The 54,474-nt window shown below is 72.5% G+C and carries 57 protein-coding genes (2 of these 57 running past the window's edge); 32 read left to right on the top strand and 25 right to left on the bottom strand.

The genetic code is table 11. The features are described from left to right. From N912_RS0134545 to N912_RS0134535, 3 genes are all read right to left on the bottom strand, one after another. Positions 1 to 397, bottom strand: partial view of a YybH family protein gene (locus tag N912_RS0134545; RefSeq protein ID WP_169748009.1) — the 5' portion only. It extends 41 nt beyond the left edge of the window; 397 of the gene's 438 nt are visible here — the first part of the coding sequence; it begins with the start codon at positions 395 to 397; its stop codon lies off the left edge, out of view. Positions 398 to 426: 29 nt separating this feature from the next. After that, on the bottom strand, positions 427 to 1,569 hold the full coding sequence (locus N912_RS0134540) for an acyl-CoA dehydrogenase family protein (RefSeq protein WP_051581210.1): 1,143 nt from the start codon (positions 1,567 to 1,569) through the stop codon (positions 427 to 429). Between the two features lie 99 nt (positions 1,570 to 1,668). Further along, positions 1,669 to 2,457 (bottom strand): helix-turn-helix domain-containing protein, encoded by a 789-nt coding sequence (locus tag N912_RS0134535; RefSeq protein ID WP_028926013.1) that lies wholly within the window; start codon positions 2,455 to 2,457, stop codon positions 1,669 to 1,671. A gap of 127 nt (positions 2,458 to 2,584) precedes the next feature. On the opposite strand from N912_RS0134535, the gene N912_RS0134530 reads away from it, so the two are divergent. The 5 genes from N912_RS0134530 (at position 2,585) to N912_RS0134510 (ending at position 7,141) form a co-directional block, all read left to right on the top strand. Continuing rightward, positions 2,585 to 3,334, top strand: coding sequence for a response regulator transcription factor (locus N912_RS0134530; RefSeq protein WP_425415342.1), 750 nt, complete (start codon positions 2,585 to 2,587; stop codon positions 3,332 to 3,334). Positions 3,335 to 3,346: 12 nt separating this feature from the next. Then, entirely contained in the window at positions 3,347 to 5,005 is a 1,659-nt protein-coding gene (locus tag N912_RS56470; protein WP_064745476.1) for an ATP-binding protein, read from the top strand. Between the two features lie 34 nt (positions 5,006 to 5,039). Continuing rightward, entirely contained in the window at positions 5,040 to 6,020 is a 981-nt protein-coding gene (locus N912_RS0134520) for a zinc-binding dehydrogenase (protein ID WP_028926011.1), read from the top strand. A gap of 26 nt (positions 6,021 to 6,046) precedes the next feature. Further along, entirely contained in the window at positions 6,047 to 6,472 is a 426-nt protein-coding gene (locus N912_RS60995; RefSeq protein WP_051581209.1) for a DUF6153 family protein, read from the top strand. Positions 6,473 to 6,544: 72 nt separating this feature from the next. Further along, the gene (locus N912_RS0134510; RefSeq protein WP_211261509.1) at positions 6,545 to 7,141 is read left to right on the top strand and encodes a DUF305 domain-containing protein; all 597 of its coding nucleotides are present in this window, start codon (positions 6,545 to 6,547) and stop codon (positions 7,139 to 7,141) included. A gap of 57 nt (positions 7,142 to 7,198) precedes the next feature. Here N912_RS0134510 and N912_RS0134505 read toward each other — a convergent pair whose 3' ends face one another. Then, a complete protein-coding gene (locus N912_RS0134505) occupies positions 7,199 to 7,615 on the bottom strand; it encodes a MerR family transcriptional regulator (protein ID WP_028926009.1) in 417 nt (138 codons plus the stop codon). 28 nt (positions 7,616 to 7,643) lie between these two features. Here N912_RS0134505 and N912_RS0134500 point away from each other — a divergent pair, with 28 nt between their 5' ends. Beyond that, a complete protein-coding gene (locus tag N912_RS0134500; RefSeq protein ID WP_028926008.1) occupies positions 7,644 to 8,390 on the top strand; it encodes a methyltransferase domain-containing protein in 747 nt (248 codons plus the stop codon). Between the two features lie 557 nt (positions 8,391 to 8,947). Then, on the top strand, positions 8,948 to 10,483 hold the full coding sequence (locus tag N912_RS0134490; protein ID WP_084211467.1) for a peptide deformylase: 1,536 nt from the start codon (positions 8,948 to 8,950) through the stop codon (positions 10,481 to 10,483). Here N912_RS0134490 and N912_RS0134485 read toward each other — a convergent pair. Beyond that, the gene (locus N912_RS0134485; RefSeq protein ID WP_051581207.1) at positions 10,480 to 11,298 is read right to left on the bottom strand and encodes an SAM-dependent methyltransferase; all 819 of its coding nucleotides are present in this window, start codon (positions 11,296 to 11,298) and stop codon (positions 10,480 to 10,482) included. The two genes, N912_RS0134490 and N912_RS0134485, sit on opposite strands and share 4 nt — an antisense overlap. Before the next feature lie 131 nt (positions 11,299 to 11,429). Continuing rightward, positions 11,430 to 11,642, bottom strand: coding sequence for a hypothetical protein (locus N912_RS0134480; protein ID WP_156994231.1), 213 nt, complete (start codon positions 11,640 to 11,642; stop codon positions 11,430 to 11,432). 510 nt (positions 11,643 to 12,152) lie between these two features. Between N912_RS0134480 and N912_RS0134475 the strand changes: the two genes are divergently transcribed. From N912_RS0134475 to N912_RS0134460, 4 genes are read left to right on the top strand one after another with little or no spacing between them, the layout of a single operon-like run. Further along, complete coding sequence (locus N912_RS0134475; RefSeq protein ID WP_028926003.1) at positions 12,153 to 13,289, top strand: MsnO8 family LLM class oxidoreductase; 1,137 nt, start codon at positions 12,153 to 12,155, stop codon at positions 13,287 to 13,289. Beyond that, positions 13,286 to 14,410, top strand: coding sequence for an LLM class flavin-dependent oxidoreductase (locus N912_RS0134470; RefSeq protein ID WP_211261508.1), 1,125 nt, complete (start codon positions 13,286 to 13,288; stop codon positions 14,408 to 14,410). The genes N912_RS0134475 and N912_RS0134470 overlap by 4 nt, the downstream gene beginning before the upstream one ends. Next, the gene (locus N912_RS0134465; protein ID WP_028926001.1) at positions 14,407 to 15,717 is read left to right on the top strand and encodes an NtaA/DmoA family FMN-dependent monooxygenase; all 1,311 of its coding nucleotides are present in this window, start codon (positions 14,407 to 14,409) and stop codon (positions 15,715 to 15,717) included. Before N912_RS0134470 ends, N912_RS0134465 begins: the two co-directional genes overlap by 4 nt. Positions 15,718 to 15,738: 21 nt before the next feature. Beyond that, on the top strand, positions 15,739 to 16,554 hold the full coding sequence (locus tag N912_RS0134460; RefSeq protein WP_028926000.1) for a DUF1684 domain-containing protein: 816 nt from the start codon (positions 15,739 to 15,741) through the stop codon (positions 16,552 to 16,554). Between the two features lie 24 nt (positions 16,555 to 16,578). Here the strand turns inward: N912_RS0134460 and N912_RS56460 are convergent, their stop codons facing one another. Then, complete coding sequence (locus N912_RS56460; protein ID WP_245645628.1) at positions 16,579 to 18,003, bottom strand: DHA2 family efflux MFS transporter permease subunit; 1,425 nt, start codon at positions 18,001 to 18,003, stop codon at positions 16,579 to 16,581. Further along, positions 18,000 to 18,575, bottom strand: a complete 576-nt coding sequence (locus N912_RS0134450) for an NADPH-dependent FMN reductase (protein WP_028925999.1) — start codon at positions 18,573 to 18,575, stop codon at positions 18,000 to 18,002. Before N912_RS0134450 ends, N912_RS56460 begins: the two co-directional genes overlap by 4 nt. An 87-nt stretch (positions 18,576 to 18,662) precedes the next feature. On the opposite strand from N912_RS0134450, the gene N912_RS56455 reads away from it, so the two are divergent. Then, positions 18,663 to 19,379, top strand: a complete 717-nt coding sequence (locus N912_RS56455) for a TetR/AcrR family transcriptional regulator (protein ID WP_037068220.1) — start codon at positions 18,663 to 18,665, stop codon at positions 19,377 to 19,379. Positions 19,380 to 19,426: 47 nt separating this feature from the next. Next, complete coding sequence (locus N912_RS0134440) at positions 19,427 to 19,756, top strand: DUF3817 domain-containing protein (RefSeq protein WP_028925998.1); 330 nt, start codon at positions 19,427 to 19,429, stop codon at positions 19,754 to 19,756. A 109-nt stretch (positions 19,757 to 19,865) separates the two neighbouring features. Here the strand turns inward: N912_RS0134440 and N912_RS0134435 are convergent, their stop codons facing one another. Then, a complete protein-coding gene (locus N912_RS0134435; RefSeq protein ID WP_051581205.1) occupies positions 19,866 to 20,321 on the bottom strand; it encodes a MarR family winged helix-turn-helix transcriptional regulator in 456 nt (151 codons plus the stop codon). 46 nt (positions 20,322 to 20,367) lie between these two features. Here N912_RS0134435 and N912_RS0134430 point away from each other — a divergent pair, with 46 nt between their 5' ends. From N912_RS0134430 to N912_RS56445, 3 genes are all read left to right on the top strand, one after another. Next, complete coding sequence (locus N912_RS0134430; RefSeq protein ID WP_028925996.1) at positions 20,368 to 20,826, top strand: universal stress protein; 459 nt, start codon at positions 20,368 to 20,370, stop codon at positions 20,824 to 20,826. Between the two features lie 306 nt (positions 20,827 to 21,132). Then, the gene (locus N912_RS62655; protein ID WP_156994230.1) at positions 21,133 to 22,731 is read left to right on the top strand and encodes a right-handed parallel beta-helix repeat-containing protein; all 1,599 of its coding nucleotides are present in this window, start codon (positions 21,133 to 21,135) and stop codon (positions 22,729 to 22,731) included. A gap of 51 nt (positions 22,732 to 22,782) precedes the next feature. Continuing rightward, the gene (locus N912_RS56445) at positions 22,783 to 23,997 is read left to right on the top strand and encodes a right-handed parallel beta-helix repeat-containing protein (protein WP_051581203.1); all 1,215 of its coding nucleotides are present in this window, start codon (positions 22,783 to 22,785) and stop codon (positions 23,995 to 23,997) included. Here N912_RS56445 and N912_RS56440 read toward each other — a convergent pair. Further along, complete coding sequence (locus tag N912_RS56440; RefSeq protein WP_051581202.1) at positions 23,994 to 24,347, bottom strand: tautomerase family protein; 354 nt, start codon at positions 24,345 to 24,347, stop codon at positions 23,994 to 23,996. The two genes, N912_RS56445 and N912_RS56440, sit on opposite strands and share 4 nt — an antisense overlap. Positions 24,348 to 24,412: 65 nt before the next feature. Between N912_RS56440 and N912_RS0134410 the strand changes: the two genes are divergently transcribed. The 5 genes from N912_RS0134410 (at position 24,413) to N912_RS0134390 (ending at position 29,804) form a co-directional block, all read left to right on the top strand. Further along, positions 24,413 to 25,126, top strand: coding sequence for a L,D-transpeptidase family protein (locus N912_RS0134410; protein ID WP_245645626.1), 714 nt, complete (start codon positions 24,413 to 24,415; stop codon positions 25,124 to 25,126). A gap of 113 nt (positions 25,127 to 25,239) precedes the next feature. Then, positions 25,240 to 26,559, top strand: coding sequence for a helix-turn-helix domain-containing protein (locus N912_RS0134400; protein ID WP_342670888.1), 1,320 nt, complete (start codon positions 25,240 to 25,242; stop codon positions 26,557 to 26,559). 668 nt (positions 26,560 to 27,227) lie between these two features. Beyond that, positions 27,228 to 27,401 carry a hypothetical protein gene (locus tag N912_RS64000; protein WP_156994229.1) on the top strand — a complete coding sequence of 58 codons (174 nt, stop codon included), beginning with the start codon at positions 27,228 to 27,230 and terminating at the stop codon, positions 27,399 to 27,401. A gap of 440 nt (positions 27,402 to 27,841) precedes the next feature. Continuing rightward, positions 27,842 to 28,969: an rRNA adenine N-6-methyltransferase family protein gene (locus tag N912_RS56435; RefSeq protein WP_156994228.1), complete on the top strand. Its 1,128-nt coding sequence runs from the start codon at positions 27,842 to 27,844 to the stop codon at positions 28,967 to 28,969. Between the two features lie 127 nt (positions 28,970 to 29,096). Then, complete coding sequence (locus tag N912_RS0134390; protein WP_051581200.1) at positions 29,097 to 29,804, top strand: phosphatase PAP2 family protein; 708 nt, start codon at positions 29,097 to 29,099, stop codon at positions 29,802 to 29,804. Here N912_RS0134390 and N912_RS0134385 read toward each other — a convergent pair. After that, positions 29,753 to 31,588 (bottom strand): hypothetical protein, encoded by a 1,836-nt coding sequence (locus N912_RS0134385; protein WP_028925992.1) that lies wholly within the window; start codon positions 31,586 to 31,588, stop codon positions 29,753 to 29,755. The genes N912_RS0134390 and N912_RS0134385 overlap by 52 nt on opposite strands. Before the next feature lie 90 nt (positions 31,589 to 31,678). Continuing rightward, positions 31,679 to 33,016, bottom strand: coding sequence for an amidohydrolase family protein (locus N912_RS0134380; protein ID WP_028925991.1), 1,338 nt, complete (start codon positions 33,014 to 33,016; stop codon positions 31,679 to 31,681). A gap of 74 nt (positions 33,017 to 33,090) precedes the next feature. On the opposite strand from N912_RS0134380, the gene N912_RS56430 reads away from it, so the two are divergent. After that, entirely contained in the window at positions 33,091 to 33,654 is a 564-nt protein-coding gene (locus N912_RS56430; protein WP_051581199.1) for a MarR family winged helix-turn-helix transcriptional regulator, read from the top strand. Between the two features lie 7 nt (positions 33,655 to 33,661). Next, positions 33,662 to 34,477 carry a polysaccharide deacetylase family protein gene (locus tag N912_RS0134370; RefSeq protein WP_037068211.1) on the top strand — a complete coding sequence of 272 codons (816 nt, stop codon included), beginning with the start codon at positions 33,662 to 33,664 and terminating at the stop codon, positions 34,475 to 34,477. Here the strand turns inward: N912_RS0134370 and N912_RS0134365 are convergent. After that, entirely contained in the window at positions 34,467 to 34,922 is a 456-nt protein-coding gene (locus N912_RS0134365; RefSeq protein WP_028925989.1) for a MarR family winged helix-turn-helix transcriptional regulator, read from the bottom strand. The genes N912_RS0134370 and N912_RS0134365 overlap by 11 nt on opposite strands. An 89-nt stretch (positions 34,923 to 35,011) precedes the next feature. Between N912_RS0134365 and N912_RS0134360 the strand changes: the two genes are divergently transcribed. Further along, the gene (locus N912_RS0134360; RefSeq protein ID WP_028925988.1) at positions 35,012 to 35,500 is read left to right on the top strand and encodes a cupin domain-containing protein; all 489 of its coding nucleotides are present in this window, start codon (positions 35,012 to 35,014) and stop codon (positions 35,498 to 35,500) included. Here the strand turns inward: N912_RS0134360 and N912_RS0134355 are convergent, their stop codons facing one another. Next, positions 35,501 to 36,067: a TIGR03086 family metal-binding protein gene (locus N912_RS0134355; RefSeq protein WP_028925987.1), complete on the bottom strand. Its 567-nt coding sequence runs from the start codon at positions 36,065 to 36,067 to the stop codon at positions 35,501 to 35,503. Positions 36,068 to 36,197: 130 nt separating this feature from the next. Here N912_RS0134355 and N912_RS0134350 point away from each other — a divergent pair, with 130 nt between their 5' ends. Further along, positions 36,198 to 37,211: an ATP-binding cassette domain-containing protein gene (locus N912_RS0134350; protein ID WP_028925986.1), complete on the top strand. Its 1,014-nt coding sequence runs from the start codon at positions 36,198 to 36,200 to the stop codon at positions 37,209 to 37,211. Between the two features lie 8 nt (positions 37,212 to 37,219). On the opposite strand, the gene N912_RS0134345 is transcribed toward N912_RS0134350, so the two are convergent. After that, positions 37,220 to 37,981, bottom strand: a complete 762-nt coding sequence (locus N912_RS0134345) for a 3-hydroxyacyl-CoA dehydrogenase (protein WP_028925985.1) — start codon at positions 37,979 to 37,981, stop codon at positions 37,220 to 37,222. Between the two features lie 120 nt (positions 37,982 to 38,101). Here N912_RS0134345 and N912_RS0134340 point away from each other — a divergent pair, with 120 nt between their 5' ends. Further along, the gene (locus N912_RS0134340) at positions 38,102 to 38,296 is read left to right on the top strand and encodes a ferredoxin (protein WP_028925984.1); all 195 of its coding nucleotides are present in this window, start codon (positions 38,102 to 38,104) and stop codon (positions 38,294 to 38,296) included. Between the two features lie 4 nt (positions 38,297 to 38,300). Next, the gene (locus N912_RS0134335; RefSeq protein ID WP_028925983.1) at positions 38,301 to 39,527 is read left to right on the top strand and encodes an NAD(P)/FAD-dependent oxidoreductase; all 1,227 of its coding nucleotides are present in this window, start codon (positions 38,301 to 38,303) and stop codon (positions 39,525 to 39,527) included. A 237-nt stretch (positions 39,528 to 39,764) separates the two neighbouring features. On the opposite strand, the gene N912_RS0134330 is transcribed toward N912_RS0134335, so the two are convergent. From N912_RS0134330 to N912_RS0134310, 4 genes are all read right to left on the bottom strand, one after another. Further along, positions 39,765 to 40,913 carry an acyl-CoA dehydrogenase family protein gene (locus N912_RS0134330; RefSeq protein ID WP_028925982.1) on the bottom strand — a complete coding sequence of 383 codons (1,149 nt, stop codon included), beginning with the start codon at positions 40,911 to 40,913 and terminating at the stop codon, positions 39,765 to 39,767. A gap of 187 nt (positions 40,914 to 41,100) precedes the next feature. After that, entirely contained in the window at positions 41,101 to 41,820 is a 720-nt protein-coding gene (locus N912_RS60985) for a transglycosylase SLT domain-containing protein (protein WP_051581198.1), read from the bottom strand. Between the two features lie 521 nt (positions 41,821 to 42,341). Then, entirely contained in the window at positions 42,342 to 42,956 is a 615-nt protein-coding gene (locus N912_RS0134315; protein WP_028925981.1) for a trimeric intracellular cation channel family protein, read from the bottom strand. Between the two features lie 147 nt (positions 42,957 to 43,103). Further along, the gene (locus tag N912_RS0134310; protein ID WP_028925980.1) at positions 43,104 to 43,553 is read right to left on the bottom strand and encodes a nitroreductase family deazaflavin-dependent oxidoreductase; all 450 of its coding nucleotides are present in this window, start codon (positions 43,551 to 43,553) and stop codon (positions 43,104 to 43,106) included. Positions 43,554 to 43,665: 112 nt separating this feature from the next. Here N912_RS0134310 and N912_RS0134305 point away from each other — a divergent pair, with 112 nt between their 5' ends. After that, positions 43,666 to 44,493 carry an alpha/beta fold hydrolase gene (locus tag N912_RS0134305; RefSeq protein WP_028925979.1) on the top strand — a complete coding sequence of 276 codons (828 nt, stop codon included), beginning with the start codon at positions 43,666 to 43,668 and terminating at the stop codon, positions 44,491 to 44,493. Positions 44,494 to 44,602: 109 nt separating this feature from the next. Further along, positions 44,603 to 46,210 (top strand): long-chain-fatty-acid--CoA ligase, encoded by a 1,608-nt coding sequence (locus tag N912_RS0134300; RefSeq protein ID WP_028925978.1) that lies wholly within the window; start codon positions 44,603 to 44,605, stop codon positions 46,208 to 46,210. 49 nt (positions 46,211 to 46,259) lie between these two features. Here N912_RS0134300 and N912_RS0134295 read toward each other — a convergent pair whose 3' ends face one another. Continuing rightward, entirely contained in the window at positions 46,260 to 46,685 is a 426-nt protein-coding gene (locus N912_RS0134295) for an SsgA family sporulation/cell division regulator (protein ID WP_037068105.1), read from the bottom strand. 191 nt (positions 46,686 to 46,876) lie between these two features. Between N912_RS0134295 and N912_RS0134290 the strand changes: the two genes are divergently transcribed. Continuing rightward, complete coding sequence (locus N912_RS0134290) at positions 46,877 to 47,638, top strand: maleylpyruvate isomerase family mycothiol-dependent enzyme (RefSeq protein ID WP_028925976.1); 762 nt, start codon at positions 46,877 to 46,879, stop codon at positions 47,636 to 47,638. Here the strand turns inward: N912_RS0134290 and N912_RS0134285 are convergent. Both N912_RS0134285 and N912_RS0134280 read right to left on the bottom strand, forming a co-directional pair. Then, positions 47,635 to 49,266: an alkaline phosphatase D family protein gene (locus N912_RS0134285; protein WP_028925975.1), complete on the bottom strand. Its 1,632-nt coding sequence runs from the start codon at positions 49,264 to 49,266 to the stop codon at positions 47,635 to 47,637. The genes N912_RS0134290 and N912_RS0134285 overlap by 4 nt on opposite strands. A 10-nt stretch (positions 49,267 to 49,276) precedes the next feature. Continuing rightward, positions 49,277 to 50,209 (bottom strand): aldo/keto reductase, encoded by a 933-nt coding sequence (locus N912_RS0134280; RefSeq protein WP_037068102.1) that lies wholly within the window; start codon positions 50,207 to 50,209, stop codon positions 49,277 to 49,279. A 224-nt stretch (positions 50,210 to 50,433) separates the two neighbouring features. Here N912_RS0134280 and N912_RS0134275 point away from each other — a divergent pair, with 224 nt between their 5' ends. Further along, positions 50,434 to 51,243 carry an IclR family transcriptional regulator gene (locus N912_RS0134275; protein ID WP_037068099.1) on the top strand — a complete coding sequence of 270 codons (810 nt, stop codon included), beginning with the start codon at positions 50,434 to 50,436 and terminating at the stop codon, positions 51,241 to 51,243. 29 nt (positions 51,244 to 51,272) lie between these two features. Here N912_RS0134275 and N912_RS0134270 read toward each other — a convergent pair whose 3' ends face one another. Then, entirely contained in the window at positions 51,273 to 51,992 is a 720-nt protein-coding gene (locus N912_RS0134270; protein WP_028925972.1) for an SDR family NAD(P)-dependent oxidoreductase, read from the bottom strand. A 71-nt stretch (positions 51,993 to 52,063) separates the two neighbouring features. On the opposite strand from N912_RS0134270, the gene N912_RS56420 reads away from it, so the two are divergent. Further along, positions 52,064 to 52,612: a MarR family winged helix-turn-helix transcriptional regulator gene (locus N912_RS56420; protein WP_037068096.1), complete on the top strand. Its 549-nt coding sequence runs from the start codon at positions 52,064 to 52,066 to the stop codon at positions 52,610 to 52,612. Here N912_RS56420 and N912_RS0134260 read toward each other — a convergent pair. Both N912_RS0134260 and N912_RS0134255 read right to left on the bottom strand, forming a co-directional pair. Next, complete coding sequence (locus N912_RS0134260) at positions 52,604 to 54,184, bottom strand: phospho-sugar mutase (protein ID WP_051581247.1); 1,581 nt, start codon at positions 54,182 to 54,184, stop codon at positions 52,604 to 52,606. The genes N912_RS56420 and N912_RS0134260 overlap by 9 nt on opposite strands. A 29-nt stretch (positions 54,185 to 54,213) precedes the next feature. Continuing rightward, positions 54,214 to 54,474: the 3' end of a purine-nucleoside phosphorylase gene (locus N912_RS0134255; protein WP_028925970.1), read on the bottom strand. Its footprint extends 528 nt past the window's final position; only the last 261 of its 789 coding nucleotides appear in the window; its start codon lies beyond the right edge, outside the window; its stop codon occupies positions 54,214 to 54,216.

The raw sequence follows: 54,474 nt of genomic DNA, 5'->3' as shown, positions 1-54,474 counted from the left end.
GCGACTCGTGGTAGTGCGCGATGCGCCACCCGTCGTCGCGTTTGACCAGCGCGAACGACTGCCGGATCTGGCCGTCGATGCGCCGTCCGGAGGCCAGCTCCAGCCCGCACCAGAACCGCAGGTAGACGTGTGCCGCCCGGTCGTCGAGGAAGAGCACCTTCTTGTCCAGCAGCGCGACGTCGTGCGCGTGAGCGAAGAAGCTGTGCAGGGTCGCGGCGTACGCGCGTATCTCGGCGACGGACAGCAGCGGGGCCGCGTCCTCCTCGGGCTGGTAGACGACCGTGTCGGCCTGGTCGTCCCAGGCCGCGACGATCCCCTCGACGTCGTGGGCCTCGATCGCTCGGGTGAAGGCACCGATGGCGCGGAGCACCTCGCGCTCGGCTGATGTGGGTGGCACAGGCGGCTCCCGGCGGTTCGCGGGGGCGGTCAGCCTAACAGCCGCTTGGCGATGATCTCGTTCATGATCTCGTTGGTGCCGCCGCCGATGCCCAGGATGCGCGCGTCGCGGTAGTGCCGTTCGACCTCGCACTCGCGCATGTACCCCAGCCCGCCGTGCAGTTGGACGGCCTCGTTCACGACGAAGTCGCAGGCGTAGACGGCGGTGTTCTTGGCCATCGCCACCTCGGTGATCACGTCCTCGCCGGCCAGGTGCCGCAGCGCCACCTCGCGGGTGTAGCGCCGGGCCACGTCGGTCTGCCGGGCCATCTCCGCGATCTTGTGCTGGACCACCTGGCGGCGCGCCAGCGGGCGCCCGAACGTCTCCCGCCGCCGCACCCAGTCCAGGGTCAGCTCCAGGCACCGGGCGGCGACCGCGTACGCCTGCACCGCCAGCGCCAGCCGCTCGGCGGCGAACTGCGTCATGATCTGGACGAACCCGCTGCCCTCCGTGCCGACCAGGTTCGCCGCCGGCACCCGCACGTCGGTGTAGGACAGCTCGGCGGTGTCCGAGCTGCGCCAGCCCATCTTGTCCAGCTTGCGGCCGACGGCGAAGCCGGGCGTGCCCTTCTCCACGACCAGCAGCGACACCCCGCCGTAGCCGGGCTCGCCGGTGCGCACGGCGGTGGTCACGAAGTCGGCCCGCACGCCCGAGGTGATGTACGTCTTGGCGCCGTTGACCACGTAGTGGTCGCCGTCCCGGACCGCGCGGGTGCGCAGGTTGGCCACGTCGGAGCCGGCGTCCGGCTCGGTGATGGCCAGCGAGCCGATCTTCTCCCCGGCCAGGGTGGGGCGGACGAACTCCTCCAGCAGGTACTCGTCGCCGCTGGCCGCCATGTGCGGCACCGCGATGCCGTGGGTGAACAGCGACGCGCACACCCCCGTCGGCGCCCCGGCCAGGATGAAGTTCTCGGTGACCAGCAACGAGTCGACCAGGTCACCGCCCGCGCCGCCCGCCGCCGCGTCGAACCCCACGCCGAGCAGCCCGACCTTGGCCGCCGCCCGGTGCAGCTCGCGCGGCAGCTCGCCGGCCGCCTCCCACTCCTCGACGTGCGGCACGACCTCCCTGGACGCGAACGCCCGCGCCAGCTCCGCCACCGCCCGCCGCTCCGCTGTGTCCCAGCCCGCACTCATTACCGAAGAGTAACCGCGGTTCGCACACACCGCGTGGCAGCCGCACACAGGTTGGGCGTTGGGTGCGGCGCCGCGACGGTGTGCGAGCGGGAAGGGGCGTCAGCCGGTGCGCAGGATCTCGGCGGTGGCGGGGTTGGCGGGGAAGAAGGCCTCGATCGCGAGCTCGGCGACGGTGATGTCCAGGGGGGTGCCGAAGGTGGTGACCGTGCTGAAGAACGTCAGCTCGCCGGCGGGGTGGCGCAGGCGCAGCGGGACGACGATGTCGCCGGGGCCGGGGTGCTCGACCGGTGGCACGTCGTCGTCGCAGGGCAGCTCGGACATCTCGTCGTGCAGCGCGGCCAGCTCCGGGTCGGCGGTGTGGTCGACCTGGCGGCGCAACCGGCCGAGCACATGCCCGCGCCACTCGCCGAGGTTGATGATCCGCGGCGCCATGCCGTCCGGGTGCAGGCTGGCCCGCAGCGCGTTGGCCGGCGGTTCCAGCAGGGAAGGGGCCACGCCGTGCAGCAGCGGGGCCAGCGCGGCGTTCGAGTCGACCAGGTTCCAGCGGCGGTCCACGGCGAGCGCGGGGTACGGCTCGTGGCCGGTCAGCACCTGGCGCACGGCGTGGCGGACGGCGGCCATCGGCTCGGTGTCCAGCGCCCGCTCGGCGTAGATCGGCGCGTACCCGGCGGCGATCAGCAACTGGTTGCGTTCGCGCAGTGGCAGGTCCAACTGTTCGGCCAGGTGCAGCACCATGTCCCGGCTGGGCGCCGACCGGCCGGTCTCCACGAAGCTCAGGTGCCGGGTCGAGATGTCCGCCTGGATGGACAGGTCGAGCTGGCTGAGCCGGCGATGCTGGCGCCACTTGCGCAACAGGTCGCCGACGGACGGCCGGACAGCGGTGGTCATGGGACGCACGCTACGCGCGGATGTGAGCGGCGAGTACGGGTATAACACGCGCGCCACTCACAGGTGATACACAGACACCCCTCATCGGCGACACAGTCCCGGGCGTGAACCTGGGAGAATGTCGACCATGAACGCGCGCTCGGCGGCCCAGGACAGCGGTCGGGGGCAGCTGCGTCGTCCGGACGGCAGCCCGGTGCGGGTGCTCGTGGTCGACGACGAGGCCACCCTGACCGAGCTGCTGTCCATGGCGCTGCGCTACGAAGGCTGGGAGGTCCGCTCGGCGGCGGACGGGTTGGGTGCGGTGAAGGCGGCCAGGGAGTTCCGCCCGGATGCCGTGGTGCTGGACATCATGCTGCCCGACATCGACGGGCTGGAGGTGCTGCGGCGGATCCACGCCGAGACGCCCGACCTGCCGGTGCTGTTCCTGACCGCCAAGGACGCGGTGGAGGACCGGATCGCCGGGCTGACCGCGGGCGGGGACGACTACGTGCCCAAGCCGTTCAGCCTGGAGGAGGTGGTCGCGCGGCTGCGGGCGCTGATGCGCAGGGCCGGGCGCGGCACCGCGCGGGCCGACGCGCAGCTGGTGGTCGGCGACCTGACCATGGACGAGGACAGCCGCGAGGTGCACCGGGCCGGCGAGTCGATCACGCTGACCGCCACCGAGTTCGAGCTGCTGCGCTACATGATGCGCAACCCCCGCCGGGTGCTCAGCAAGGCGCAGATCCTGGACCGGGTGTGGCACTACGACTTCGGCGGCCAGTCCAACGTGGTCGAGCTCTACATCTCCTACCTGCGCAAAAAGATCGACGCCGGGCGCGCGCCGATGATCCACACACTGCGCGGGGCGGGCTATGCGTTACGCCCGGCGGAGGAGTAGGCGGGGCCGCCGGTGCGGCTGAGCGCGGCGGGGCTGGGGCGGTCGGCGAGGCAATGGGCCAGTGGGATACCGCTGCGCTGGCGGCTGGTCGCCGCCATCATGGTCATGCTGGCCGTGCTGTTCGTCCTGGTCGGCGGGTTTTCGCTGATCTTCCTGCGGGAGTACCTCTACGAGCACCTCGACGAGCAGTTGGTGGCCGCCGCGAAGCGGGCGTCGTCCTCGTACAGCCGTGAGCATCATGACGACCGGGACGCGGTGCCCGGGTTCCTCAACGCGTCGGGCCAGGCGATGGGCACGTTGAGCGCGCGGATCGTGGACCGCAAGGTCCGGCAGTTCGGCGTGCTCAAGGCCGACGGCGCCACCCGGGTGGTCGGCGAGGACGAGGACGACGCGCTGCTCGACGCCCCGCCGGACGGCGACCCGCACACCCGCCACGTCGGCAGGCTCGGCGCCTACCGGCTGATCGTCGACGAGCACTCCGACGGCGTCACCCTGGTCACCGGGCTGCCGCTCAGCGAGGTGGACGCGGTGGTCACCAGGCTGACCAAGATCGTGCTGGTCGCGGCCGCCGGCGGGCTGGTGGTCGCCGGCGTGGCCAGCGCCCTGATAGTGCGGTTCACGTTGCGGCCGCTGCGCCGGGTCGCCGCCACCGCGAGCCAGGTGACCGAGCGGCGGCTGGACCGGGGCGAGGTGGCGCTGGCCGAGCGGGTGGCCCCGGCCGACACCGACCCGCGCACTGAGGTCGGCGCCGTCGGCGCGGCGCTGAACCGGATGCTGGACCACGTGGCGTCCGCGCTCAACGCCCGCCAGGCCAGCGAGACCCAGCTGCGCCAGTTCATCGCCGACGCCAGCCACGAGCTGCGCACGCCGCTGGCCGCCATCCGGGGCTACGCCGAGCTGACCCGCCGCAGCGGCGAGGACAACATGCCACCGGACGTGGCGCACGCGCTGCGCCGGATCACCTCGCAGGCCGAGCGGATGACCTCGCTGGTGGAGGACATGCTGCTGCTGGCCCGCCTGGACGCCGGGCGCCCGCTGGCCCGCGAGCCGGTGGACGTCTCCCAACTGGTGGTCGACGCGGTGAGCGACGCGCACGCGGCCGGCCCCGACCACCGCTGGATGCTGCGGGTGCCCGAGGAGCCGGTCACCGTGACCGGGGACGCCGCCCGGCTGTCCCAGGTGCTGGCCAACCTGCTCACGAACGCGCGCGTGCACACCCCGCCGGGCACCACCGTGTACTCCGAGCTGGTCGGCTCGCCGGCCGAGGTGTGGCTGCGGATCTCCGACGACGGCCCGGGCATCCCGAGGGAGCTGGTGCCGCACGTGTTCGGCCGGTTCGCCCGGGGGGACAGCTCGCGGTCGCGGGCGGCCGGGAGCACCGGGCTGGGACTGGCCATCGTGTACGGGGTGGTGGCCGCGCACGGCGGTCGGGTCGGGGTGCAGAGCGTGCCGGGGCGGACGGTGTTCACCGTGCGGCTGCCGGTGAACGGCTTCGGACCGGTCCCTGGTGGCCCGCCGACGGCGCCCGGGGTTCGGCCGGTGGTCGGACCACGGCCGGTCGCAGGTCCTCGGCCGGCGTCAGGTCCGCAGCCGGCGTCAGGTCCTCGGCCGGGGTTGGGGCCGCCGGCCGGGCGCCCGCTGCCCGGCCCCGGGGCGCCGGAGAACGCTTGACCTGAACTTCCGTTGAGGTTTTAGCGTGGTCGGCATGTACGCGATTCGACAGCATGCCTTCGGTCCGCCCGACACGTTGCGCTACGAGCAGGTGCCCGACCCCGAGCCGGCCGAGGGGCAGGTCCGGATCGCGGTGCGGGCGGCCGGGGTGCACCTGGTGGACACCGTACTGCGTGCCGGCAGCTACGACGGGAAGTTCCCGGACCCGGAGCTGCCGATGACCCCCGGGCGGGAGGTCGCCGGCGTCGTGGACGCGGTGGGCGACGGGGTGGACCAGGGGTGGCTCGGCGCGCGTGTGGTCGCCCACCTCGGCTGGGCCAGCGGCGGGTACGCCGAACGCGCGGTGGTGGCCGCCCGCTCGGCGCACCGGCTGCCCGACGAGGTCGGGTTCGACGCCGCCGTCGCCATGATCGGCACCGGCCGGACGGCGCTCGCCGTGCTCGACCTGGCGGCCGTGACCAGCGCGGACGTGGTGCTGGTTCCGTCCGCCGCGGGGGGTCTGGGGAACCTGTTCGTGCAGGCCGCGCTGGGTGCCGGCGCGTTCGTGGCGGGCCTGGCCGGCGGGCCGGAGAAGGTCGAGCGGGTGCGCGCGCTCGGCGCGGACGCCGCCGTGGACTACCTGGAACCGGACTGGCCGGATCGGTTGCGGGCGGCCCTCGGCGACCGCGAGCCGAGCCTGGTGTTCGACGGGGTGGGCGGCGAGGTGGGGCGGCGGTCGCTGCAGCTGCTCGGTGTCGGTGGCCGGCAGGTCATCTTCGGCTGGACGGCGGGCACGCCGACCCGGTTCGAGACGGAGGACCTGCTGGAGAAGGGGCTGACAGTGACCTCGCTGGGTCCGAGGCTGATCGGCCGGCCCGAGGTGATCCGCGCGCTGGAGCTGCGGTCGCTGTCCGAGCTGGCCGCCGGCCGGCTGGTGCCGCTGGTGGGCAGCAGGTTCCCGCTGGCCAAGGCGGCCGAGGCGCACGCTGCGCTGGAGTCGCGGGGGACCGTCGGGAAGGTGCTGTTGGAGCCCTGACCGGGGGTGGGCGCTACCGTGAGGGCATGACCGGCTGGCGGGCGACGAGCGTGCGGTGGTCGCTCGTGCTCGCGATCGCCGCCGGACTGGTCGCCATGCACAGCCTGATGCTGGGCGGCGGCGGTGGCGTGGGTCATGAGTCGGAGCCCGCGCCGGCGGCGGCGATGTCGGCGATGGCCGAGCATCCGGCGGAGGTGTCCGCTCCGGACCATGACCCGGCGCAGACAGGTCACGGGCACCACGGCGACGGCCCGTCCGCGCTGCTGCACCTGTGCCTGGCCGTGCTGGGCACGCTGTTGCTCGCGCTGGCCGCGCCGCTGTTGCTGGCCGTGCTCGGCCGGCGCGCCACGGTGGCCGGCCGCCCAGCCGGCATGCCCACCCCGTGCCCCCATCCGCGCGCGCCCCCGCCGACGTCCGTACGCCTGGCCGAACTCTGCGTGTCGTTGCGCTGATCCGCACCGGTTTCCGGTGTCCGATCACGTCAACGAAAGCGGAGTAGTTCCACAATGCACACCAAAAAGATCATGAAGGTGACGCTTGCCCTGGCCACGTCAGGAATCCTGGCCGCCTGCGGCAACACCGGTGCGTCACAGGCCGCACCGCCCTCGGCGCCGCCGGCGTCGTTGGCGCCCGCGAGCCAGGCCGCCGAGCACAACGAGGCCGACGTCCGGTTCGCCCAGCAGATGATCCCGCACCACACCCAGGCGGTCCGGATGGCCGAGCTCGCGCCGACCCGCGCCGCCTCGGCCGAGGTCAAGAAGCTGGCGTCCGCCATCCAGGCCGCCCAGCAGCCCGAGATCGACCAGCTCAACGCGATGCTCGCCCGCTGGGGAGCGCCCGCCGCCATGCCCGGGATGGATCACGGCACGGCGCACGGCGCTGGGCACGACATGGCCGGCATGATGAGCGACGCGGACATGGGCAAGCTCGGACAGGCCAAGGCCGCCGAGTTCGACAGGCAGTTCCTCACCATGATGATCGCCCACCACGAGGGCGCGGTGGCGATGTCGGCCACCGAGCTGCGCGACGGGCGTGACGCGGAGGCCAAGGCCCTCGCCCAGAAGATCACCGACGCGCAGCGCGCCGAGATCGACCAGATGCGGCGCCTGCTCGCCGGCTGACGCGACACCCGGCGTACGCCGGTCCCCTCCGATCACGCTTGGAAGGGGACCGGCGTACTACGGCAGGCGTTCGGCCAGGGCGGGGTGGGCGCGGACGGCGGCCTGGAAGTTCGGGCACGCGCTGATGTCGTCGTGGTCGCACTCCAGCGCGTGGTCGATCATGCCCAGCGCGGCCCGGGCATCGGCGATCCGCCGGACCAGCTCGTCGCGCTGTGCCCGCAAGGCCGCCCGCTGGCGCGCGGCGTCACCGGTGGAGAGCAGCTCGCGCATCCGGTCCAGCCCGAACCCGGCGCGCTTGCCCAGCACGACCATGCCGATCCGGAACAGGTCCTCGGGCCCGTAACGGCGCCGGTCGCCGGCGACCCGCGAGGGCGCGAGCAGGCCCACCGACTCCCAGTGCCGCAGCACGTGCGGCGCCAACCCGAACCGCCGCGCCGCCTCGCCGACGCCCAGCGAACCGTCGGTTGACTTCATGTCGACATTAAGTCGCACCCTCGACACCATGTCCACGTCAATGAACGACTCGATGGTCACGGTGCTCGACGCGCTGGACGCCCGGCCGGACGCAACCGCGCTGCGCGAGCTCGGCTACCGGCGGCTGGTACCAGGAGAAGGCGAGACGGTGGTAGACGTCGGCTGCGGCGCCGGCCGGGCGGTAGCCGAGCTGGGCCGGCTGGGGGTACGGGCGGTCGGCATCGACCCGGACCCTGACATGCTCGCGCTGGCCCGCGAGCGCTGGCCGGACGGCGAGTTCCGGGCCGGCGAGGCGTACGACCTCCCGCTGGCCGACGGCGAGGTGGCCGGCTACCGGGCGGACAAGGTGTTCCACGAGCTGGCCGACCCGGCCGCCGCGCTGGCCGAGGCCCGCCGGGTGCTCGCCCCCGGCGGCCGGATCGTGCTGGTCGGCCAGGATTGGGACGCGGTGGTGGTGGACTCCGCCGACCCGGCCACCACCCGCGCGCTGGTCCACGCCACGGCCGACCGGATCCGCAACCCGCGAGCGGCCAGGAGCCACCGGGGCGCGCTGCTGGACGCCGGGTTCGCCGACGTCCGCGCCGAGGTCCACACCCTCCTGTTCACCGACCCGATGGCGCTCGCCCTCATGCGCCAGCTCGCCGGCGCCTCGCCGTCCGGCGTCGAACCGGACGCGCTGGCCCGCTGGCTGGCCGACCAGGAGCGCCGCGCCGCCACCGACCGGCTGTTCCTGGCCGTGCCGTTCTTCCTGGCCAGCGCCCGCAAACCGGACTGATCGGGCGCTCAACGCGTGCCGTGACCCCTCTGAATAAGACTGGGCCTCCGGATGGTCAGCATCCCGTCGTGGCCCTTCCCGGCGCCCGAGACCGGCCACGAGTGCCGGGCGGCGCCGGACCTCCGATGATCGGACTCGTCGCACCGCTGGTCATTCGCCGGCGCCCGAGAATTGATCAATCGCCGGAGAATGCGCTGCCACGCCGAGCGGGCCCATTCCGGGGCGGGGTCGACGCGGCGCCGGGACGCGAGCAGCGCGACGCACTTCGGGCAGGTCGGGCACGGCGGGGTCGCGGCCGGCGCGAGCATGACCTCGTGACCGCAAATGGCCTGGACATACCCGGCCGGCGGTTCGTTGCACCGCATGAATTCGTCATCGGTGACGGCGTGGTCCTGGCTGTCGCGCAAACACGTGAACCATCCGGCGCTAGGTCTGCGCCTGGCCATCCCGGATCCCTTCGCGGCGGTTCGTCATGAATTTGATCAAACCCGTCGGCCCGGGCGTGCGGATAGACTGAGCGGCAACTCACGCTGAACTCACACCCACTCACGGCATTGATGCCTGAAGAAGGGGCGGCGCTGATGTCCGGGCTGCACTCCCTCTCATACGGAGGCCAGCCCGCCGGCTCGAACGTGTTCGCCGTCGAGCTGCGCCGATGGCGGGATGTGCGCGGACTGTCCCGAACCGCGCTGGCCAAGAACATGGGATACGACAGGTCGTACGTCTCCAAGGTCGAGTCCGGCGCGGAACGGCCGTCCCGCGACTTCGCGGCCCATGCCGAGGCGGCGCTGCGGGCCGGCGGTGCGCTGCGTGCGGCGTTCCGGGACTACGAGGCCACCCGCCCGGGAAAGCCGAGGCCACCGCCCCCGCCCGAGCCGCCCGAGCCGGTGGGAGCCGCGAGCCTGATCGTCGACCACGACGACGCGACGCTGCGCTACGAGGGCCACACCTACCGGCTCACCCAGCGCCGCCGGCTGGTCAACGGCGGGACCGAACCGATCAGCCGCTACCTCATTCGCATCTCGGTGGACCGCTTTCCGGGCGACCCGGAACGCTCCAACCAGCTCTACAGCGAGATCCCACTGGGTTGGGAAGAGATCAACCTCCAGGCGTGGCACGGCGGGGACCGTACCGAGCCGATGGAGTGGAGCGTGCATCACGACCGGGACGCGTTCAAAGAGATCTGGTTGCTGTTCGCCAACCAGGCCGAACACTTCCCGCTCTACCCGGGCGAGTCGACCTGGATCGAGTACGAGTACACGGTCAGCGACGCGCATTGGGGGAATTGGTTCCAGCGCGCGGTGCGGCTGCCCACGAACAGGCTCTCGGTCACCCTCGACTTTCCCGTCGACCTCAAGCCCGTGGTGTGGGGGCTGCACACCTCGATGACCGCCGAGGCCCTGCCGTTCCGGACCGCCGTGGACAAAGTGATCAATGGCGACCGGGTGACGTTCTCCTGGTCCACCGAACGCCCCGCGCTGCACGCCCGATACCGCCTGGAATGGGACTTCCGGGGCAATCCGGTGGCGGGCGGCGGGTCGGCCGTGCGGCCCAGCGAGGCGATGCGCGCGCTGGGCGTCGTGCAGAAGGGCGACCCGCTGCTGCACCGTGCCGCGCGCCGCTTCGCGCTCCCCGCCGAGGCCGAGGACGCCCGCCGGGTGATCACCGAGCTCAACTCCGCCGCCGAGCGCATCGCCAGGGTGCACACCTTCGGCAAGGGCATGGGCCTGGCCGCGCCGCAGATCGGCATCGACAGGGCGGCCGCGATCGTGCGCACCCCGGCCGGCGAGTCGATCACGCTGCTGAACCCCGTGATCATCGAGTCCGGCGCGGAGACCGACGAGCAGTACGAGGGCTGCCTGAGCTTCTTCGACGTGCGCGGCCAGCTGCCGCGCTCGCTGGTCATCCACGTCGAGCACACCGACATCGACGGCGTCACGAAGATCACCGCGTTCCGCCGGGGGGTGGCCCGGCTGGTCGCGCACGAGGTCGACCACCTGCACGGCCGCCTCTACGTCGACCAGATGCGCCCCGGCACCAGGCTCATCCCGGTGGAGCAGTACCGGGGCACCGGCACCACCTGGAAGTACTAAGGCTTCAGCCCGACGCCCCCGTAGGCGTTGCACGGCGGGTCGATGTCCGAGCCGGGTGGGTCCGGCCGCCACCGGTTGACCGGCACCAGGCCGGGCTCGACCAGCTCGAGGTCCTGGAAACACGCCTCCAGCTGGCGCGGCGTGCGCAGGTGGTACGGGTGTCCGACCTCCGCGCAGCGGACGATCGCATCGAGGTAGACCTTGTCCTCGGTCCGGGCGCCGTCCAGCAGCACCAGGTAGCTGCCGGAGGGGACCGGCCCCATCAGCCGGTCCAGGATCCGCCGCATGGTGGGGTAGTCGTCGGTGGCGTGGCCGAGGATGCCCAGCAGCATGACGGCGATCGGCCGGGTGAAGTCCAGCACGTTCCGGGCCGCCGCGATGATCGTTTCGGGCTCGCGGACGTCGGCCTCGACGTAGGTGCTCAGCCCCTCCGGGGTGGTGTTGGTCAGCAGCGCCCGCGCGTGCAGCAGCACCAGCGGGTCGTTGTCCACATAGACGATCGTCGACTCCGGCGCGACCGCCTGCGCCACCTCGTGGGTGTTCTGCGCGGTGGGCAGCCCGGTCCCGATGTCCAGGAACTGCCGGATACCGGCCTCGGCCGCGAGAAAACGCACCGTCCGCACCAGAAACGCGCGGCACTGCCGCGCGTAATGCGGCATGCCGGGGTCCACCTTGACGATTTCCTCGACGGCCCTGCGGTCCGCCTCGAAGTTGTCCTTGCCCATGAGCAGGGCGTTCCACACCCGCGCCGACTGCGGCCTGTCGAAGTTGATCCGCCCGGCCAGATCCAGGTCATCCGACGGCCCATCGAGCATGACGAAACGAGCCCCCCACACACCCGACCAAGATGAGACGAGACAGTATCATCTCACCCGCCGCAATATCGTGTACCGCATAGCTCGTTGGGGTGTCGCGCATGGTGCGGAATGCGCGACACCCCAGGTAGCTATGCGGTGGCCGAGGGCAGGCGGTGGAGGGCGCGGCGGGCGACCGCGAGCTGGTGGGCCACCTCGGCGGTGATCACCTCGGCGTGCAGGTCGGCGTGCTCGACGTGGCGGGACAGCGCGCGGTAGCGCCACACCACGTCCTCCAGCGCGGTGAGGAAGTGCTCGGTGATGGCCTGGCGCTGGAACTGGCGGTCGGTGCTGGGTACAGACATGATCAACTCCTGGGTCGGTGACGTCGGATGGCGTGACGCGCGAACTAGGCGGCGTGACGTCCCGGTTGACACAGGGCGCTGGCAACGCGCTTGAAGTCGAGATGACGGCGGCTCACGAGCTGCGCTGTAGCCGTCATATCTCCACTAATACCGTCAAGATTGGGTTCGTTCAAGGTGCTTGTTCGCCCCGGAGGTGTGACATGGTCGCCTCACGCGGCACTGTTGACAGGATGGCCTCCCACCGGCTTAGAGTCGACGTAATTCGGTGGCCCCGGCGGTGCACCGGATCGATGGAGGTCGGGGTGCGCATCCAGCGGCACGGCACGTGGCGCGGCGGGTTGTGCTCGCGTTTCAGGCGTCGCCGGCATGTCGACTACTGCCGCACCTGCACAGCCATCAGTTCGGCCTGACCCGGCAGCCCGTCCGCGCGCTGGTCCGGGTCGCCCGGCGGCGTCCGACCGCCCGCCAGGCCTCCCGATCCGGCGCATCCCGTCCCATCGGAGGAACCCGATGCCCGAGGCCATCCCGCTGTCAGTGCTCGACCTGTCGCCGGTGCCGGCCGGCGGCACCCCGGCCGACGCGCTGCGCAACACCGTCGACCTGGCGCAGGCCGCCGAGCGCGCCGGCTACCACCGCTACTGGGTGGCAGAGCACCACCTCGCGGCCGGTGTGGCCAGCGCCGCGCCGGCGGTGCTGATCGCGCTCATCGCCGGCGCCACCGACCGGATCCGGGTCGGCTCCGGCGCCGTGCAGATGCCCAACACGCCGCCGCTGCTGGTGGCCGAGCAGTTCGGCACCATCGCCGCGCTGCACCCGGGGCGGATCGATCTCGGGCTGGGCCGCTTCGACCTGCGCAGGGTGCTGAGCCGACGTGCCGGCAAGCCGCCGGGCGACCGGCCGCCCCGCCCGGACCGGGTGGTGGACGGCCTGCTGCTGCCCAGCCCGAGCGCGTTCCCGGGCGACCCGTCGATCTACCAGCTGCTCGGCGAGCTGCTCGACTACCGCCTGGACGAGCCCGCGCCGGACTACACCCGCCAGGTCGCCGACATCCTGGCCTTCCTGGACGGCAGCTACCCGGGTCCGGGCGGCCGCCCGCTGCACCCGACCCCGGCCCAGGGCGCCGACGTGGTGGTCTGGGTGCTCGGCTCCAGCCCGGGGGAGAGCGCGCGAGCCGCCGGCGCCGCCGGGTTGCCGTTCGCGGCCAGCTACCACATCCAGCCCAGCTTCGTGCTGGAGACGGTGGACGCCTACCGCGAGGCGTTCCGGCCGTCGCGGTTCCTGGCCGAGCCGTACGTGATGGTCTCCGCCGACGTGGTGGTGGCCGACGACGACGCGACCGCCCGCGAGCTGGCCGCCCCGTACGGGCAGTGGGTGCTGGAGATCAAGTCCGGGCTGGGCGCACAGCCGTACGTCACCCCGGAACAGGCCAGGGCACGGGTCTGGACGGACGCCGAACGGGCCGGCGTGGCCGACCGGCTGGCCACCCAGTTCGTGGGCGCGCCGGCCACCGTGGCCGAACGCCTGGCCACCCTGGCCAGGGTCACCGGCGCGGACGAGCTGCTCGTGACCAGCGTGACCACCGAGCACACCGACCGGGTCCGCAGCCACGAGCTGCTCGCCAAGTACTGGGCCGGAGCCCAGACATGACCGGCATGACCGCCCGCCCGTACCTGGCCGTCGACCTGGAGGGGGCGGGACGGCACCCGGCGGCGTGGCGGTTGGCGGACGCGCGCGTTAGCGAGCTGTTCACCGCCGGCTACTGGGCGGACCTGGCCCGGTCCGCCGACGCGGCCGGCCTGGACTTCGTGGCCCTGAGCGACTCGTTCGTCCCGCCGGCCGCGGATGACAAGGCGGTGCGCGGGCGGCTGGACGCGGTGGCGATCGCGGCCAGGGTGGCGCCGCTGACCGGGTCCGTGGGCCTGGTCCCCACCGCGACCGTGACGCACACCGAGCCGTTCCACCTGTCCAAGGCGATCGCGACCCTGGACTTCGTGAGCCTGGGCCGCGCCGGCTGGGAACCGTCCGTGTCCCGCACCCAGGCCGAGGCGGACCTGTTCGGCCGCAAGGACGCGGCGCCCGCGAGCACGCTGTGGCGGGAGGCGGCCGACGCCGTCGAGGTGGTGGTCCGGCTCTGGGACTCCTGGGAGGACGACGCCGTCATCCGCGACCGGGAAACCGGCCGCTACGTCGACCGCGACAAGCTGCACTACATCGACTTCAGCGGCGAGTTCTTCTCGGTGAAGGGGCCGTCCATCACCCCGCGCTCGCCGCAGGCGCACCCTCCCGTGGTGGTCCGCGCCGACGAGCCGGAGGCGTTGCCGCTGGTCGGACGGTGGGCGCAGGTGGCCAGGGTGGCCGCGCCCGACCTGGCGGCCGCCGCGTCGGCCCGGGCGCGGGTGCGCGAGGCGGTGGCCGCGCACGGGCGCGACCCGGACTCGGTGGCGGTCCTGCTGGACGTGGAGACGCTGCTCGCGCCGAGCGCGGACGAGGCCGCCCGCACCCTGGACCTGCTGGACGGCTGGACGGGCCACCAGGCGGCCACGGTCAGGGTGGTGGGTACGGCGGCCACCGCGGCGGACCTGGTCACCGAGGCGGCGCGCGCCGTCGACGGCATAACGCTGGTGCCGCTGGCGTTGCCCTCGGGGATGGCCGCGATCGCGAACGAGCTGGTCCCGCTGTTGGGGGAGCGCAGGCCTGGGGCCACGCTCCGGGAAAAGCTGGGACTGCCTCGTCCGGCCAACTACTTCGCGGAGGAGGCCCGGGCATGAAGAAGCAGATCCACCTGGCCGCGCATTTCCCCGGCGTCAACAACACCACCGTCTGGAGCGACCCGGAGTCCGGCAGCCAGACCGACTTCGCCTCGTTCGTGCACTTCGCGCGCACCGCCGAGCGCGGCCTGTTCGACTTCCTGTTCCTCGCCGAAGGGCTGCGGCTGCGCGAGCACCGGGGCCAGATCCACGACCTGGACGTGGTCGGCCGCCCGGACACCTTCACGGTGCTGAACGCGCTGGCCGCCGTGACCACCCACCTCGGCCTCGGCGGCACCATCAACACCACGTTCAACGAGCCGTACGAGATCGCCAAGCAGTTCGCCTCGCTCGACCACCTCTCCGGCGGCCGCGCCGCCTGGAACCTGGTGACCAGCTCCGACGCGTTCACCGGGGAGAACTTCCGGCGCGGCGGCTTCCTCCGCCAGGAACAGCGCTACCAGCGCGCCAATGAGATCCTGGACGTGGCCAAGAAGCTCTGGGACAGCTGGTCACCGGGCGCGGCGCCCGGACGGGTGGACCACGACGGCGAGCAGTTCTCCGTGCACGGCCGGTTCAACACGCCGCGAAGCCCCCAGGGCTACCCGGTGCTGCTGCAGTCCGGCGACTCGGACGCCGGCCGGGAGTTCGGCGCCGCCACCGCCGACGCGATCTTCTCCCGGCACGGCACGCTGGAAGCCGGCCAGGCGTTCTTCCGCGACCTCAAGGGCCGGATGCCCCGCCACGGCCGGCACCCCGACGAGATCAAGATCCTGCCGGCCACCACGTTCGTGCTCGGCGACACCCAGCGGGAGGCCGAGGAGCGCGCCGAGCACGTCCGCCGCCAGCAGGTCGGCCCACAGACCGCGATCGCGTTCCTGGAGCAGGTCTGGGGCCGCGACCTGTCCGGCTACGACCCGGACGGCCCGCTGCCCGACGTCGACCCCGACCCGGAGAACGTGTCCATCACCCGGGGCCGGGTCCGCCACGAACGCGACACCGTCAAGCTCGCGCGAGAATGGCGCGAGCTGGCCGAGTCCCGCAACCTGAGCATCCGCGAGCTGATCATCGAGACCACCTCGCGCCCGTCCTTCGTCGGCACCCCCGCCCGGGTGGCCGCCCAGATGGACGAGTACGTCCAGGCCGACGCCAGCGACGGCTTCATCCTGGTCCCGCACATCACGCCCGGCGGCCTGGACGAGTTCGTGGCCACCGTGATCCCCGAACTGCAGGACCGGGGCAGCTTCCGCACCGAGTACACCGGCTCCACCCTGCGCGAACACCTGCTCGGCGAGCCGCATACCCGCCCCAGCGCGCGGGCATCCTGACGCCTGCGAGAGGAGACCACCATGACAGCGACCCTGGACGGCGACGAGCTGGTCCGGCAGTGGCGGGACTGGCACGCCAAGCGCGAGGAGGAGCTGCGCGCGCCGCACGGCTGGCTGAGCCTGACCGGCCTGCACTGGCTCACCCCCGCCCCAACCGTGATCGAGGGCGTGCCCGGCCACTGGAGCGCCGACGCCTCCGGTGTCACGCTGGCCGCGTCCGCCGACGACGGCCTGACCATCGACGACCGCCCGGTGAGCGGCAGCGAGCGCATCGAGCCGGTGGACGGCCTGCCCGGCGTGCTGGTCCGCCACGGCGAGCTGGCCATCGAGGTCATCCGCCGCACCGACTGGTTCGCGCTGCGCATCCGCGACCCCAAGGCGCGCACCCGTACCGAGTTCACCGGCGTCCCCGCCTACCCGGTCAGCCCGGACTGGGTGTTCGAGGCCCGCTTCGAACCGTGGCCGGAGCAACGCCGGGTCACCGTCGGCGCGGTGGTCGACGGCCTGACCCACAAGCTGCCCGCCGCCGGCACCCTGCACTTCACCCACGACGGCACCGACCACGAACTGATCGCCTTCGCCAAGCCCGACGGCACCCTGAACGTCCTGTTCACCGACGCGACCAGCGGCGTCACCACCTACCCCGCCTGCCGAGGCCTGACCGTCCCCACCCCCACCGACGAGGGCGTGACCGTCCTCGACTTCAACCGCGCCACCAACCTCCCCTGCGCCTTCACCACCCACGCCACCTGCCCGATAGCCCCACCCGAAAACCGCCTCCCGTTCGCCATCGAGGCCGGCGAGACAAACCCGAAAACCCAACGCCCGCACCCATGACCGCCCCGCGAGTCGGGGATTTTGTCAGGGTGAGTCGGGATTTCTGTCAGACGCCATCCGGCGCTCGGCCAGGGCCAGCCACACCGAGCCGGCCAACCCGAGCGCCGAGGACCCGGTGAGCCACCAGAAGCTGGCGTGGAACGCCGGCCCCACCCCACCGGCCAGCCCGGCGGTGAGGATCACCGTGAACACCGCCCCGCCCAGCGCGCCGCCGACCCGCAACAGGATGTTGACCTGCGTCGTCGCGTCCGGCAGCTGCCCGGCGTCGACCGCCTGGTACGCGGCGATGGTGGCCGGCATCAGCGCCGCCGCCAGCGCCGCGCCGCGCACCAGCAGCAGCGCCTGCACCAGCGGCTCGCTCGCGGACAGCTCGACCACCGCGAACGGCAGCGTCGTCACCACCGTGCCCAGCCCGCCCACCAGGCTCACCAGGCCACCGCCGTAGCGGTCCACCAGCCGGCCGCACACCGGCAGCGCGGCCGCCGTCCCGATGCTCATCGTGATCAACAGCACGCCCGTGGCCAGCACGCTCTCACCCCGCCCGAGCTGGTAGTACAGCGGGAACAACAGCCCGGCGCCGAACATCGCGGCCCCGCTGAACGCCACCGTCGCGCTGGCCGCCGCGTACCTCGGGATCCGGTACAGCGCCAGGTCCAGCACCGGCGGCCGCCCGCCCCGTCCCCGCCGCCGCGCGCTCCGTACCCCGAAACCGACCAGCGCGAGCGCCCCGACCGCCAGGAACCCGGCCACCGAAGGCGCCAGCGAGCCGCGCTCGCCCCACCCGGTGAACCCGTACACCAGCGCCGGGACGCCCACGCTGACCAGCACCAGCCCGAACCAGTCCAACTTCCCGGCCGCGCCCGCACCGTTCCTCGGCAGGTAGCGCAGCCCGAGCAGCAGCCCGGCCACGCCGAGCGGCACATTCACCCAGAACAGCCACGGCCAGGACGCGAGATGCAGCAGCAGCCCGCCCGCGCTCGGCCCCAGCGCGGGCGCGAGCGTCAGCGCGATGCCGACGGTGGCCATCACCCGGCCCAGCCGCGCCGGCCCGACCGCCTGCCCGATCACCGTCTGCCCGGCCGGGAGCAGCAGCCCCGCGGCCAGCCCCTGCACCACCCGCAGCCCGATCAGCCAGCCCAGGTCGGTGGCCAGCGCGCACAGCGCCGAGGACACGGTGAACCCGGCCAGCGAGGCCAGCCAGAGCCGGCCCGGGCCGAACCGGCGGGTCAGCCAGCCGCACGCGGGCAGCGACACCGCCAGCGCGAGCAGGTACCCGTTGGCCACCCACTGGGTCCGCTCCAGCCCGGCGTGCAGGTCGCGCGCGACAGTCTCCAGCCCGACGTTGACCACCGAGGTGTCGAGCTGGCTCATGAACGCGCCGAACGCGACCACCGCCGCGATCCGCCACGCCTGCCGGGAGACGGCCGGCGCGGTGTCCTGTGTCGTCACCGGGCAACAGCTCGCGTCGCGCGCAGCGCCGCCGCCCAGCTCACCAGCTGGTCGAGCATCAGGTGCAGCTCGTCGGACCGGTAGGGCGCCGGCGCGAACCGGTGCTCGGCGTCGAAGTCGACGTACTTGTTGAACGCGACGGTGCTCCGCACGTCCGCGACGCGCAGCTCGCCCAGGATCTGCCGCAGGTGCTCGGCGGCCCGCGCGCCGCCCGCGTCCGCGCCGTAGCTGACGATGCCGGCGGCCTTGTCGCCCCACTCCGCATACAGGTAGTCCAGCGCGTTCTTCAGCGCGGCCGGGATCGAACGGTTGTACTCCGGGGTGACGAACACGAACGCGTCGAACCCGGCCACCCGCTCCGACCAGGCCCTGGTGTGCGGGTTGCGGTACTCGCCCATGATCGCCGGCATCGGCTCGTCCAGCAGCGGCAGCGCGTGGTCGGCGAGGTCGACGATCTCGTACTCGGCGTCCTCCCGCCGCGTAAGCTGCTCCATGAGCCAGCCCGCCACCGCGTCGGCCAGCCGTCCCGGCCGGGTGCTGCCCATCACCACGGCGATCTTCATCCGCTCCATGACGTTCCCTCCTTCGGTGCGTCCTTCGGCTCCTAAGTAAAGTAAAACGTGCATGGCAAATATTCCAGCGGTACCGTGAGCGGCCTGATGAACCCCGCACCGAGCAGCGACCCGAGCCCCGAGGTGAACGGCGGCCCGGCCACCGGTTCGGGTCGAGGTCCGGGCGCGGCGGTCGCGCGGCCGCGCCGGGGTCGGGCGCCGAAGCGGGCCGCGATCATGAACGCGGCGCGGCTGGTGTTCGGTCGGGACGGCTACGCGCGCAGCAGCATCGACGCCATCGCCGTGCAGGCCGCCGTCTCCACCCGCACCATCTACAACCACTTCGCGAGCAAGCAGGAGCTGTTCACCGAGGTGCTACGGACCAGCGCGACCGAGGTGGCCGACGGTTTCATCGCCTCGGTGGCGCGCGCGGTCGGCGACCCGCCCGACCTGGTGCCGGACCTGGTGGCGATCGGCCGGGCGCTGATCGCGCAGCGGACCCAGCACGTCGAGCACTTCGCGATGATGCGCCAGATCACCATCGAGGCCGCCCACTTCCCCGACGAGGTGCTCACGGCGTGGCGGGAGGCCGGGCCGCTGCGGGTGGAACGGGAGGTCGCGCGGCAACTGCGGCGGCTGGCCGAGCGCGGGCTGCTGAGCATCGACGACGAGGCCCGCGCGACCCGCCACTTCATGGCGCTGGTCACGGCCGAGGAGTCCGCCCGCGTCGGCATGAAGCGGGCGCGGATGACGAACGACCAGGTCACCGCCGCTATCACGGCCGGCGTCGAGGCCTTCCTGAACGGCTACCTGGCGCGCCGGTGACGATGCCCCCGCCGCTGGTAGCGACGGGTCTCGGGCAGAGTGGGGGCATGCGGAGTTCGGACGTGCGTTGGTTTCGGATCGCGGCGGTCGCCGAGGCGATCTCCTGGACCGGCCTGCTCATCGGGATGGTGTTCAAGTACCTCGTGGTGTTCAACGAGATCGGCGTGAAGATCTTCGGCCCCATCCACGGCGTGCTGTTCCTGGCGTACGTGGTGCTCGCGGTGCTGGTGTGGCGCCGTCAGCGCTGGTCGGTCCCGGTCGGCGTGCTCTCCATCCTGGCCGGCGTACCCCCGTACGGCACCGTCGCCTTCGAACGCTGGGTAACCCGCACCGGCCGCCTCCCCGCCTCCACCCCCAAGCTCCCGCTCGCGGCCTGACCGCCCCCCCCTGATCGGCCGCACAGCACGTTTCGTCACCCCGCACATGACGTGTCGTGTGCGAGGTGACGAGACGAGGTGTGCCGGCGAGGGGCGCGGCGGCGAGCCGTCAGGGGGCGTCCGGGGCGGGGGCGCCGAGCTCGGTGAGGCGGGTCAGGGCGGGTAGCGCGGCGGCGATGGCCCGCTCGTCGCCCGGCGGCAGCGCGTCGAGCAGCCAGGCCAGCCGGTCGGCCCGGTGCGCACGCCGGGCGGCCAGGGTGTGCCGGCCGGCGGCGGTGAGGTGCACCATGACCACGCGGCGGTCGTCCGGGTGGCTTCGGCGCTCGGCGAGGCCCTGGCGTTCCAGGCGGGAGACCAGCTGGGTCATCGCGGGCTGCGTGACGCCCTCCCTGGTGGCCAGGTCGGAGAGCCGGCTGGGGCCGTCCAGGTCGAGGCGGGCCAGGGTGGAGGCGGTGGTCAGGCTCATCTCGCCGGTCGGGCTGAGCAGCCGGAGCAGCGCGATCAACCGTTCCAGGCAGGCCACGATGTCCCGGCGGTCGACCGGGTGAAGTGGCGTTTCTGTCACGTCACGATTATATCAGCAGCTTATAGAAGAGAGTTATGCTTGTGCTATGGAGAGCGTGACTCCGAATCCGGGCACCGGCGACGGGCCCGGCGTCATTCTGGTGGCGGTCGACGGGTCGACCACGTCGGTCCGGGCGGCCGCGTGGGCGGCGGGGCTGGCGCGGCGGCAGGGCTCCCGGCTGCTGTGCATGTACGTCGCGACCCGGCCGGCGCTGGCGGGGCTGGCGCTGTCGGTGGGCGCGGACATCCCGGTGGACGCCGGGCCGGACGGCGTCGCCGAGGAGTTGGGCAAGGAGGTCATGGCGGGCGCCGCCAACTACGACGTGCCGGTGGAGTACGTGGTGCGCTCCGGCGACCCGGTTACCGAGATCATCAGGGTGGCCGACGAGCTGCGGGTGGACGCCGTCGTGGTGGGCGCCTCGACGCAGGCCGGGCATCGGCTGATCGGTTCGGTCGCGGTACGGCTGGTGCGGGCGGGACGCTGGCCGGTCACCGTGGTGCCCTGACTCCTCCAGTCGGCGGTGGCCCCGATGCGCCGTGCGGCGGCCGGGGAGCGTCCCGCGTTCAGCGGTACGCCGGTGCGGGTGAACGCCCCGAAGATGGCCGCTTGCCGCGCGGAGCCGTTCGGTGATCTCACTGTGAGCAACGTCTGCGAGCGTTAAGGGTCACTCGTCCGATACCTTTCTCTTCGGATCGGACAAGGCCTGGTCACGGAGAGGGCGCCTCGCTCCCCTGAGCTCCCCCCAAGATCCCCCGAAACGGTGTCCCCGCCGGGCCTGAAGGATCCGCACGCCGAGATCCGGAAGGTAGGCATGTCACGGCACCGCTCCCCACGTGGCCGTCGCGGCAACGCGACGTCGGTCATCGAACTGCGGGCATCGTTACCCGAGCCGCGCAAGTCCGATAGTGAGTCGCGCGCGTCCACCACCGGGGCACGCGCATCGAGCACCGGCGCGCACGCGTTGGTCGAGGAGCCCGAGGCGGGCGCCCCCGGATCGAGAACGGCGGCACCGAGAACGACGGCACCGAGAACGGCCGCGCCGAGGACGCCGGCTCCGCTGTTCGACGCCGACGCGGCGGTCCCCGCCCCGCGCAGCGCCCTGCTGGACTCCGGCCCCGCGCTGTTCCGGCCGTCCGCGCTGGACCTGGAGACGACCAGGATCGTCGAGCCGATCACCTCGGTCTTCGACGACGAGCCCGAGGACGCGGAGGAGAAGGTCGAGCAGGAGCCGGCCAAGAAGCCCGGGCGCCGCCGGGCCGAGTCGCACCGGCGCCGTCGGGCGCCCGCGACCGCCCGCCGCCCTCGCGGGCTGGTCATCGGCCTGGTCACCGCCGCCGTGGTGGCGATGCTGGTTGGCGGGACATCCCTGGTCAGGGCCGGGAAGTTCGGCGCGCTGACCCCCGACTCCGGCGCCTCCGACCCGGCCGCCCAGGCCGCGCCGACCATCGCGCCGCCACCCCCGCCGCCGGCCACGCCGCCCACCCCCGACCCGGCCGCCCAGCAGGCCCAGGAGCAGGAGCGGGCCAAGCAGCAGGCCGAGGCGGCCAAGAAGCAGAAGGAGGCGGCCGCCGCGGCCGACCCCGCGCAGTCGGTGATGTCGATGGCCAACTGCTCCAAGCGGGTCAGCGACGGTTCCAGCCTGAGCCAGGCCATCGCCTCGGCCTCGCCGGGCCAGAAGATCTGCGCGGTCGGCAACATGGGCGGCAGCCGGTTGCAGATCAGCCGCTCCGGCACGGCGAACGCCCCGATCACGGTGATCGGGGACGGCTCGACGGTCGTCAAGGGCATCACCGTCAACGCGAGCAACGTGGTGGTCGGCGGGTTCAGCGCGGTCGGCGCCCAGGCCCCCGGCATCGAGATGACCGGCAACAACATCACCATGCGCAACAACAAGGTGGGCCACACGACCGGCGGCGACTACGACGGCATGCGGTTCTTCGGCAACAACCTGAAGATCCTGAACAACACCATCAGCGACATCAACCCGGGCGGCACCAGCGCCCACGCCGACTGCATGCAGACGTTCCAGAACGACACCCCGTCCAGCAAGAACGTGGTGATCGACGGCAACCGCTGCCAGAACATCGACAACATGTGCCTGATGGCCGAGGGCCCCGGCGACATCGGCGACGGCGGCGCCGGCCAGGGCGAGTCGTCCAACTGGCAGTACACCAACAACTACTGTGACAACCGCGCGTCCCAGGCGCTGATGATCGAGGCCATCCAGAACATGACGGTCCGGGGCAACCAGATCGTCGGCAAGATCGACAAGGCGTTCGCCTTCGACGTCGGGGCCACCGGCGCCAAGGTGTTCGGGAACAAGATCGGGCCCGGCATCGGTTACGAGGTCGGGATGGACTCCACCTCGCGCAAGGGCTACCAGGGTCCGGCGGTGGGCGGCGGTCCCTGACCTCGGCGCTCCGAGGCAGCCAAGGACGGCGACGATGTGAGGGGGTGCGGCATGACGCCGCGCGGCGTGTGCCAGTTCGTCCTGGGGCCGCTGGTCGCGCTGTTCGTGATCGGCCCCGCGCTGGACTGGACGGCACCGGGCGGGCCTGACCTGGTGGCGGCGTGGGGAACCGCGGCGAGCGGCCAGTCCTCCGGCGGTTCGGTGCAGGCGGCTCCCGCGCGGGCCCCCGAGCCCGAGCCCGCCGTCGCCCTGCCCCCGCCCGCCGAACGCCCGCCGCCGCCGTCGTCCGAGCCGCCCAAGCCGGCCGCGCTCGCGCCGTCGGGCGCGGCGGGCTGCGTCGGCTCGGCGGCCGCCGCGTTCACCCAGGGCGCGGCCGACTCCGGCTCGGGCGGCACCGCCCCGGTCATGGTCCGCCGGGGCACCGGCCGCCGGGTGCCGGTGGCCAACTCGTCCGCGCTGACCGCCGCGCTCGCCTCCGCCCGCCCCGGGGACACCATCGAGCTCGCCGACGGCCGCTACGCCGGCCAGTTCAAGGCGGCCGGCTCGGGCACCGCCGCCAACCCGATCGCGCTGGTCGGCTCGTGCCGCGCGATCCTCGACGGCGGCGGCACCGGCGCCGGGTACGCGCTGCACCTCAACGGCGCGAACCACTGGCGGCTGTCCGGCTTCACGGTCACCGGCGCGCAGAAGGGCGTCATGACCGACCGGTCCAACAACACGGTGCTCTCGCACCTCACGGTCGGCAACACCGGCATGGAGGCCGTGCACTTCGGCAACTTCAGCTCGAACAACGTGGTGCAGTCCAGCATGATCCACAACACCGGCAAGGCCAACCCGAAGTTCGGCGAGGGCGTCTACTTCGGCACCGCCAAGTCCAACTGGGGCTCGAAGTCGGGCGGCCAGCCGGACGCCTCGAACAACAACCGCGCGCTGGGCAACTCGTTCCGCGCCATCACCGGCGAGAACATCGACGTCAAGGAGGCGACCAGCGGCGGCGTGATCGCCGGCAACACGTTCGACGGCTCCGGCATCAGCGGCGCCAACTTCGCCGACTCCGTGCTGGACATGAAGGGCGTGCGCTACCGCGTCCTGAACAACCGCACCAGCGGCGCGAGCGCCAGCCTCAAGAACGGCTTCCAGACGCACGTGATCACCGACCCGGCCACGTCCGGCTGCAACAACACGTTCACCAACAACACGTTCCCCGGCCTGACGTTCAGCGGCGAGCCCATCCAGCTGGACAAGAAGTGCGGCGGCGACTCCTAGGCCCAGTCCTCGGCGGCCACCGTCACCGCCCGCCCCCGGATCCCGTCCCGGGGCGCGCCGAGCAGGTCCACCAGCAGGTCGGTGAACCCGGCGAGCAGCACCTTGCGCTGGCGCGCCGGCCGCCCGGCGAGCATGGTGAACTCGAAGTACGGCGCGCGCTGCCCGGAACGGCTGACCAACGTGCCGCCCACCGCGACCAGCCCGGCCGGGTACAGCCTGGCGAACGCCCTGATCTGGTCGAGCTCGCAGTCCAGGACCCTGGCGAACATGGCGCTGCCGTCGGTCAGCAGCCCGTGGATGCGCTCGGTGGAGTACTGCCCTTCGACGAGGTGGAACGTCACGATCGGCACGAGGTCCTCCCGTATTCAAGAACGCGGCGACCCCCGCCCGGTAACGGTTTGGCAGACTGCGGCGGGTGACGAGGGTGAGCCTGCGTGCGCTGTTCGGGGTCGTGCTGGCGCTGTTCGTGGCCGGCTTCACGGCGGCGGTGACGATGCCGGTGGCCGCGGCGGCGGCGCCCGTGCGGACCGGGCTCCCCGGCGGCGTGCCCGTGCCGCCGGCCGGCACCGACCAGCTGGTCACCGTCCTGGTCCCGACCGAGGCCAGCACGTCCGGCGAGCTGCGCACCTGGCAGCGCGGCGCCGGCGGCGACTGGACCCCGGTGCTCGGCCCGGTCCGGATCAAGGTCGGCAGCCAGGGCATCGGCGAGGCGCGCGAGGGCCTCAACCGCACGCCCAGGGGGACGTTCTCGCTGGCCCAGGCGTTCGGCCGGCAGGCGAACCCGGGCACCAAGCTGCCCTACCGCACGGTGGGCACCAACGACTGGTGGGTCAGCGACGCGAGGAGCGCCGCCTACAACACCTACCGGGCCTGCGCCCCCGGCTCCTGCCCGTTCGACGAGGCCGCGGGGGAGAACCTGGGCCGGGCCGGCACCGCCTACGACTACGCGGCGGTGATCGGCTACAACACCGCGCCGGTCCGCCCGGGCGCCGGCTCGGCGTTCTTCGTCCACGTCGACGTCGGCTCGCCGACCGCCGGCTGCGTGGCCGTCCCGCGCGCGCAGGTCGTCGAGCTGCTGCGCTGGCTGGACCCCAACCGCCACCCCCAGATCACCATCGGCCTGGGCTGATGCCCGGGCTGGTCAGGCCGTGGCTGGCTACACCGCAGAGCGGAAGCGGCGGCGAAGCAAATGATCTTTGTTACTGAGCCGGCCGCCGAGGTGGCGTACAGTTTGCGCTGTTAGTGACTCCCGCTCGCTTGCTTGCCGGCCGCGAGCGAGGGCCGAAGCTCCGAGATGAAGGCTCGGAAGTGACTGATAGTACCGCCCGTGGCGATGACGTTCGCGCGCTCGGACTGAAGTTGAACCGGCTCCGCGAGGAGCAACATATGTCGCTGCGGCAGGTAGCGGAGCAGGCCGGTATCTCGGCCGGACATCTCTCCCGCATCGAGCGCGGAGAGCGCGTCCTAGACCGTGTGACCGTCCGTGTCAGGCTGGCCGAGATACTCGGCGTCAGTCCCGACGACTTCGCCGTCGAACGAAACCACGCGAGCACCAACGCGCGAACCTCGCAGGTCGGGACCACACGGTACGAACCACTTCAGGAGCTGGTGAAGCCCATCAGCGCTGCACTCGACCTCTTCGACCTACCTCCCGACGAGTCGGTCATACCGCGACCGTTGCCTGCACTCGGGGCGCACGTGCGACGCGTGAACCAGCTCGCGCAGGCGGCGCGCTACAAGCCGATGGTCAGGGAGTTGCCCGGCCTCTTGTCCGAGCTGCACGCCGCGACTCAACTCCTGACCGGAAATGATCAACAAAGGGTGTGGGCTCTGCTCGCCGAGGCGGCGCGCTGCGGCCACTCCGTCGGTATCGCTATCGGCGCTAACGATCTTTCAGTTCACGCGCTACAGCATGTGGACTGGGCGGCGACCCATGCCGGTGACTGGTCTCCGGGCTGGCGCGCAGCCCGCGAGTATCTACGGGTCACTGCCTACATGCGTGCCCGCGACTACGAGGCGTGCTGGAGGCTCAACGCTGCGGGCGTCGCCCATCTCGACGGCACCGACTCAGACACTCCGGGAGCGCTGATCGCTCGCGGACAGCTACACCTCGGCGCATCGACCATCGCCGGCTATGTCGGCGACCTGGACGCGGTGGCCCGCCACATCACCGAGGCCGGACGGATCGCGGCGATTACCGGTGAACAGCCCGAGCGGTTCTGGTTCGGGTTCGGCCCGACGAACGTTCGCGTCCATCGCGTCACAGCGTTGGTAGCAGCCCAGGAGGATGCTCGCGCAGTAGAAGCGGCGAAGGGCATGAGGTTCCCATCTGGATGGCTACCCACCCGGATCGGGCACTTCCACCTAGACCTCGCCCGAGCGTGGCAACGTCTCGGCAAGCCCGATGAGGCACTCGAAGCGCTTCTCACAGCACGCCGGATCGCGCCCGGTCAGGCCAGGCGCCACCCGCTCGCGCGAGATACAGTGGCCAGGCTTAGAAGGTCAGCGCGCCGGCCCTCCAGCGCATTGCTGGAGTACGCCGCGTGGATCGGATTGCAATAGACCCATACCACCCGAATGGGTGACGTTGCGGTGAGGCAACGCTACCGGCAAAAGGCTCCTACTCTCCCAGGCTGTGTCCGACGACCTGCAGAAACAGCCGGGACGCACCGCCACCGGGGACACCCGGTGTGGGCCGGTCGGCCCCCGGTCGGATTGGCTCACCGCGTGGTGGCGATACCAGTTAGTCAAGTGGCGCTGTAGGCGAGATATCCGGCGTGCGAGGGCGCGACGTCGGGAGGCTACGGGATGAGCGGCCTGCCGTTCGTTTGGCTGACCTGCGCCGACGACCTCCAGTCCCACGCGGTGTCGCTGGTGATCCTCCTATCGCCCGCCGAGCCGATGGCGGACGGCGTACCGGCTCTCGGTGGTCACCTGATCTTGCTCTGGCCGAGCGTGCTCGCTGGTCCTGCTGGTCCACGCTGCGAAGGCTGCGGGACGAGTGTTCCGCCCGACGCCGAGGACCGTACGTCCGAGATTGACCCGTTGACGCTGGCCTGGGAGCTGGCGCCGCACGCGTTGGCTCACCCTGCGCACAGCCCGGACGATCACGCCGCCCAAACCGCCTACGCGCTCCGACGAGCAGCACACGCGATGGCATCCGCCCATGCGAGCCCGCGACGCCAGTGGTGGCCGCTCGGCATCGGCCGGCGCCATGGAGGTGAGTCACGGTGACCGCTCGACCGCTCCCGCCAACCTCGGAGACGACACCACGGGGCGAGTGCCGGTGCACCGGGCGCGAGCTGGCCAACGGCCACCGCGTCCGCTGCCCGCAGAGCACCCGAGAGCCGTACCTCGTCGAGCTGCCCGAGCGTGAGGACGACCGGCGCGGGCGGCGCCGATGAGCCGCGACGACCGCGCGGTCGTTGGCGAGCGGATCGCCGCCGTGCTGGCGGCGTTGGACACCACCCCGCCCCGGGAGATGGCCGCGCTCGACATCTCACGATCCGTCGGCCTGGCGTCACGAGCTGTCGATTCGGCGCTGCGACGGATGGTCGAGCTTGGGTGGGTGGACTGCGGTTGGGACGGATCCGCCCGTGAGCGCGGCTTTGCGAGGCGCCACGCCTACAAGCTCACCGACGAAGGGGTCCGACGCGCTCGGCAGTCCAGCCCAGCACAGCGCGTCGCTCGTCAAGCCTCGGTAGTTGTCCACAACGAGAGGAAAGGTGCACATCATGGGTGAGCACGACAAAGACAAGGACGAGAAGCCGAAGCCGGAGACGAACGGTCACAAACCGGGCGGTCCGATCCCGCCCCCGCCTGACCCGGGGAAGCACGGCAAGAAGTGACCGACGACCCTAAGCGGCTGCGCCGGGCCATGGTGGCCGCGCTCCTGGAGCGCGGCGACCTGACCCCGGCGTGGCAGCCTGCCTTCGAGGACGTCGCCCGTCACCGGTTCATCCCCGACGTGGTGTGGCAACACGATCAAGACACGCCCGGCGCGGACCTGCTGCCGCTGCGCCGAGCCGACGACCCCGGCGGCTGGCTGGCCGCCGCATACGCCGACGACGCGGTGATCACGCAGGTCGACGACGGCAAGCCGGACGAGCGGGGTCGGGGCTGGTTGCCCACCTCGTCCGCATCCGCTCCGACCATGGTCGCTCGCATGCTGGCCGCGCTGGACATCGAGCCGGGCATGCGGGTTCTGGAGATCGGTAGCGGCACCGGCTGGAACGCTGCCCTGTTGGCCCACCGGGTGGGCGCGGAGAACGTCACCACCCTGGAAGTCGACCCCGCAATAGCCGATCATGCGCGTGCCGCTCTCGACGCCGCCGGGTACGACAAGGTGTGCCTGGTCGCAACCGATGGTGTACCGGGTTGGCCGGCCGGGGCGCCGTATGACCGGCTGATCGCCACGGTCGGCGCAGCGGTCACGCCCTACCACTGGGTTCAGCAGGTCACGCCCGGCGGCCGGCTCGTCGTCCCGCTCGCCAACACCTACGAACCGCCTGGCGTCGCGGTGCTCGACCGTCACGAAGACGGCACCGCGACGGGCAGCCTCGGCGCCTGCGCGGTGTTCATGAGCCTGCGCTCCCAACGCGTACCCCGCCGGAGTGTGCGTGTGGGCGAGCCCGACACGATCGGCACCACCGAGCTGCACCCCTACCGGTGGGCGCAGAACCGTGACGCCGCCGTTGCCATCGGCCAGCGCGTGAACGGCGTCAGCAAGTCATACCGGGAAGCGACTCCGACCACCGGGACTGTGTGGCTGCTCGACGTCGTCACCGACTCGTGGGCGTCGGTGGACATCACCGAAGAACCCCCGTACCCGGTCAACCAGAGCGGCCAGCGACGCCTGTTCGATGAGGTGGCCGACGCCTACCGGTGGTGGCAGCAAGCCGGCGAGCCGGCCGTCACCGACTGGACGGTCACGGTCGGGCCTCACGGCCAGCGGATGACGCTGCCGGACTGAGGTTCCCGCGCCGGTCGTTGACTCGGTACGCGCGCGGGGGGACGAGCGGTTCCGCGGAACCGCTTGCGCGTCACTCCGGGGTGATATCTCAGGGGATTCACAAGCTGCGTCGGTAGCGTCGGACGTCATGCGGTGGAGGCGGACGGTCGGGATCGGCGGTGCTATAGCGCTGGTACTGCTGCTCGCGCAGGCCGCCGTGGTGGAACAGGTGCTGGACGGTCCGGGGCACGCGGACGGGTTGTACGACGTGGACCAGCCGGTGCTGGACTGGTTCGTGGCACACCGGACCGGGTGGGCGACGGTGGTGGCCACGGTGCTGGCGGTGGCCGGGGGCACGATCGCCATGACGGCGGTGACGGCGGCGGCCGTGCTCGTCCTGGCCTGGAAGCGCCGCTGGTGGCCGGCCGCCGTGGTCGCGGTGACCGCCGCCGGGGGCGGGCTGCTGGTGGTCGGGTTCAAGCATCTCTACGAGCGGCACCGCCCGCCCCGGGCCGACCAGCTGATCCACTACCCGAGCTACTCGCTGCCCTCGGGGCACGCGCTGGGCACCACGGTGGTGCTCGGCGTGGTCGCGGCCGTGGTCGTGCTGACGGCGCGGTCGGCAGCGGCGGGGGTGGCGGCGGTGGTCTCGGCGGCGGCGCTGGCCGTGCTGGTCGGGGTCAGCCGGCTGTACCTGGCCGCGCACTGGCTGACCGACGTGCTCACCGGCTGGCTGCTCGGCGGCGCGTGGCTGGCGCTCGGGGTGAGCGCGCTGGCACTGCTGGCCGCGCGCGACCGGGCGCGCTACCCCGTAACCGAACGGACGTCCCAGACCACCACGTCGTCGCGGTCCTGACCCGGCCCGAGCAGCTGGTCCAGGGTGGCCCGCAGCGCCGCCGCGTTCGGGGCGGCCGCGAGCACCACCGCGTCGGCCCGCCAGTAGCGCAGGTCGTCGATCGCGGCCGCGCGCTGCTCGGGGCCGATCGCCGGCACCGCGCCGGATATCGCCGTCTCCGCGAGCAGCCACGACGTGGGCCGCCGCTCCGCGCCGTAGGTGCCCTCCCGCGCCGGGCCGAACGGCCCGACGAAGTAGCCCTCCGCGATCGGGAACTCCAGCCCGGCCACCACCTGCCAGTGCAGCGCGTGGGCGTTCGAGGTGTCCGGCAGCGGCACCGTCACGATCGCCCGCCCCGGCCGCACGTAATCCCGCCACGCGCCGGAGCTGAACAGGGCGGGGGTGTCCGCGCGCGTGGTGGTGATGAACCGCACCGGCAGGATCGGCAGCAGCGCCAGGACCAGCGCCGCGAACCAGAGCCGCCGCGAGGTCAGCCAGCGCAGCCACGCCCCCGGCAGGACCGGGCGCGGTGGCCGCACCAGCACCCGGTCGCTGGCCAGCGCGAGCAGCATGCCGATCACCGGTAGGCAGGCGAACGTCAGCCGCGCCTCGATCAGCGACTCGTACAGCGGCAGTTGGTGCAGCAGCAGCCACGGCCCGGGGATGCCGGTGTCCTGGCCGTTCACCACGGCGTGCCCGCCGGCCGACAGCGCGGCCATCACCAGCAGCGTGATCGTGGCCAGCCGCGCCGGCACCTCCCGCCACAGCCAGACCATCGCCACCAGCAGCAGCACCAGCAGCGGCCAGCCGAAGAACGCGTTCTGCTCGGTCGGGTTGGCCACCACCTGCTCGGGGCTGAGCAGCTGGCCGCCCACCGACTGCTTGGGCAGCGCGCCGAACACCGTCAGGTCGTTGCCGGCCATGCCGTGGCGCAGCGCGCGGTAGCTGCTCGGGCCGGTGAACTGGACCCACAGCGGATACCCGACCAGCGGTATCGCCACCGCCGCCGCCACGCCGAGCCCGGTGACCAGCGACCGGGCCGACGCGAGCAGCGTCCGGGGCCGCACCACCGCCCAGGCCAGCGCGTAGACGACCAGCCCGGTGGCCAGGATGAGCAGCGGCTCCTCGCCGATCATGACCTGCCAGGCGATCAGCAGGCCGAGCAGCACGCCGATCTTGACCCGGCGACCGTTCTCGGTGGCCACCCGCAGCCGGACCAGCCACAGCACGATCACCGGGAGCAGGAACATCGCCGTGAAGTTCGGGTGGGCGTGCGCGTGCGAGATGACCGGCGGGGTGAACGCGCAGCACGCGCCGCCGACCGCGGCCGACCACCGGGAGCGGACCAGGTGCCGGGAGTACAGCCAGTACCAGCCGGCCGCCGTGCCGGCCAGCCCGCCGGTGAGCACCAACGCCCAGGTGGCGGTCGGCCCGGCCAGCAGGGTCAGCGGCGCCAGCGGCAGCGCCAGCCCCGGCATCGCCGTGTTGGCCATCAGGTTGACGCCGACCGGGTGGTTCTGCAGCGCGGAGACCAGGGTCGGGTGCCCGGCGGCCAGCGCGTGCGCCTGCACCGCGAAGAACCACTCGAACAGGTTCTGGTCCTCGCCGCTGTCCACCAGGTAGCTGACGGGCAGGCCGCGCCACAGGTCCCGGTACAGGCCGATCGAGATCAGCAGGTAGGACACCATGATCACGACGTCCAGCACGCGGTTGCGGGCCAGCAACGGCGCGTCCCGGCCCGTCGTCCCGGCCGGCGCGGCGTTCGTGCTCGTCCCGCTGTCGCTTCTCTGGGTGCTGGTGGGCAACGAAAGCGTCACATCCCGGGGGCCGCCATGGCGTCGCCGGCCCGGCGGGCGGACGGGCGCCAGCCGGTCGGCCGCTGTTCCGCCGGCAGCCTACCGGTCCGTCACAAGCGTTGGATCACCTGCTCCGAGCACGTGGTCGGCGGTCGCGGCGGCCAGCTCGCGCGCGCGGTCCAGATCGGCCAGCAGCCGGCCGTCGCGCTTGACCGTTCGGCCGGCCACGAGAACGGTGTCGACCATGCCCGGGTGGGCGGCCAGCACCACCGCGTCGGCGGCCGCCCGCACCGGGGCCAGCCCGACCGCGTCGGCCCGCAGCATGATCAGGTCGGCGGCCTTGCCGGGCTCCAGGGTGCCCACCTGGTCGGCCAGCCCGGCGGTGCGCGCGCCGTCCACGGTGGCCAGCCGCAGCGCCTCAATAGCCGGTAGCGGTGGTTCCTTCTCCTGTTCGTTGTCGGTGTCCGTGCGGTGGGCGGCCAGGGCGAACCGCATCTGGGTGAACAGGTCGGCGGACGCGACCGACTCCGAGTCGACGCTGAGCCCGGGCCGGATCCCGGCCGCCAGCATCCGGCGCAGGGCGACGGAGGCGCCCAGCTCGGGCATGGTCAGCTCGATCTGCGGGCTGATCGACGCGCTCACCCCGTGGTCGGCCAGCCGGCGCAGGTCGTCCGCGCTCGCGCCGTTCGCGTGCACCACCGTGAGGTCCGGCCCGAGCAGCCCGGCGCCGTCCATGGCCGCGATGCCCCGCTGGTGCGGACCCGGCCGGCCGACGGCGACGTGCGTGGTGATCGGGATGCCCAGCTCGCGGGCCAGTGCGAAGTCGGTGACGGTGGACTCGATGTCGGTGAAGTCCGGGCCGTGCGCGCCCATCGCCAGGGTGACCAGCGCGCCGTCCTTCGGGTCCTCGGGCAGCAGCTCCTCGCGGGCCCGGCGCAGCTCGGCGAGGTGCGTGCCGGAGCGGGGCTGGCCGTGCGGGCGCAGCCGGTCGCAGTGCGCGAACACGGCCCGGATGCCGGCGTCGCGCAGCGCGGCCACCGAGGCGTCCGCGGTCCGCGGCGAGTCCTGGATGTGCGACCAGTCGACCAGCGTGGTGACCCCGCCGTCCAGCGCGGCCAGCGCGCCGAGCAGGGTGCCCGCGTAGACGTCCTCCGGGCGGAACCGGGCGCCGATGTCGTGCAGCAGCCGCCGCAGGTAGTCGGTGAGCGACCACTGCGCGCCGAGGTGGCGCAGCGGCGTCTGCCAGGTGTGCCGGTGGGTGTCCACCAGGCCGGGCAGCACCAGCATCCCGGTCGCGTCGATCACCTCGGCGCCGGGTGGTGCGGTCAGCCCGACCCCCACGGCCTCGATGGTGCCGTCGGTGACCAGCACGTCGCCGGCGGGCAGCTCGCGCTCGCTCATGGTGAGGACCCAGCCGCCCCGGATCAGCGTGATCATCAGTTACCCCTCTCTGGAAAGCTTTGTAAAAAGCTTACGAGGAAGCTTTCGGGCGCGCAAGCTACCCTCCAGCCATGAGTGAGGGACGGCTGTCCGACGTTGTCGACGAGATCGTCGGCGGATGGCGCACGGAGCTGCCCCAGGTCGCCGGGGTGCCCCTGGAGCTGGCCAAGCGCGCCGGGCGGCTGGCCGGGCTCATCGACGCGGCCGTCGTCACCGAGCTGGACCGGCTGGGGCGGACCAAGGCCGAGTACGAGGTGCTGTCCCGGCTGCGCCTGGTCGGGCGGCCGTACCGGCGCAAGCCGCACGAGCTGGCCAGCTCGCTGCTGCTGTCCTCGGGCGGCACCACGAACGTGCTGCACCGGCTGACCGCCGCCGGGCTGGTGGTCCGGGAGGCCGACCCTGACGACCGCCGCAGCGTGTGGGTCCGGCTCACCCCGGAGGGCGTGCGCGCCGCCGAGGAGACCGTGCTCGCGGCGAACGCGGCGCAGTCCGAGCTGCTGGGCCGCCTGCCCGAGGCCACCGCCCGCGCCCTGGCCGACCTGTTGCGCGACGTGCTGGCGGCGATCGACCCGGGCGGCATCCGTGACCGCGCCCGCCCGGGGCAAACAGACCGACGGTCGGTCGGTCCGCGATGATGGCGGCATGACCGACCCGGCCGGCGCGGCCCGGCGGCGTGCCCCGGGCCTGCCGAGGCGTGCGTTGTTGCGCGGCGGGGCGGCGGCCGGCGCGCTGCTCGGGCTCGCCGCCTGCGCCGCCCCCGCCGAGCCTCGACCGCCCGACCCGCCGGCGGCACCGCCCCCGTCGTCGCCCCCGTCGCCTCCGTCGCGTTCGAGTGCACCACAGGCCGGCCCCACCGGCCCGGCCGTCGAGCTGGTCCGCGCCGCCACCGGCCGCCCCGAGGTGGCGCTGACCTTCCACGGCGACAGCGACCTCACCCTGGACCGCCAGATCCTCGAGGCGCTCGCCAAGGGCGGCGCGCAGGTCACGGTGCTCGCCGTGGGCACCTGGCTGGCGCGCTACCCGGACGCCGCGAAGATGGTCGCCGACCTCGGGCACGAGCTGGGCAACCACACCTGGTCGCACCGGACGATGACCAGGCTGAGCGCGGCGGCCCAGCGCGACGAGATCGTCAGGTGCCGGGACAAGATCGCGGCCCTCACCGGCGGGCCCGGCGCGTTCTTCCGGCAGTCCGCCGCGCAGCACGCCACCGCCGAGCAGCTCAGGCTGGCCGGCGAGGCCGGCTACCCGAGGGTGCTCTCCTACGACGTCGACTCGCTGGACTGGACCGACCCCACCCCGGCCACCGTGCGCGCCCAGGTTCGCACGGCCACCGCCGGCAGCGTGGTGAGCATGCACCTCGGCCACCGTGCCACCCTGGCCGCGATCCCGGACATCCTCGCCGACCTGGACAAACGCGGCCTGCGGCCGGTCACGGCCGGCCGGCTGTTCACGGCGTAACGGAAAGCCGCGACGAGACGGCGCCGAACGCGCGGCCGACCGCCCGCAGGTCCTCGGGATCGATCACGTCCACGAAGTACTCCCGGACGATCCGCAGGTTGTCCGGCGCGGCCAGGCGCAGCGCGCGCATCCCCCGCTCGGTGAGCCGCGCGACCACGCCGCGCTTGTCGTCCGGGATCCGGTCCCTGCACACCAGCTCGCGCGCCTCCAGTCGGCCGACCGAGTGGGACAGCCGGCTGCGCGAGTAGTACGACACCTCCGCCAGCTCGGCCATCCGCATCCGGCGCCCGGGCGCCTCGGACAGCCGCACCAGGATCTCGTACTCGGCGAGGGTGAGCGAATGGCCGGCGCGCAGCTCCCGGTCGAGCAGCTCGATGAGCCGGATCGAGCCCTCGATGAACGCCCGCCAGTCGCGCTGCTGGCCGTTGTCGAGCCAGTTGGGCACGCCACACTCCCATCGGTTGAAGCCGTCAACTACTTCACGCTACCGTGGTCGTAAGTAGTTGAAGCTTTCAACCACAGGAGGCGGGCGCAATGTCCAGCACCGATACCCGGGCGCATGCCGTCCAGGAACGTGACGTCGAGGTCGTCCACGGCGACGACACCACGCTGTGGCTGCTCGCCGACGGCGGCCACACGCAACAGGCGCTCGGCGCGAACCGGATCCGCCTGGAGACCGGCGTCGACGGCGCGAAGCCGCACTACCACGCCGACTCGTCCGAGGCGTTCTACGTGCTCGAAGGCCGAATGCAGCTGCTGCTGGAGGACGAGGTGCTCACCGTCGACAAGGGCGGCTACGTGGTGATCCCGCCCGGGGTGCGGCACGCCTTCGCGGCGGCGCCGGGCGCGGTGGCCGACCTGTTCGTGACCCTGGTGCCCGGCGTGGACAGGTTCGAGTACTTCCGGATGCTGCCGGCGATCATGCGCGGCGAGGTCGACGACCGGACCCTGCACGAGGTGCACCAGCGCTACGACGTCCACTTCGTGGACAGCCCGCGCTGGGAGGCCGCCCGCGGCCGCTAGCTAGTCAGGGCGCCGCCCGAGCAACCCGAGCAGCCGGGCGTGTGGGCTGGCGTCCGCCGGCACCGCGACCGGCTCGGCGAACAGCCCGAGGCCCTGCCACCGGGGGATGACGTCGCCGAAGACGCGCAGCAGGTCGCCGGCCAGCTCGTCGGGGATGCGGTGGCCGACGCCGATCCCGGTCGCCAGGTCCCAGCCGTGCACGGCCAGGTCGAGCGTCATCTGCCAGCCGTAGTTCGTGGCGCTGTCGGTGCCGTAGCTCAGATGCACCGTCCGCGCCACCACCCCGGGCTCCAGCCAGGCCCGCCGCGCCGCGTCGGCCGCCGAGCGCCAGGCCGCCGCCGGGTCGTCGCCCAGCTGATCGCCGTCGAACCGGTCGCCGACCTCCGCGATGGTCCGCCCGGCCAGCAGCGACGGCACCCAGAGCTGCTCGCCGACCAGATGCCCGACCAGGTCCCGGACCGACCACTCGTCACACGGCGTCGGGGCGTCCCACCGATCTCCAGGCACCGCCCGTACCAGCCTGTCGAAGTCGGCCAGCGCCGCACCATGCGCGTCCAACAGCTCCATTCGGACGGCTCCCTCTTCTCGGCGTTCGCGGGTTCGACCCCACGCTACGGCCTCACCCGAACGGCGGATGGCGTACACCGCACCGGCGGAGTGGCGTTAACGTCGACGCCCGACTCATCGGGGAGTAGGCATGCGTCCACGCCGTTCCACCCCCGCCCTCGACACCGGCGAGCCGCCCGAGGTCGAGCTGGACGACATCACCACGATCCTCGGCGGCAGCGCCGTCCTGCACCGGCTGCGGCTACACGTTCCGGCCGGCAAGGTCACGGTCCTGATGGGTCCGTCCGGCGTCGGCAAGACGACGATGATCAAGCACGTGCTCGGGCTGCTGGAGCCGGACGCCGGCACCGTGCGGATCGACGGCCGTGACGTCTGGGACGCCTCGCCCGAGGAGTGGCAGCGCATCCACCGCCGCCAGGGCGCCATGCTCGGCGGCCACACCCTCTACACCACCTCGGTGTTCGCCTCCATGACCGCGCTGGAGAACCTGACCTACACGCTGCACGCGCTCGGCGTCCCCGAGTCGCAGCGCCGCGAACGCGCCATGGCCCGGCTGCGCGAGGTGCACCTGGCCGACCAGGCGGACCGGCTGCCCGAGCAGCTGCCCTCGCACGCCGCCAAGCGCCTCGCGCTGGCCCGCGCGCTGGTCGCGGACGCCCCGCTGACCATCCTCGACGAGATCGACATCGGCCTGGACAGCGAGCACCAGCCGGCCATGCTCGCGGCCGTGCGCAGCCTGCGCGAGCGCACCGGCTGCACCCTGCTGATCACCACGCACACCCTGGAGCTGGCCCGCACCCTGGCCGACCACCTGGCGATCCTGGTCAACGGCCGGATCGTGGCCGCCGGCCCGCCCGAGGAGATCCTCGCCGGCGTGGAGACCACCGAGGACTTCGACCGCCGCTTCGAGTTCTCCGAGTTCGTCGGCCCGCCCCGGCTGGAGGACGCCGAGGCGGCCGCCCTCCAGCGCCGCCACCGCCCGCCGGGCGCCGGCCCGGAAAGCCTGCAACACCCGCCGGCCCGTCCCGCCGACCGCCCGATGAACCTGCGCCAGGTGTGGGTGGCGGTCCTGGTCGTGCTCCTGGTCATCGCCGCGGTGCTCGCGCTCAAGGTCTACACCAGCGGCTCGTTCGTGCTGTTCTGACCGCGCGCTTACCGAGGCGCCATCCGGATCGCGCCGTCCAGGCGGATGACCTCACCGTTCAGCATGGGGTTGGCCACGATGTGCTCGACCAGCGCGCCGTACTCGGCCGGGTCGCCCAGCCGGCGCGGGTGCGGCACCTGGGCGCCGAGCGAGGCGCGGGCGTCGTCGGGCAGGCTGGCCAGCAGCGGCGTGTCGAACAGGCCGGGCGCGATGGTCACGATCCGGATCTGCCGGTCGGCGAGGTCGCGCGCGATCGGCAGCGTCATGCCCACGATGCCGCCCTTGGACGCGGAGTACGCCGCCTGGCCGACCTGGCCGTCGAACGCGGCCACCGACGCGGTGCAGACCAGCACGCCGCGCTCGCCCTCGCGTGGCTCCAGGGCCTGCATGCGCTCGGCGGCCAGCCGGATCACGTTGAACGTCCCGATCAGGTTCACCTGGATGACCTGGGTGAACGTCTCCAGCGGGAGCGGGCCCTTGCGTCCGACCACCCGCCCGGGCGGGCCGATCCCGGCGCAGTTGACCACCGTGCGCAGCTCGCCCAGCTCGGCGGCGGCGTCCAGTGCGGACGTCACCGCCTCGGTGTCCGTGACGTCCGCCGGGGCGAACCGCGCGCTCTCGCCGAGCCCTTCGGCGACCTCCGCGCCCGCCGAGCCCGGCAGGTCCACCAGCAGCACGCGGGCGCCCGCGTCCAGCAGCCGGCGCGCGGTGGCCAGGCCCAACCCCGAGGCGCCGCCGGTGATCAGTGCGACGCTGTCCTTGATGTCCACGCCGGCGACCGTATCCCGAACCGACTTGGCGCGCGATCCGTGTTGTCACTCGGGAAGCGGGCCGCGTTTGGTTCCGCATACGCTTCGGGTTGACGGTGGATGAGCGAAGGAGCACACCCCATGCGCATCGTGGTCGACCGGAACCGGTGCACCGGTCTGGGCATGTGTGAGGCGGAGGCGCCCGACCTGTTCGAGGTGCAGGACGACGGCACGCTTCTGGTCCTGAACGAGACCCCCGACGCCGGGTGCCGCCAGGACGTGGAGGCCGCCGTCGAGGGCTGCCCGACCGAGGCGCTCTCGATCGTCGAGGACTGACGCCGTGACCGGCCGTCTGGTCATCGTCGGCGCGTCGCTGGCGGGGCTGCGGGCCGCGCAGGCCGCGCGCCGGGCCGGGCACTCCGGTCCGCTCACGCTGGTCGGCGGCGAGGAGCACCTGCCCTACGACCGGCCGCCGCTGTCCAAGGACTACCTGGTCGCCGGGGACGACGGCCCGGAGGACCCGACCTACCGCACCGAGGACCAGCTGCGCGACGAGCTCGAGCTGGACCTGCGCCTTGGCACCTGGGCGACCGGCCTGGATGCCGCGCGCAAGGTCGTCGAGCTGGACGAGGGCGCGCTGGAGTACGACGCGCTGGTGATCGCCACCGGCGCCGCGCCGCGCACCCTGCCCGGCGCCTCCGAGCTGGCCGGCGTGCACACCCTGCGCACCCTGGACGACGCGGTGGCCATCCGCGCCGCGCTGGACGCCGGGGCGCGCACGGTCGTGGTGGGCGCCGGGTTCATCGGCTCCGAGGTGGCGTCCTCGGCGCGCAAGCGCGGGCTGCCGGTGACGGTGCTGGAGGCGCTGCCGGTGCCGCTGGTCCGGGCCGTGGGGGAGGAGATGGGCCGGGCCTGCGCCGAGCTGCACCGCGCGCACGGCACCGAGCTGCGCTGCGGGGTGAAGGTCACCGGGCTGGTCGGCTCGTCCTCGTCCGGCGGCACGGTGACCGGGGTGGCGCTGGACGACGGCTCCGTGCTGCCGGCCGACCTCGTGGTGGTCGGCACCGGGGTGACGCCGTGCACCGGCTGGCTGGCCGGCTCCGGCCTGCGGCTGCACGAGCGCGACGGCGGCATCATCTGCGACCAGACGCTGGCCACCGGCCTGCCCGGGGTGTACGCCGCCGGCGACGTCGCGCACTTCCCGCACCCGCTCTTCGACGGCCTGCTGATGCGGCTCGAACACTGGACGAACGCCTCCGAGCAGGGCATGCTCGCCGCCCGCAACGCGCTGGACCCCGCCGAGGCGAAACCGTCGGCGTCGGTGCCGTACTTCTGGTCCGACTGGTACGACAGCAGGATCCAGTTCGTCGGCATCCCGGCCGCCGACGAGATCCGGGTGGTCAGCGAGGAGCTCGGCGAGGACAAGTTCCTGGCGCTCTACCGCCGGGGCGACCGCCTCACCGGCTGCATCAGCATCGACCGCCCCGCGCAGATCATGAAGTACCGCCGCATGATCATGAAGTCCGCGACCTGGCCCGAGGCCCTGGAGTTCGCCGGCGTGACCTGACCGGCGGCGTGTCCTGATCGGGCTTGCGTCCGTACCCCGTCCCGGTCCGTACCTTCCGCCGGCGTCCGTGCCTCCCCGCGCCGCCGAACGGGACTAGACCGACCGTCGGTCTAGTCCGAATCAACATCATCAGGCACTCACGGTTGCTATAACACGCGCCAAACAACCGTAACGGCCTGATGACCATGGAAACGGTGCCGGCTCGTGCGGGTGGTCGCCGTCGCCGCGAACCCGGCCCTACAGCCCCAGCGAGCGGCCGACCAGCTCCTTCATGATCTCCGTGGTGCCACCGTAGATCCTGGTCACGCGGGCGTCGGCGTAGGCGCGCGCGATCGGGTACTCGGTCATGTACCCGTACCCGCCGTGCAGCTGCAGGCACCTGTCCAGCGCCCGGCCCTGCAGCTCGGTGCACCACCACTTCGCCTTGGCCGCGTCCTCCGCGGACAGCTCGCCGGTGTTCAGCGCGCGGATGCAGCGGTCCACGTAGGCCTGCGCGATGTCCACCTCGGTGGCGATCTCGGCGAGCACGAACCTGCTGTTCTGGAACGAGCCGATCGGCTGCCCGAACGCGCGCCGGGCCTTCACGTACTCCAGCGTCTGCTCCAGCCCGACGGCCGCCGACGCCACCGCGGACAGCGCGATGGACAGCCGCTCCTGGGGCAGGTTCGCCACCAGTTGGCGGAAGCCCTGGCCCTCCTCGCCGAGCAGGTTGGCCACCGGCACCCGCACGTCGGCGAACGACAGCTCGGCGGTGTCCTGCGCGTGCTGGCCGAGCTTGTCCAGGTTGCGCCCGCGCTCGAAACCGGGCATGCCGCGCTCCAGCACCAGCAGGCTCATCCCGGCGTGCCGCTGGGACGGGTCGGTCTTCACGGCGGTGATCACCAGGTCGGCGTTGATGCCGTTGGTGATGAACGTCTTGGCGCCGTTGACGACGTAGTGCTCGCCGTCCCGCACCGCGGTGGTGGACATCGAGGCCAGGTCGGAGCCGATGCCGGGCTCGGTCATCGCGATCGCGGTGACCAGCTCGCCGCCGGCGATGCCGGGCAGCCAGCGCCGGCTCTGCTCCTCGGTGGCGTAGCGCAGGAAGTACGGCAGCGCTATGTCGTTGTGCAGGGTGACGCCCAGACCGGCCGCGCCCGCGCCGGCTCGGACCAGCTCCTCGCCGAGCACGGCGTTGAACCGGAAGTCGTCCACCCCGCCGCCGCCGTACTCCTCGGGGATGGCCATGCCGAGGAAGCCCGCCTTGCCCGCCGTGGTGAACAGCTCGCGCGGCACGATCCCGGCCGCGTCCCACTCGTCGAGGTGTCCGACCACCTCGCGGTCCAGAAACGCCCGTACCGCGGCGCCGAATGCCTCGTGGTCCGCCTCGTAGAGATCCCGCCGCACCGCGGAGCTCCTTCCGACCTGTGGACAGCAGCAGGCCACCAGTCTCCGGCGGAAAGGCAGGAACGTCAAAAGTTGGGCGTCAAACGATTGGCCGACGGACGGGTTGGAAGTGAACAGCAGGCGCCGGACAGCGAACCGCCCCGGACCGTTTCGGTCCGGGGCGGCGGGAGGATCCTGGTGGCGGCCGTCAGTAGCCGATGTAGCCGCCGCTGGAGGAGGTGCGGCCGCCGGCGCGCAGGGTGCCGACGCCGTAGTTGGCCAGCATGTAGCGGACGCCGGCGGTGATGTTGGCGACCGGGTCGGTGATCGGGCGGTTGCGCAGCTCGGGCAGCACGTAGTGCCGGTAGGTAGTCGGGATGACCTGCATGAGGCCCTGGGACGGGCGGCCGGCCAGCGCGTTGCTGTCGGTGAGGTTGATCGCCCTCGGGTTGCCCCGGGACTCCTTCATGATGATCTTCTTGAGCCCGGTGGCCAGCGACTGGTCCAGGTTCAGCTTGTTCAGCGCGACGGCGATCCAGTCGTCCAGGTCGCCGCCCCCGGCCAGCACGCTGACCTCCTTCATGGCGGCGGCGTGCGCGGCGGCGGCCTCGGCGGCCAGCTTCTCGCCCTTGTGCAGGGCCTCCACGTCACGGCGGTCCACGGAGCTGACCCGGTCGCCGGGCACGGCCACCGGCAGCCGCTCGGCGGCGGCGGTGACCGACTCCAGCTGGCTCAGCTGATGGCCGGAGCTGACCGGCTGCACGTGCAGCGGCTGGGTGGCGGCGGCGAGGTTGGTCGTCGAGGTGGTCGAGGGTGTCACCGGGGTCATCGCGTCGGCGGCGTCCGCGGTGAGACTGGTCGGCGTCGGGTCGACGGCCATGAAGCCGCCGGTGACCACGGCGCCGAGGGCGGCGGTGGCGCTGACCACCGTGTGGCCGCTGACCGCCGGCTTGGCGATCCTGCGGTGGGAGCTGCGGCGAGGGGCAGCGTTCGGAGCGGAGGAGATCAGGGCCGTCGTCTGGGACGACGAGCCGCCAGAGGCGTCAGCGGCACCGTGATGGTGCCCGCGGTCCGCGCCAGGTTCCGGCAAGTACGCCGAAACCGTGCCGCGGCCGCCTGGGGAGCGGTGACGAGCCACGTAAGTTGTCTGCCTTTCCGCGACCGGCGATCCTGCCACCCGGACATCCCGGTCGGGGGTCCGGTGGGCCGGTGGGGAGTCCGGCCCTGATCCAGGTGGCGAGATCAGATCGTGATGTTGTGGCGGAAGCTTACGAAGGAGGGCAACGTCACACCAAGGGGGTCCTCGGCGTGTCGTCGCTGGTTACGCCGGTTTTTTCCGAGGAACGGCGTTTCAGTGCCCCGAAGCCCCGCGACAAACGGTTGGATCTTGCGCCGAACGGTCGATTTCGGGGTCCGAACGGCGCAGGTTGAGCCTTGAGCACAACTCGATTATCGCCGTCGGGGGCGCGGCGCGTCCCACTCCCGCCAGATCGCCAGCAGCCGCACCGAGGCGATCAGTGCGGCGGCCGCGACCAGCACCGGGGTGCTGGGCCATCCGAGGGCGTTGCCGCTGGTCACCAGTACCGCGCCGGCCACGGCGGGAAGCGCGTAGATGTCCCGGTGCAGCACCAGCGGGATCTCCCGCAGCAGCACGTCCCTGGTCACCCCGCCGCCGATCCCGGAGATCACTCCGACCAGGCAGGCAGCCACCGGCGGCGCCCCGACGGCCAGCGCGGCGGCGGTGCCGGTGGTGACGAACAGGGCCAGCCCGAAGGCGTCGGCCACCAAAATTGCCTTGCGCAGCCGGGACCGCGCCGGCACCGTCGCCCTGGGCACGCAGGCCGCCGCCGAGACTACCGACGCGACCGCCAGGTACTGCCACTGGCGCAGCGTGGTGGGCGGCGTGATGCCGAGCAGCACGTCCCTGATCACACCGCCGCCCAGCGCGGTGATGATGCCGAGCACCACCACGCCGAACACGTCCAGCCGGGCGCGGATCGCGGCCAGCGCCCCGGCAAGCGCGAAGACGGCGACCCCGAGCAGGTCGAGCACCAGCAACACCATCGGACGCCGCGCTCAGATCGTCGGCGTCAGCGGGCGGGCCGAACGGCGGCGGACGTGATCGGAATCGGCCAACACGGCGGACAGGATGGCGTACGGCATGGCGCGACGGCCGTGAGGGAGGTGTTGCACCTCTCTGTTATACCTGTGTTATATGCGGCGCAGTATCACCAGTGGGATCTTCCTGCCGGTGCGGCGCTGGTACGTCCGATAGCCCGAGTAGGTGCGCACCGCCATCGGCCAGAGCCGCTCGTGCTCGGCGTCGTCGGCCACCCCGGCCCGCACCCGCCTGCGCTCGCCGGCCACCTGGATCACCGTGTCCGGGTTCGCGCGCAGGTTGTGGTACCAGGCGGGATGGTTCGGGTAGCCGCCCTTGGACGCGACGATCACGATGTCGTCGCCGTCCCTGAAATAGACCAGCGGTGTCGTCCGGTGGATCCCCGAACGGGCGCCGACGTGCTCCAACAGCAGCATCGGCGGCGTGCCGGGGAAGAACCGGTGGCCGATCAGCCCGTTGCTGGCCCGATAGGCGGTGACGTGCGCGGCGGCGACGTGGCGCAGCAGCGGCCAGTTCCGGTCGACGAGCCCGAGAAAGTCCACCTACCGAAGAGTAACCTGTCTCCACCCGCACCGGAACCGAAGCAACCCCTCGGTTCGCTGGCAGACTCGCGGAAAGATCTCACCGCGCCCGCTACACCAAGGAGAACCGCGCATGCTGCGAGACGTTCGTACCGGCACCCGGCTTGACGTGGTGGAGAGCGGCGACCGGTCCAACCCGTCGCTGCTGCTGGTCTGCGGCACCACCCAGCACTACGCGCTGTGGGGCGCGCTGGCCACCGGCCTGGCCGAGCACTACCACGTGATCAGCTACAACCACCGGGGCATCGGCGATTCCGAGCGAGGTGCCGGCCCGATCTCGATGGCGTCGCTGGCCGCCGACGCCGCCGCCGTGCTGGACGCGGTGGACGTGCCGCGCGCGCACGTAGTGGGCTGGTCGCTGGGCTCGGCGGTGGCCCAGGAGCTGGCGCTGGCCGAGCCCGGCCGCGTCGCGTCGCTGGTGCTCTGGGGCACCTGGCCGGCGCTGGACATGTTCCAGGTCTGCGGCCTGGCCGCGCTGCGCCACCCGTGGGCGACCGGGGACATCGACACCGCGCTCACCGCGCTCGGCCTGGCGTTCTCCCCGGAGCTGCTCAACTCCCCGGAGTTCCCAGAACTCATGGAGCAGCAGCGCCCCTACCTCCCGCAGACCGAGGTCGAGATCAGGACCGTGCTCGAACAGTGGGACGCCGACCTCGCGCACAACACCGCCGACCGGCTGCCGAACATCACCGCGCCCACCCTGGTCGTCGGCGGCGAGCAGGACCTGCTGACCCCGCCGTGGCAGTGCCGCAAGGTCGCCGACCTGATCCCCAACGCCCGGATCGAGATCTTCACCGGCCCCGGCTCCAGCCACGCCCTCGGCCTGGAGCGCACCGACGAGTTCCTCGCCGTGGTCCTGCCGTTCCTGGCCGCCGTCCCCACCGCCGCCACCACCGCCTGACACTGGCTCACCACCCGCACGCCGTCGTACTGTTTGCGCAGGCCACCGCCCGTGAGTGGTTAGCGTTGCTATGGCAACGCTAACCACTCACGGGTCCTGACCAGGAGGAATGCGCGTGTCGGTGTTCAACACGGAGCTGACCCCGCTGGCGTACCTGCGGCGCAGCGCCGAGGTGTTCGGCGACAAGACGGCGGTCGTGTACGGCGAGCGGCGCTACGACTACCGGGAGCTGGCCGACGAGGTGCAGCGGGTGGCGCGGGCACTGCGGGCGTCGGGTGTCGAGCCCGGTGACCGGGTGGCTTATCTGCTGCCGAACCTGCCGGAGATGCTGGTCGCGCACTTCGCGGTGCCGTTGGCCGGCGCGGTGCTGGTGTCGATCAACACCCGGCTGTCCACCGAAGAGGTGCGCTACATCTTGGACCACTCCGGGTCCAAGCTGCTGGTCGTCGACTCGGCGCTGCACGCCACCGTGGCGCCGGTGGCCGCCGAGCTGAAGACGGTCACCGAGATCGTCACGGTGGCCGATCCGGCGGCGCCCGGTGCGGTGCCGGACGGCTATGCGGCGTTCACCCAGCGGGGCGACCACCAGGAGAGCGAGCTGCCCTGGGAGGTCGCGGACGAGCTGGCCACCATCTCGATCAACTACACCTCGGGCACCACCGGCCGCCCGAAGGGCGTCATGTACACCCACCGAGGCGCGTACCTGAACTCGCTGTCCGAGATCGTGCACTCCTCGCACAGCCCGGACAGCGTCTACCTGTGGACGCTGCCGATGTTCCACTGCAACGGCTGGTGCACGCCGTGGGCACTGACCGCGATCGGCGGCACCCACGTCTGCCTGCGCGAGGTGCGGCCGGAGGTGATCTGGCGGCTGATCGGCGAGCACCGGGTGACCCACCTCAACGGCGCGCCCACGGTGGTCACCGCGATCATGAACGCGCCGGAGGCGACCCGGCTGGACTACCCGCTGGTGGTCACCACCGCCGGCGCGCCGCCCTCGCCCACCACGATCGGCCAGGCCGAGCGGATGGGCTTTCGGATCGTGCATGTGTACGGGCTGACCGAGACCTACGGCCCGTACTCGGTCAACGAGTTCCAGCGGCCGTGGGCCGAGCTGGACGTCGAGGCGCGCGCCCGCCAGCAGGCCAGGCAGGGCGTCGGCATGCTCACCGCCGAGCGGCTGCGGGTGGTGGACGAGAACATGAACGACGTGCCGGCCGACGGCGCGACCATGGGCGAGATCGTCATGCGCGGCAACAACGTGATGTCCGGCTACTTCAACGACCCGGCCGGCACCGAGAAGGCGTTCGCCGGCGGCTGGTTCCACTCCGGCGACCTGGGCGTGATGCACCCGGACGGCTACGTCGAGCTGCGCGACAGGGCCAAGGACGTGGTGATCTCCGGCGGGGAGAACATCTCCACCGTCGAGGTCGAGCAGGCCGTCGTGTCGCACCCCGCGGTGCTGGAGGCGGCCGTGATCGGCGTGCCGGACCAGAAGTGGGGCGAGCGCCCCAAGGCGTTCGTGGTGCTCAAGGCCGGCGCCGGGGTCACGGCGGAGGAGCTGGTCAAGCACGTCCAGTCCAAGATCGCCAGATACAAGGCGCCGAAATCCGTCGAATTCCTGGACGAGTTGCCCAAGACATCCACCGGGAAGGTGCAGAAGTTCGAGCTGCGAGAAAAGGAGTGGGCCGGCGAGCAGGGCCGCATTCGCGGCTGAACTCGCCGGCCCGGGGCCGAGATTCAGAAGATCAAATAGGCGGTTGCGCCTACCCGAAGCAGGTGTCGGTGAGCTTTCCGATCTCGGCCTCGACGTCGATCATGTCGGACTCGTCGCCCGCCGCGACGATCTCGTAGGTGGAGTCCACGAACCGCTCCACCAGGTCCCTGTCGAACTCCAGCGCGGCGAAGCCCTCGTCGTCGCCGATCCGGACCTCGAGCACGTCGAACTCGCCGTCCTCGAACGGCATGAGCCGCACGTCACCGATGCCGGCGGGCCCGTTCAGGCCGGCCACCAGCAGCTCCCGCGACATCAGCCAGTCGATCCAGCGGCCGCTGGGGCGGCTGATGGACAGCGACACGGCGAACGGGTCGTCCGCGCGGTAGCTCCAGCGGGTCAGCAGCGGTGTCTCCTGACCGTTCAGCACCGCGAACATGTCCTGCGTGACCCGGTCGATCTCGATCTGCTCGTCCATCTCTCGGCCCTCCCGACTCCACACCGGCGAGTTCTTGCCGGCCTCAGTGATGTCATCGCTTTAACGCCTCGAGACGCTCCACTTTTTCCCGCGATTCACCTGAAACGGGCAGTGATGTAACGAGGCTCATATCCCTTGCGACCGCGCGCGGCCGTTCGGGGTTGGGGTCGACGACCGGTAGTTTCGGCCGCATGACCGAGCTGTCCATGAACCGATACGCCGAGGCGCTGCGGGACCAGACCGCCCAGTTCGTCGCACTGGCCCGGGACGCCGACCTCGATCAACGGGTGCCCAGCTGCCCGGAGTGGGACCTGCGCAGGCTGGTCGAGCACGTCGGCCAGGCGCACCGGTTCGCGGCCTCGCACGTGGAGCGGCGGGTGACCGCTCTGCACGAGGTAGGCCCGTTCGAGCCGATGACGGGGACCGTGGCGGACTGGCTGGTCGGGGGTGCGGAGCGGCTGGTCGCGGCGGTGACGGAGTCCGGGCCGGACGCCGAGGTGTGGAACTTCACCGGTGTGGACCAGCGCGCCCGGTTCTGGTTGCGCCGAATGGTGCACGAGACGGCCGTGCACCGGGCGGACGTGGCGCTCACCGTGGCGGCGCCCTACCGGCTGGACGCCGACGTGGCCGCCGACGCGATCTCCGAGTGGCTGTCGCTGGTCACCTCGCCGGGAGCGGCCGCCCGCCGCCCCGACCTGGTCGGCGAGATGACCGGCACCGGCCAGACCCTGCACCTGCACGCCACCGACACGCCCGGGGAGTGGTTGATCGAGCGCGGGCCGGAGGCGGTGACCTGGACGCACGGCCACCGCAAGGCGGACGTTGCCGCCCGTGGCACCGCCGCCGACCTGCTGCTGATGGTGTTCGGCCGCATCCCGGTGCACGACGACCGGATCGAGCTGTTCGGCGAGGTGGGCCTGTTCGAGCACTGGGTGGAGCACATGACGTTCTAGCCGAGCGGGACCCTGGCCACCTCGGTGAGCGCGGCGGGGGCGGTCGGCTGCTCGAACAGGACCTCGGCGCCGCGGCCGTCCAGCCGCAGGGTCGCGACGGTGTTGCCGTACAGCGGGCCGAGCGTCTTGGTCCAGCGCACCGGCAGCGGCGCGGCGCCGGCGCGGCGGGCCCAGCGGCGGGTCAGCGCGCCGAGGCGGCGCGACCAGCCCAGGCGGAACGCCGGGCGGATCACCCTCGGCACGTGGTTGTGCACCGGTGAGCAGACCAGTTGGTGGACGGTCGTTTCCGCCCCGGTTGGTGCGGCGCGGGCGACGTAGCTGTGGTGCACGTCGCCGGAGAGCACTGTCACGGTGGCTGGCGCGTGCCGGCCGGTGGCCACCCGGCGGATCAGGTCGGTGAGCTGGGCGAACGAGCGGGCGAACGCCGCCCAGTGCTCCAGGTCGGCGGCCTGCCGGGCCCACTCGGCCAGCCGGCCGCGGCGGCCGGGGCGGGCGGCGGCCAGCTCGTTCACCGCCTGCAGGTCGCCGATCGCGTGCGGCATCAGCCAGGGCAGCGAGGACCCGATGACCAGGTGGTCCATCCCGGCCGGGTCGTCCTCGGCCTGCTCGGCCAGCCAGCCGAACTCCCGCTCGCCGACCATCAGCCGCTCGCCGGCGTCCAGGATCCGCCCGTTGCGGGTGTCGACCATGATCAACCTGGTCCGGCCGAGGTCCCAGCGGAAGCTGAACCGGGCACCCTTGGCGCCGTCGCGTTCGGTGTCGGCGCGGTCGGCCAGCTCGGCCAGCAGCGGCCAGCGGTCCGCGTCCCCGTCCGCTCCGAGCAGTTGGCGCAGGTCGGGGTCGGCGGCCAGCGCGGCCGGGGTCAGGTTGCCCAGGTGCTGGTAGACGACGTAGGACGCGAGCGCGGCGCGGATGCGGTCGCGCCACCACGGGGTGGCCGCCATCCGGGCACGCCAGGCCGCCGAGGTGTTCCAGTCGTCCCGCACGTCGTGGTCGTCGAAGATCATCGCGGTGGGCACCGTGGACAGCAGCCAGCGGATCTCCGGGTCCGACCACGACGCGCGGTAGAGCCGCTCGTACTCCCCGAAGCTGACCACCTCGTTCGGCGGCCGGCTCAGCTTCAGCGCGCGGCCCTTGCGGTGCGCGGCGAGCAACCGACGCGCGGTCGGGGACAGCTCGTCGGCGTAGACCTGGTCGCCGAGCAGGATCAGCGCGTCCGGCCACTGCTCGACCGGGCGGGTGGCCATCCGCGCGGCGTAGCTGTCCAGCGCGTCCAGGCCGAGCTTGGCGTCCAGCTTCGGCTCGCCGGTCTTCGGGTAGCGGCAGGAGCCGAACACCGCGCGCAGCCGGCCGGCGGTGCCCGGCCCCCTGGTGCGGATCACCGGCGGCGGGAACGGGTGGCCGGGCGGCGGCCAGGCCGGTTCGCCGTCCAGCTCGACGCCGTACTCCGTGGTCGAGTCCGGCTCCAGCCCGGTGACCGTCACCAGCGCGTAATGATGGCCGGACACCTCGAAGGTGCCCGCCGTGCTCCCCAGCACGCCGACCGTGCCCGGGCCGTCGGTCTGCACCCAGACCAGCGCCGAGGTCTGGTCCACGTGCCGCAGGATCGGTCCGAGGAGCAGCCTCACCGGCGGCGGCCTAGGCGGAGGCGGCGGTCAGGCGCGCGAGGTCGTCGTCGTCCAGCTTGAGCTCGGCGAGCGCGAGCAGGTCGGTGAGCTGGTCGGTGGTGCGGGCGCTGGCGATCGGCGTGGACACCGTGGGCTGGGCGGCCAGCCAGGCCAGCGCGACGGTGGCCGGGCGGGCTCCGTGGCGCTCGGCGACCGCGTCGAGCTCGGCGAGCACCCGGCGGCCCCGCTCGTCCAGGTACGCCCCGGCGCCCTCGGCCCGTACGCTGTCCACCGGGGTATTGGCCTGGTACTTGCCGGTGAGGAAGCCCTTGGCCAGCGCGAAGTACGGCAGGCAGGACAGCCCGCGCTCGGCCAGCAGCGGCGCCAGCTCGCGCTCGTAGTCCCGCTCCACCAGGTTGTAGTGCGGCTGCAGCGCGACGTAGCGGGCCAGCCCTTCGCGCTCGGAGACCGCCAGCGACTCGGCCAGCCGGTCGGCGGTGAAGTTGGACGCCGCGATGTGCCGCACCTTGCCGGCCTTGATCAGCTCGTCGAAGGCGGCCAGGGTCTCCTCCGGCGGGGTGTCCGGGTCGTCCTTGTGCGCGTAGTAGAGGTCGATGTGGTCGGTGCGCAGCCGGCGCAGCGAGTCGTCGACGGCGGCCGCGATGTTCTGTCTCGACAGCCCGGGCCGCTCCGGCCACGAGCCCACCTTGGTGGCCAGCACCATGTCGTCCCGGTTGCTCCTGGACGCCAGCCAGTCGCCGATGATCGTCTCCGACTCGCCGCCGGAGTTTCCGGGCTTTCGCCAGAAGTACGAGTCGGCCGTGTCGACGAAGTTGCCGCCGGCCTCGGCGTAGGCGTCCAGCACGGCGAACGAGCCGTCCACGTCCGCGCTCCAGCCGAACACGTTGCCGCCGAGGCACAGCGGATGGACTGTCAGATCGGTGCCGGGGAGAGTGATCCGCATGCCATCCACGGTAGGACGCCCTCACCGCCCCGGTGCCGTGCTCAAACGGGTGACAGAGCCCACAGCGCGGCGACGTCGGGCTCGGCGGCGCGCGCCCGTCCTCCCGGTGTCCGCCGGCGTCCCTCGGCGGTCGTTAACCGGTAGCCCCGAGTCTGTGGGAGGAAGACGGCCCCGCCTGACCGCCTCGGTGGGGCATGCCCGAAGACCGGAGGTACACTTCCGGGATGCGGAATGACCTGACCGGCGAGCGGGCCGTGTCCGCCGGCGATACGGCCCGTTCGAGCGGCGGGGTGCAGTCGGTGGAGCGCGCGTTCGCGCTGCTGGAGTCGATGGCCGATGCCGGCGGGCTGGTCGGGCTGTCCCGGCTGGCCGCCGTGTCCGGGCTGCCGTTGCCGACCATCCACCGGTTGATCCGGACCCTGGTGTCGCTGGGCTACGTGCGCCAGGAGCCGTCCCGGGAGTACACCCTCGGCCCCCGGCTGGTCCGGCTCGGCGAGAGCGCCAGCCAGCAGCTCGGGGTGTGGGCGAAACCGCACCTGGCCAGGCTGGTCGAGGCCCTGGGGGAGAGCGCGAACCTCGCGCTGCTGGACGGCGACGAGGTGGTCTACGTCGCGCAGGTGCCCGGCCGGCACGCGATGCGGATGTTCACCGAGGTCGGGCGGCGGGTCTCGCCGCACTGCACGGCCGTCGGCAAGGCGCTGCTGGCCCAGATGGACGACGACGCGGTGAACGAGCTGCTCGGCCGGATGGACCTGGTCAAGCACACCGAGCGCACCCTGACCCGGCCGGCGGAGTTCCGCCGCGAGCTGGGCAGGGTGCGCGAGCTCGGGTACGCCATCGACGAGGGCGAGCTGGAGCTCGGCGTCCGGTGCGTCTCGGTGGCGCTGGACGGCGGGCCGGCGCGCGCCGCGCTGTCGCTGTCCGGCCCGACCACCCGGATGACCGACCAGCTGGTCGAGCGGGCGGTGCCGCACCTGCGGGCCGCCGCCACCGCGCTGGCCGCCGAGCTCGACCAGGCCCGCGCCGGCACATGAGCGAGCTCGGCGGCGGCCGGTCCGGCCGGTCAGCGGCTGGGGTGGGCGCCGCCGTTGACCGCGAGCACCTGGCCGGTCACGTGCCGGGCGTCCGGCGACGCCAGGTAGGCCACGGTGCCCGCGATGTCCTCCGGGGTGCCGGCCCGGCCGGTGTTCGTCGCCTCGATCAGGGTGGTCCGCCGCGCGTCGGTGAGCTTGTCGCGGAAGAACTCGGTGTCGGCGATGTAACCGGGCGAGACCACGTTGGCGGTCACCCCCGCGCCGCCGAGCTCGCCGGCCAGCCCGACGTTCCAGGACGCCAGCGCGGCCTTGGCCGGCCCGTACGACCCGTTGCCGTGGTCCGCGGCGATCGAGCCGACGCTGACCACCGCGCCCCCGTCCGCGAGCCGGTCGCGCACGGCTGCCGTGGTGAGCACCGCCGTGAGCAGGTTCGCCTCGAGGTTCGCACGCCATGCCGCCGCGAGCGCGTGCAACCCCTCGCCGGGCTCACCGTCGAAGTCCGTGTTCCCGCCCGCGTTGTTCACCAGCACGTCGATCCTCGCCGGCAGCGCCTCACGCAGCCGGGCCAGCTGGTCCGGATCGCTACCGTCACACACCACCGCGTGGGCGCCGAGCTCCGCGGCGGTCGCCTCCAGCGCCTCCGCCCGCCGCCCGGTGATCCACACCTGGTCACCGGCCTTGGCGAAGCGTGCCGCGCAGGCCCGCCCGATGCCGGTCGCGCCACCGGTCACGAGCACATGTCGGGGCATTGCCGTCGTTCCTCCATCCATCGCTTACGTTTAGATCTAAACGTAAGCGTCCGAACGGCGGGTGGCAAGCGATGGTGACGAACGCGGGCTGGCAACCGGACGACCCGGTGGACGCGACGGCCCTGGCCTGGCTGCGCGAGCGCCCCGGCACCCCCGTGGACGGCATCGGCATCGTGACCCGCATCTGGCGGCTGGCCAAGCTCTTCGGCGAGGACCGCCGCCGGGTGCTCGCCGCCGAGAACGCCGACCCCGCCACCCTGGACCTGCTCAGCGTGCTCCGCCGCGCCGGCCCTCCGTACGCGCTGACCACCCGCGAGCTGGCCGACCGAACCCGGGTCACCGCAGGCGCGATCTCCCAGCGCCTGACCCGCGCCGAAGACCAGGGCCTGGTGGTCCGGCAACGCGCCACCGGCTCCCGCCGGGTGACCGTCACCCTTACCGACGCCGGCCACGCCCTGGTGGAACGCCTGGTGGATCGGGTACTCGGCCGCGAAGCCGACCTGGTGGCCGCCCTGGACCCCGACCGCCGCGCCCAGCTCACCGAGCTCCTCCGCACCCTGCTCACCGACCTCGACGCCCGCCTCGACCACCCTCCGCACTCGGGTGTCGGCTCAGACTGACCCCGGCAGGTCGCCCAACCTGGCCTCAAGCTCCGCCCGCAGCCCGGCCAACCGCTCGGCCGCAACCGCCCGCGCGGCCCCCAGCCCATCCGCACCAGAAACCGGCTCGACGACCTCGAGGTAAGCCTTCAGCTTTGGTTCGGTTCCGGACGGCCGGATCACCGCCCGACTCCGCTCGCCGGCGAACACGAACACATCCGGAGCCGGCTTCTCGTCCGCATCCGTCAGCCTTCCCAACACGGCGGTGCGTTGCTCGGGCTCCATCCTGACGGTGATGGCGTCGGTCAGGTATACGCCGTGCGCCAGCGCCAGCTCGTCCAGAAGCGTCAGCAGCGAGCCTCGGGTGGCGGCGAGGTCGGCGGCGAGCACGGCGGCCGCTATGCCGTCCTTGTCCCGGGCGGTCGCGGGGTCGACGCAGTAGCCGATCGCCTCTTCGTAGCCGTACACGAACCCGTGCCCGGCGCGGACGATCCACTTGAACCCGGTCAGTGTCTGGGCGAACCGAGCACCGTGCGCTTCCGCGACCGCCCGCAGCTGCGTCGAGGATGCCACCGTGGTGGCCACCAACGGATCGGAATAGAACGATCTATCAAGGGTGGACAGGATGTGCTCGCCGAGCAGCACGCCGGTCTCGTTGCCGGTCAGCATCCGCCAGCCCCCACCGCCGTCGGGCACCGCGAGCGCGCACCTGTCCGCGTCCGGATCCAGCGCGATCGCCAGGTCGGCGGACACCTCGGCGGCCAGCTCCAGCAGCGCGTCGACCGCCCCGGGCTCCTCCGGGTTCGGAAACGCCACCGTCGGGAAGTTCGGATCCGGCTCGGCCTGGCTGGTAACGACATGCACGTCGTCGAACCCGGCCATCCGCAGCGCCCGCACCGCGACCGCCCCACCCACCCCGTGCATCGGCGTCAACGCGATGCGCAGCCCACGCGCGGTACCCCTCGGCAAGACGGCCGTCCGCGCCAGGTACTCGTCCAGCACGGACTCCGAAGAGACCGGCGACACCACCGACGTCGGTATCGAGATCGCCGCGGGAGCGGCGGCGATGGCGGCCTCGATCTCGGCGTCCGCCGGCTCGACCAGTTGCGCACCACCGTCCGGACCGCCGAGGAAGACCTTGTAGCCGTTGTCCGCCGGCGGGTTGTGCGACGCGGTGATCTGCACGCCGGCCACCGCATCCAGCGACTGGACCGCGTACGCCAGCACCGGCGTGGGCAGCGGCTCGGCAAAAGAACGCACCGTGAAACCCGCCCCGGCCAGCACGGACGCCGCCGCCGACGCGAACTCCTCCGAGCCGTGCCGCGCATCGCGCCCGACCACGACCAGTCCGCCGCCGTGCCCCCGCCGCTCCAACCACGCCGCCAACCCAGCAGTGGTCCGCCGCACCACCGCGACGTTCATCCCCGCCGGCCCCGCCCGCACCGGCCCGCGCAGGCCCGCCGTGCCGAACCGCAACGGCCCGGCCATCCGCTCGCCAAGCTCCGTCACCGGACCACCGGCCAGAGCGGCCACCAACAACCGTTGCAGCTCGTCGCGGGTCGCCGGATCCGGGTCGTCGGCGATCCAGCGCATGGCCGCGTCCCGCACGCCGGGGGGCAGGCTCACGCCCGCGCCACCACCTCGCGCAACAGCGTGCCCATCCGAGTAGCGGCCGCGTTGCCGGCGTCGATGACCTCCTGGTGGCTCAGCGGCTGCCCGGAAAGCCCGGCCGCCAGGTTCGTCACCAGCGACACCCCGAGCAGCTCCAAGCCTGCCGCGCGGGCCGCGATCGCCTCCAGCACCGTCGACATGCCGACCAGGTCCGCGCCCATCGTGCGCAGCATCCGGATCTCCGCCGGCGTCTCGAAGTGCGGGCCGGGCAG

Source organism: Actinospineispora acaciae DSM 45401, assembly GCF_000620785.1.
Lineage (GTDB): Bacteria > Actinomycetota > Actinomycetes > Mycobacteriales > Pseudonocardiaceae > Pseudonocardia > Pseudonocardia acaciae.
Note: the sequence above shows the minus strand (reverse complement) of the source record. Positions and strands in the feature narration are given on the sequence as shown.

Excerpts from the sequence above, each read along its gene's own strand:
- N912_RS0134540 (WP_051581210.1), bottom strand. The coding sequence starts at position 1,569 with ATGAGTGCGGGCTGGGACACAGCGGAGCGGCGGGCGGTGGCGGAGCTG.
- N912_RS0134535 (WP_028926013.1), bottom strand. The coding sequence starts at position 2,457 with ATGACCACCGCTGTCCGGCCGTCCGTCGGCGACCTGTTGCGCAAGTGG.
- N912_RS0134530 (WP_425415342.1), top strand. The coding sequence starts at position 2,585 with ATGAACGCGCGCTCGGCGGCCCAGGACAGCGGTCGGGGGCAGCTGCGT.
- N912_RS0134520 (WP_028926011.1), top strand. The coding sequence starts at position 5,040 with ATGTACGCGATTCGACAGCATGCCTTCGGTCCGCCCGACACGTTGCGC.
- N912_RS60995 (WP_051581209.1), top strand. The coding sequence starts at position 6,047 with ATGACCGGCTGGCGGGCGACGAGCGTGCGGTGGTCGCTCGTGCTCGCG.
- N912_RS0134510 (WP_211261509.1), top strand. The coding sequence starts at position 6,545 with ATGAAGGTGACGCTTGCCCTGGCCACGTCAGGAATCCTGGCCGCCTGC.
- N912_RS0134505 (WP_028926009.1), bottom strand. The coding sequence starts at position 7,615 with ATGAAGTCAACCGACGGTTCGCTGGGCGTCGGCGAGGCGGCGCGGCGG.
- N912_RS0134500 (WP_028926008.1), top strand. The coding sequence starts at position 7,644 with ATGTCCACGTCAATGAACGACTCGATGGTCACGGTGCTCGACGCGCTG.
- N912_RS0134490 (WP_084211467.1), top strand. The coding sequence starts at position 8,948 with ATGCCTGAAGAAGGGGCGGCGCTGATGTCCGGGCTGCACTCCCTCTCA.
- N912_RS0134485 (WP_051581207.1), bottom strand. The coding sequence starts at position 11,298 with ATGCTCGATGGGCCGTCGGATGACCTGGATCTGGCCGGGCGGATCAAC.
- N912_RS0134480 (WP_156994231.1), bottom strand. The coding sequence starts at position 11,642 with ATGTCTGTACCCAGCACCGACCGCCAGTTCCAGCGCCAGGCCATCACC.
- N912_RS0134475 (WP_028926003.1), top strand. The coding sequence starts at position 12,153 with ATGCCCGAGGCCATCCCGCTGTCAGTGCTCGACCTGTCGCCGGTGCCG.
- N912_RS0134470 (WP_211261508.1), top strand. The coding sequence starts at position 13,286 with ATGACCGGCATGACCGCCCGCCCGTACCTGGCCGTCGACCTGGAGGGG.
- N912_RS0134465 (WP_028926001.1), top strand. The coding sequence starts at position 14,407 with ATGAAGAAGCAGATCCACCTGGCCGCGCATTTCCCCGGCGTCAACAAC.
- N912_RS0134460 (WP_028926000.1), top strand. The coding sequence starts at position 15,739 with ATGACAGCGACCCTGGACGGCGACGAGCTGGTCCGGCAGTGGCGGGAC.
- N912_RS0134450 (WP_028925999.1), bottom strand. The coding sequence starts at position 18,575 with ATGGAGCGGATGAAGATCGCCGTGGTGATGGGCAGCACCCGGCCGGGA.
- N912_RS56455 (WP_037068220.1), top strand. The coding sequence starts at position 18,663 with ATGAACCCCGCACCGAGCAGCGACCCGAGCCCCGAGGTGAACGGCGGC.
- N912_RS0134440 (WP_028925998.1), top strand. The coding sequence starts at position 19,427 with ATGCGGAGTTCGGACGTGCGTTGGTTTCGGATCGCGGCGGTCGCCGAG.
- N912_RS0134430 (WP_028925996.1), top strand. The coding sequence starts at position 20,368 with ATGGAGAGCGTGACTCCGAATCCGGGCACCGGCGACGGGCCCGGCGTC.
- N912_RS62655 (WP_156994230.1), top strand. The coding sequence starts at position 21,133 with ATGTCACGGCACCGCTCCCCACGTGGCCGTCGCGGCAACGCGACGTCG.
- N912_RS56445 (WP_051581203.1), top strand. The coding sequence starts at position 22,783 with ATGACGCCGCGCGGCGTGTGCCAGTTCGTCCTGGGGCCGCTGGTCGCG.
- N912_RS0134390 (WP_051581200.1), top strand. The coding sequence starts at position 29,097 with ATGCGGTGGAGGCGGACGGTCGGGATCGGCGGTGCTATAGCGCTGGTA.
- N912_RS0134380 (WP_028925991.1), bottom strand. The coding sequence starts at position 33,016 with ATGATCACGCTGATCCGGGGCGGCTGGGTCCTCACCATGAGCGAGCGC.
- N912_RS56430 (WP_051581199.1), top strand. The coding sequence starts at position 33,091 with ATGAGTGAGGGACGGCTGTCCGACGTTGTCGACGAGATCGTCGGCGGA.
- N912_RS0134370 (WP_037068211.1), top strand. The coding sequence starts at position 33,662 with ATGACCGACCCGGCCGGCGCGGCCCGGCGGCGTGCCCCGGGCCTGCCG.
- N912_RS0134360 (WP_028925988.1), top strand. The coding sequence starts at position 35,012 with ATGTCCAGCACCGATACCCGGGCGCATGCCGTCCAGGAACGTGACGTC.
- N912_RS0134355 (WP_028925987.1), bottom strand. The coding sequence starts at position 36,067 with ATGGAGCTGTTGGACGCGCATGGTGCGGCGCTGGCCGACTTCGACAGG.
- N912_RS0134350 (WP_028925986.1), top strand. The coding sequence starts at position 36,198 with ATGCGTCCACGCCGTTCCACCCCCGCCCTCGACACCGGCGAGCCGCCC.
- N912_RS0134340 (WP_028925984.1), top strand. The coding sequence starts at position 38,102 with ATGCGCATCGTGGTCGACCGGAACCGGTGCACCGGTCTGGGCATGTGT.
- N912_RS0134315 (WP_028925981.1), bottom strand. The coding sequence starts at position 42,956 with ATGGTGTTGCTGGTGCTCGACCTGCTCGGGGTCGCCGTCTTCGCGCTT.
- N912_RS0134305 (WP_028925979.1), top strand. The coding sequence starts at position 43,666 with ATGCTGCGAGACGTTCGTACCGGCACCCGGCTTGACGTGGTGGAGAGC.
- N912_RS0134300 (WP_028925978.1), top strand. The coding sequence starts at position 44,603 with ATGCGCGTGTCGGTGTTCAACACGGAGCTGACCCCGCTGGCGTACCTG.
- N912_RS0134295 (WP_037068105.1), bottom strand. The coding sequence starts at position 46,685 with ATGGACGAGCAGATCGAGATCGACCGGGTCACGCAGGACATGTTCGCG.
- N912_RS0134290 (WP_028925976.1), top strand. The coding sequence starts at position 46,877 with ATGACCGAGCTGTCCATGAACCGATACGCCGAGGCGCTGCGGGACCAG.
- N912_RS0134280 (WP_037068102.1), bottom strand. The coding sequence starts at position 50,209 with ATGCGGATCACTCTCCCCGGCACCGATCTGACAGTCCATCCGCTGTGC.
- N912_RS0134275 (WP_037068099.1), top strand. The coding sequence starts at position 50,434 with ATGCGGAATGACCTGACCGGCGAGCGGGCCGTGTCCGCCGGCGATACG.
- N912_RS0134270 (WP_028925972.1), bottom strand. The coding sequence starts at position 51,992 with ATGCCCCGACATGTGCTCGTGACCGGTGGCGCGACCGGCATCGGGCGG.
- N912_RS56420 (WP_037068096.1), top strand. The coding sequence starts at position 52,064 with ATGGTGACGAACGCGGGCTGGCAACCGGACGACCCGGTGGACGCGACG.
- N912_RS0134260 (WP_051581247.1), bottom strand. The coding sequence starts at position 54,184 with ATGCGCTGGATCGCCGACGACCCGGATCCGGCGACCCGCGACGAGCTG.